Raw genomic sequence first — 53,207 nt, 5'->3', positions numbered from 1 at the left:
CTGCTCCGGTCTCGCGGACACCCTCGACCACGTCCCGCATCTTCGAGAGGAACTCGTCGATGGTGGCGAGTTCGTCGGGGGAGAACGAGTCGAGAACACCGACGGCCCGGCCGATGAGCGGCCCGAAGAAACTCCAGCCGAGTTGTTCGGCGGACTCGGTGACCTGCAACCTCACGCGTCGGCGATCCTGCGCGTCGCGTTCCCTCGCCACCAGGCCGTCCTTCTCGAGGCGGTCCACGAGCGCGGTGGTCGACGCGGAGTTCAGGCCGAGCTGCTGCCCCAGCCATCCCGGCGTCGCGACGGTGCCGGCGCGGGAGGCATCGAGCAGGGCGATCAGTGCGCGCACATCGGTGGCGTGAAGTCCGTGGGTGCGAGCGAACTCGGAGCCGAGCAGGTTCAGCTGCACCACGAGTTCCCGCAGGCCGTGCACCATGGCCAAGGCCCGGCCGTTCTCCGTGTCCGTCACTGCTGATCCTCCGGCTCGACTCGGTTACCTCGACAGTCTACTATCTCGACCGTCGAGATAATTCCATGACGGAGGTTGCAATGTCCCAACCGACGATCGAAGAATTCACGAACACCCCGGCAGGTACCGCCTTCTATCGCGCCTACGACGCGGTACTGGGCCGCTGGCCCGACGGCACCACCCCGATCGACCTCGAATCCGAATACGGCAGCACCCGGATCAACGCGTACGGACCGCCGGATGCGCCCCCGGTCGTGCTGCTGCCCGGCGGGGGTGCGACCTCGACAGTATGGTTCGCCAACGTCGCCGCGCTCGGCGCACGGCACCGCGTCCATGCCGTCGACATCCTGGGGGATGCCGGACGCAGCGTCCCGGGCCCACGCCCGCCACGGACCGTCGACGATCTGCTCGACTGGTTCTTCGGGGTCGTGGACGGGCTCGGCTTGGACACCTTCGGAGTCGCGGGGCACTCGTACGGTGCGATGATCGCGCTCGCCGCTGCCCTGCGCCGTCCCGAACGCGTCGGCAAACTTGTTCTGCTCGACCCGAATTCGTGCTTCTCGGGGATGCGGCCCGGGTATCTGCTGCGCGCGTTGCCGGTTCTGCTGCGCCCGAGCGAACAGCGCGAACGAGCCTTCGTCGTGTGGGAAACCGGAGGTCGCCCGCTGGACGAAGAGTGGCTGGACCTTCTCGCGCTCGGTGCGACGTTCCCGACATCGAAGACGATCGTTCCGAAAAGACCGTCCGCGAAGGCATTCCACGATTTCGGCGTCGACACCACGGTGATCCTCGCCCGGGACAGCAAGGTTCACGACAGCCGCCGCGTCGACGACGCGGTCCGGCGGCTCCTTCCGGGTGCGCGGACGATCGTGCTCGACGACGCCACGCACCACACGCTTCCCGTGCACCCCGCCGATGCGGTGAACGCCGCGCTCCTCGAGGGGTTCGGAGCTCTCGGGGGGTTCGGGGGCCGCTGACCGGGCCGCCGGCGGCGTGCTCCGACAGGCTCGTGGTTTTCCGGGACGGACCGGTGGGTATGCCCGGGAAAACCCGATCCGATCGGAGGTTTCGACATGGACGCGCTGGGCTGGATCGTACTGGCAATCGTGATCGTCGTTGTGGTGCTGTTGGTCGCCTGGTTGCTGACCAGACGCCGGACGCAGCATCGCCGCACCGAGGCTGCTCACCTGCGGGCGCAGGTCGCCGAACGTGCCCCGGTCGCCGAACAGCGCGCGGCCATCGCCGACGAGACCGCCGCCAAGGCCCGCCGGGCAGCCGCGGAGGCTTCCGAGAAGCAGGCCGAGGCGGCCCGCCTCGCAAGCCGCGCGAAGGTGCAGCGGGAGGAGGCCGAATCGGTTCGCAGCGAGCTGGACGAGCAGCGTGAGCGCGCCGACCGGCTCGATCCCGACGCTACGGCGCCCTCGGCGCACGGCGAGTCCCGGGCTTCGGCGGACGATACGGAACCGAGGCGGGATCTGCGGACGGACCAGGTGCGAACGGACGAGGTGCGAGCGGACCAGGTGCGCACGGACGAGGGCGGCACGAGCCGGGAGGGCCGGCACTCCGTGTAGAGGTGCCCGGGGGAGCCGCCGACCCGGTCACCGAGCCGCGACCGTGCAGATCCAACGGTCGCGGCCGGCGTCGTAGCGGACCAGCCCCCGTTCGGCGAAACCGTCGAGCCACCCCCGCATCGGCCACCAGCCCCACCTTCGGTGGAAAAGTGTTGCGTTGGTGACGATGTCGTGAACGTGCTCGACGGGTGGGTCGGACACCGGGTGATATTGATGGAACGCGTGAGCACCCCCGACCCACGCGAGTACCACATCGGATCGGGCTGCCGTGCAACCGAAATCGGTGTCCTCGCCACCGTAACCGGTGTAGTCGGTGCAGAAACCACCGAGCCGCCGCCAGGTGGTCGCGGTCGTCGCGAACGACAGCGACCAGAACAGGTGATGGTCCCGTGACGGAAGAACGGCGTCGTCGTCCGGGACAGGCCGGGCCGGATGAGGATCGACCATCCCCGGCAGCCGGTCCAGGTCGTATCCGTTCTCCGGCGGCGGTGGGAGGTAGGTGACCGGCCCGCACAGCAGCGCATTCCGATAGCGGTGGTCGCCCGCGACATCCTCGTAGCGACGCAGCATCCCGGGCGCGGGAATGCAGTCGACGTCGAGGAACACGAGCAGTTCTGCGCCGAGATCGAGCGCACGGTCCGCCCCGAGATTGCGGGCCGCGGCGAGGGGGAGCGGGCCTTCGGCGTGAGGCATGAACACGGTGCAGGCATCGCTGCCGGCACGAGCGACGGTCGATGCCACACCGGGGTCGCCCATCGCGACGACGACGTGCCGGTCGGGACGACGGTCACTGCGGTGAAGCCCGCGCAATTGCAAGCTCAGGTGCCGGTGCCGATGCGCCGCGATGGTGACCACACAGATCCTCACGCGCAGCTCGATTCGCCGGCGACCTTCTCGATCGCCGCCGCGGCCCGTGCCGCCGCACCCTCCGTGCACCACAGATCCCAGCGACCCGGATCGGACCGGCGGGCACGATCGAGCAACCCGGGCCACGCCTGCGCCTCCGGCCAGCCTGTCAGGGCCACGGCGAGGCCCGCGTGATCGAGAGCGGTGACGGTGGCGCATTGCTCGTCGAACGGCCGCGGCTCGGCGACTAAAACGGCGGGCCGGCGTGCCGCGGCGATGTCGGCCACCGTGTTCTGGCCGGCGTGGCCGACGACGACGTCTGCACGGCACAATGCCGGCCACGGGTCGTGGACCCACTCCCGGCCGGCGATGCCGAGACCTTCCCACGCGAAGCGGGGATCGCAGGTGGAGTAGGCCGCGAGGTCCGCGGCGGTGAGGGAGGATCCTCCGCTGCCACCGAGCACCAGCACCGTGTCCTCTCCGGAACGGGGCGGCGTGCAGGGACGGCCGTCGAAGCGGCTGATGCCTCCCACATAGCTGGTCCGGTCCGCAAACGGCTGCAGCCATTCCGGTTCGTACATCGCCCGCGGCCAGGCCGCGATGATGCGATCGGACAATCGGTAGGCCAGCTGATGCGCTGCGTCCGTGCGGTTTCCGGGCATGGCGACCGTCACCACCGGAATGCCGAACAGCCGCGCCGTCAGCGCGATCTCGACGGACACGTCCACGACGATCGCGGTTGGCCGGGCGCGGTCGATCCACGCCGCGAATGCGGCCTGACGGCGGCGCAGGCCGGAATCGAGGCGGGGCACCCAGTGCAGGGTCCCGAACGCGGTCGGGTCCTGAGCCGTCGGCGCGGCGTCGTCGCGGGGGAGCACCACCGTTTCGGCGAAGACGCCGTCCGGGTCGGAGATCGGCTCGGAGCACAGAGCGGTGACCGGGCTGCTCAGGTGGGCGCAGATCGCCGCGGCGCGGGAGCGGTGCCCGTGGCCGTGATGGTGGATGTAGTAGCCGATCATCAGGTGACACCCACTCGGGGACGCGTTGTTCGGAGCAGGTCCCGGTAGAGGTCGAGGTAGGCGGCGACCATGACCTGCTCGGAACAGTACGACTGCGCCCGCGCCCGTGCCGCCTCGCGCGGGAGCGCCACCGCGACGGGCACGGCATCTGCCATCGCGGCGGTGTCCCCGTCCGGGACGAGAACCCCACAATCGGGCGTGAGGAGTTCGGGGATCGCACCGCGTGCGAACGCCACCACCGGGGTTCCGCAGGCCAGCGCCTCGGCGACGACCAACCCGTAGGGCTCGTCCCAGCAGGGAGTCACCAGAACGGCGGCGGCGCGGCCGACCTCCGCGGCGAGGTCGGCGCGGTCGAGATGCCCGAGGTAGATCACGTCGTCGCCGAGGCGCGGGGCGATGTACTCGACGAAATAGGAAGGGGCGCAGATCGGTCCGGCGATCCGGAGGGTTCGGCCGGCGCGCCGGGCCGCGTCGATCGCCAGATGCGCACCCTTCTCCGGAACGAGGCGACCGAACCACATCAGGTCGGTTCCGCCGGGGCCGGGCGGCCAGGCCTGCAGGTTCACACCGTTGTGGATCACGCTCGCGGGTGACCCGAGCGCATGACGCCACGCCGCGGCGGTGTGACGGCTCACCGCGACGAAGGTGGCGGGACACCCGCCGGGCGTGGCCAGCGCGGATTCGATCCACGGTGTCGGGGGTGTGTGGAGTGTGCACACCACCGGTACGTCGAGCGTGTGGGCCATCGCCACCGGCAGGTAGTGGAGGCTGTGGTTGTGGATCACGTCGAAGCGCCCGGCGAGCGGTCCGGCCAGCTGCAGCATCAACGACAGATACGCGTGATGGTCCGCGAGGAACCTTTCCGGCACCATCGATTCGTCGGCGCGTGCGGCCGCACTCGGGGTGAACTCGTGGACCTCGAGGAACGCGGCGTGCAGGCCGGGATCCGATCCTTCCGCGGCGAACAGCGTGACGCGGTGCCCGGCGTCGGTGAGCGCGTGGGCCAGATGCCAGATGTGCGCCTCGAGTCCACCGGCGAACGGCTCGCGGATGGGATACCTGTTGGACGCGATCAGGGCGATCCGCAGCGACCCGGTGCTCACGACTCTGTCCGTTCACGCAGTGCCCGCTCGTAGAGGTCCCGGTGCGTGCGCGCGATGTCCCGGCGCTGGGCGAGCCGGCTCTCCCATGCAGGCCGGGGAAGTGGCCGAGGGCGGTGGTACAGATCGCGGATGCCGCGGTCGAGCGAAGCGGGATCGAACCGGTGCTCGTCGAATTCGAAGACCGCGCACGGTTGTTGCTGCCCGTAGAAGCCGCAGCTCGGCGCCGCGACGGCGGTTCCCAGGTCGTGGCAGGCTTCCAGCCACCCCGAGTGCGTGCCGAAGCGGTAGGGCAGGACCGAGACGGTCAGGGACGAGAGGTAGCGCCAGAGCTCGTCGTCGGAGAAGTAGGGGTGGACGCGCACCTCGACGCCGGCGCGGTCCGCGAAAGCCGTCAGTGCGGCTCCGGTTTCCGGTGCGTACCAATGATTGCCCGGGTCGAAGATCTCGTCGTGCAGGTCGATGCGCAGAATCGCTCCGGGCAGCGAACCGATTGTCTCGGCGAGGGTTTCGACGACGGGCAACACGTCCATGTTCGCACGCAGGCTCTTCGCGTGCACACCGACCACGAATCGGTCCTCGGTCGGGCGGGGGCGGTCGAACCACTCCTTCTCCACGACGTGCGGATGCGGCACGACCGTGGCGGAGCGCCCCCACACCTCCCGAATGCGTGCCGCCGCGCCCGGTGTGAGGGTGATCAGTTCGGCGGCGCCGCGGATCAGGACGTCGAGTTGTTTCTCGTGTGCACCCGGAGTGTCGTGGTGCGGGTTGCGAAGGTCGTGCACCGTGTACACCAACGGGATTCGATGGTCCTCGAGTTCGGCGACGATGTCCTCGAGCTGGGCGGGCTCGATCGCGTCGAAGCCGAAATGAACGTGGAAGACGTCGAATTCGGTGTGGTGCTCGGTGATCCAGCCGGGCTCGAGCATCAGCGGAGGCCACCAGCCGCCGGGAACCTTGCGCCCGTCCGCCGGCACCGGATCCGGCATCCGCGTCACCCCGTCACCGTCCGGATCCGCCAGGTGCCGAACGTAGACGTGTGAGGCGGGTACCGACGCAACACGAACAGATCGCACGAGTTCGCTCACTTCCCATGAGATCGGGTGACGGCCGAATCGACGGTGGCCGGCCGGGACGACCGAGGGATACCCAGAAAGTCGGCGGCCACACCCTAGAGGTCCGGAAATCGACCCCGCGGTCCGGAAATCGGCAGACGGCGGAACGGTTTCCGCGCATGCGGACCGGGTTACCCGCCACTGGAGCAATCGAAGGGAAGGTAGCGATGACAACGAGCGAGCGCGACGTGATCGAGGTCCTCACCCACGATCACCGCGAAGTGGAACGGATGTTCGCCGAACTCGAGGCACTCCACGGCATCGGAACCGACGAGGCTCGGCAGCGGCGCAAGGATCTCACCGACCAGGTGACCATCGAGCTGGTGCGGCATTCGGTCGCCGAGGAGGCCGAGGTCTATCCGGCCGTGAAGAAGAAGGTCAGCGAAAGCGAGGCCGAGCACGCCAAGGAGGAGCACGCCGAGGCCGAGAGAACCATGAAGCGGCTCGAAGGGCTGAAGCCGGACGAACCGGAGTTCGAAGCCCAGCTCGCACTGCTGATGCAGGAGGTCCGCGAACACGTCGCCGAGGAGGAGAGCGAGATCTTCCCGCACATGCGGAGCGTCTTCACCCAGGAGGAACTGATCGAGCTCGGGAAGAAGGTGGAGTCGACGAAGAAGCTGGCGCCGACGCGGCCGCACCCCTCGGCCCCGGACGAACCACCGGGCGACAAGATCCTCGGCCCGGTCACCGGCCTGCTCGACCGTATGCGTGACGCGGTGACCAAGCGCGGAACCGAACGCTGAGGACGTGATCGATCGAGGACTGCGCCGATTCGGGAGGACTGTGCCGAATCGGACGGTTCGGGTGATACCCGCGAGCCGGTCCGGGTGCGGGTCGGCTCAGGCGCGGCTCGCGGGGCGATCGTCGCGGGAGATCGTCCGGTCCATGGTCATCAGGAAGTGGTCGAACTCGTTGCGCGAGGAATCGGAAATCTTCGGTCCCGCTCCGCCGGTGACGACGTCGACGATCCGCTGGGCCAACGCCCGGAGCTTGGTGTTCGTCTCCTGCGACCGCCACGTGAGGATCTCGAAGGCGTGATCGGCGGAGATCCCGTAGACGACCATCAGCACACCCTTGGCCTGCTCGATGATGGCGCGTGACTCGGCGAGAGCGGAGATCGCTTCGTCGACGTTCTCCCGGATGTCTTCCGCGTAGGTCTCGGTGAGGTCGATGTAGAACCCGGACGTGCCGATGACCGCACCGGTGTCGTCGAGCAGCTGGTCGCCGACCACGACGACCTGCTTGATGTTGCCGGCGACGTCCACGATCCGGTGCCGGCTGCTGAACGGCTTACCGGTCGTACGCTGAATGTTCAGCACCTCGGTGATCTGCTGCAGATCCTCCGGATGTTTGTGGGACAGAACCAACTCCGTGGTCGGATTCACCGTGCCGGGCTCGTAGCCGTGCATTCGAGCCACCGCATCCGACCATTCCCATTCGTCGGTCGCAACGATGTAGCGGAAGCTGCCGACCCGCTGTGGCCTGTCGGAGCGCAGGTCCCGTCCTGCGCGGGTACCCGTGGTCGAATCGGTCATTCCGCGATTATGCCGCGAAGAACGTTACCGCGACCACTTCGGCCCCTTTCCGGCCTCGAGGGCTGCACAATTGTGGGGAGACGGTCGACTCCTGTGACAGCTGCGCAGGAAACCGACCGCGCGGGTTGAAATCCCGTTCGCAGGGGTACCCCTGTGCGCACCGTATGCGGCGGTGCAGCTCGGGAGGTTCCGGTGCGTTGGCGTCGAGGCATGGTCGCAGGAATCCTGGCGGTGTCCCTGTCGTCCGGCTGCTCGGGTCTGCCCGGGGGAACCGAAGGGGACCTGTCCCGGGCCGCGGAGGACGCGGCATCGGCGACCGCGTCCGCCCAGTTGGGTCTGTCGCTGGTGTCCGCACACCGCACCACCGGTAACCACGCCGATGTGGTGCTCGACGACGCTCTGGAGACGGTCCTCACCTCCTACAGCGCCGCGGCCACCGCCGAGACGGCGTCGCCGGACGAGGCCGCGCACCGGGACGTGCTGCTCGGATACCTCGACGACGCGGCAGCGGTGCTCGGCCGGGCCCGCGGACACGTCGCCGGCGTGCCGGGATCCCCGGACGCGGCGTCCCTCGACCAGGAACTCCGCCGGCTCACCGACACCCTGTCGGCGTTCGGGGAGGGCGCACGGTGACGAAACTGTTCGCCGTCGCACTCGGCGTTCTCACCGCCATCGGCGGTTTCCTCGACATCGGGGACCTCGTCACCAACGCGGTCGTCGGATCCCGTTTCGGGCTGAGTCTGGTCTGGGTCGTCGTGCTGGGGGTCGGGGGCATCTGCCTGTACGCGAACATGGCCGGGCGGGTCGCCGCGGTCAGCGGGCGCGCGACGTTCGAGATCATCCGCGAGCGTCTCGGCCCCCGCGCGGCGCTGGCGGACCTCGCGGCGTCCTTCCTGATCAACCTCATGACATTGACCGCCGAGGTCGGCGGCGTCGCGCTGGCGCTGCAACTCGCTTCCGGGGTGGGGCCGCTGATGTGGATGCCCGTCGCGGCGTTCGCGGTGTGGCTGGTGATCTGGCGGGTCCGCTTCACCGTCATGGAGAACGCCACCGGGCTGGCCGGACTGTGCCTGATCGTGTTCGGGGTGGCGCTGTTCCTGCTGGGGCCCGACTGGGGTGAACTCGGACAGCAGATCCTCGCCCCGGCCGTCCCCGAAGCCGAGTCGACCGCGGTGTACTGGTTCTATGCGGTCGCGCTGTTCGGTGCGGCGATGACGCCGTACGAGGTGTTCTTCTTCTCGTCGGGTGCTCTCGAGGAGAAGTGGACCGTCGAGGACCTGGGCAAGGCCCGGCTCAACGTGCTCGTCGGTTTCCCGCTCGGCGGGGTCCTGTCGGTGTGCGTGGCCGCGTGCGCCGCGGTGGTGCTGCTCCCGCAGAACATCGGCGTCGAATCCCTCTCCCAGATCGTGCTGCCCGTGGCGGAGGCCGGCGGTCGCCTGGCGTTGGCGTTCGCGATCGTCGGGATCGTCGCCGCGACCTTCGGGGCCGCCCTCGAGACGACGCTGTCCAGCGGCTACACGCTCGCGCAGTTCTTCGGCTGGCGGTGGGGCAAGTTCCGGGCTCCGGCGGACGCCGCCCGCTTCCACCTGGTGATGATCGTGTCGCTGCTCGTGGGACTCGCGATCCTCGCGACCGGTGTCGATCCGGTTCTGGTGACCGAGGTTTCGGTGGTGTTCTCGGCGGTGGCGCTGCCGCTGACCTACATTCCGATCCTCATCGTCGCCAACGACCCCGAATACATGGGCGAGCACGTCAACGGCCGGGTCGTCAACGCCTTCGCGCTGGCCTACGTGCCCGTGATCGTCGCCGCCTCGGCCGCGGCCATACCCCTGCTGATCATGACGGGAGCCGGATCGTGACGGAATCGGACGCTCTGCCTCGGCTGCCGCTCGAGGGTCGTGTCCTCGACGCGCGGTTGCACCTGCTGGACCGGCTGCTCGTCGACGTCGACGGCCGCCCGGTCACCACCGTCGACGATCTCGAGCTCGACGGCATCGAAGCGGGCCGGGAAATCCCGGCCGGGGCGGCGCCGCCGCGGGTGAAGGCGATCCTGAGCGGCAATGCGCTGCCGACGCGCATCTTCGGCGGCAGGCCTCCGGTCTCGAGTCTGGACCGCATCGACTGGGCCGACGTGGACCGCGTCGAGGTGGCGGTACACCTGACCGTGCACGGCGAGGACCTCGACCACCTGTGGGTCGAACGATGGGTCCGCGACCACGTCGTCGGACGGATCCCGGGAGGCCGTCGTGCGGCTGAGTGAGATCGTCGGCGCGCGAGTCCGCGACAGCGACGGCAACGGTCTCGGCACGGTCGTCGACGTCCGGTTCGCTCTCACGGGGGATGAGGGCCTCACCCTGGCGGCGTTGCTGGTCAGCCCGAGGTCCTCGGGCTCGTTCCTCGGATACGAACGGAGTTCGGTCGACGCACCGGCGCTGATCGCCCGCTATCTGCGGTGGCGGCACCGCGGGGCGTTCCTGGTCCGGTGGGCCGATGTGAGGCGTGTCGGGGACGGGTGGGTCGACGTGCGCGACGGCTACCGCAGGTTCGCGCCCGCGCTGCCGTGACGACGGCCGACGTCGATCGGCTGTTCGACGTGCGGTTTCATCCTTGCTGACGCGGGCCCGATCTCTTGGCGATCACGAAGACGACGACGCCGATCAGAATGAGGATTGCAATCAGTTCCATGGCGCACGGGTACCCCGTGGTGACGAATCGAACCGGTGCGAACGGGTACCCGATGCAGCATGAGCGGAGATCGGAAGGATCAGGAGAGGGCGCCGCTGCTCGACGCGCTCGCGGACTACCACCGGCAGGACCGCTACGGATTCAGCCCGCCGGGACATCGTCAGGGTCGCGGCGCCGACCCGCGCGCACTCGACGTCCTCGGTGACGCCTACCGATCCGATGTGCTGGCGACCGGCGGGCTCGACGACCGGCTCGCGCGCAACAACTACCTCTCCGACGCCGAGGACCTGATGGCCGAAGCCGTCGGTGCCGAGCACGCGTTCTTCTCCACGTGCGGAAGCTCGCTGTCGGTGAAAGCGGCGATGATGGCCGTGGCCGGGCACGGTTCGGGTGGGTTGCTGCTCAGCCGCGACTCCCACAAATCCGTCGTCGCCGGGCTGATCTTCGGAGGCATCCAGCCGCGGTGGGTCACTCCGCAATGGGACGCCGAGCGGCACATGTCGCATCCGCCGTCACCGGAGCAGATCCGCGAAGGCTGGGAGAAGCACCCCGACGCAGCCGGAGCACTGATCGTCTCGCCCAGCCCGTACGGGACATGTGCGGACATCGAGGGCATCGCCGAGGTCTGTCACGAACGCGGCAAGCCGCTCATCGTCGACGAGGCGTGGGGTGCGCACCTGCCGTTCCACGACGATCTGCCCACCTGGGCGATGAAGGCCGACGCCGACGTGTGTGTGGTCAGCGTCCACAAGATGGGAGCCGGATTCGAGCAGGGCTCCGTCTTCCACACCCAGGGAGATCTCATCGACTTCGCCCACCTGTCCACGTGCGCCGACCTGCTGATGACGACGAGCCCGAACGTGCTCGTCTACAGCGGAATCGACGCGTGGCGGCGGCAGATGGTCGAGCGCGGCGAGAAGCTTCTGGGCGATGCGCTCGATCTGAGCAGGCAACTGCGCGAACGGCTTTCGCAGATCCCCGGACTGCAGGTCCTCGAGGACGAGCTGCTCGGCCACGAAGCCTCGCACGATCTGGACCGCCTGCAGATCCTCGTCGACGTCAGCGAGACCGGCGCTTCCGGTTATCAATTCGCGGACTGGATCCGGGAACACTGCCGGGTCGACATGGGTCTGTCCGACCACCGTCGCATCATGGCGACGATGTCGATGGCGGACAGCGCGGAGACCGCCGACCGGCTGATCCGGGCCTTCGAAGCGTGCGTGGCCGCGGCGGACGGTTTCGATCCGCCCCCGCCGATCCGCCTGCCCTCACCCGACGAACTGCAGCTCGAGTCGCGGATGTCGCCCCGGGATGCGTTCTTCGCGGAGAAGGTCGAGGACGTGCCCGCCGCACAGGCGCCCGGACGCATTGCGGCCGAGCAGCTTACCCCCTATCCGCCGGGAATACCGGTGGTCGTGCCCGGCGAGCTGATCGACGACGCCGTCGTCGACTATCTGCGCAGTGGGCTCGCCGCCGGGATGGCCGTTCCCGACGCCACAGACCCGAAACTCGACACGTTCCGGGTCGTCGCCCGGTAGAAGGCACGCGCCGCTCGCGTGTGGACGTCACCGCGATCGGGTACCCCGCGGGGGTGAGGCTCGGTCTACTCGACATCGGTTCCAACTCGGCGCAGCTGCAGATCGTCGAAGCAGCGGTCGGTGCGCCGCCGTTGCCCGTGCACGCGATCCGGGTGCCGACACGCCTGGCCGACGAGGTCCAGCCGGACGGATCCCTCAGCGTCGCAGGCGCGGACCGCGCGGCCAACGCGGTCGCGACGGCGGTCGACGCGGCGTATCGGTACGGGGTGGATCGGCTGTTCCCGTTCGTGACCGCGGCGATCCGCGATGCCGAGAACCGGGACGCGGTGCTCGACCGGATCGTGCAGGCGTCCGGTATCCGCCCCGAATACCTCTCGGGCGACCAGGAGGCGCGGCTGACCTACCTCGCGGTGCATGCGTGGTACGGCTGGTCCGCGGGCCGGCTGCTGGTCCTCGACATCGGCGGCGGCTCGATGGAACTGGCACTCGGACGCAACACCGAGCCGGACATCGCGTTGTCGCTGCCGCTCGATGCGAACCGGTTGACACGCAGTTATCTCGAGAGCGACCCACCCACGGTGAAGGAGCTCAAACGGCTGCGCCGAGACGTGCGGGACACCCTCGGCGACGCGTCGGACCGCCTGAAGTGGGAGGGGGATCCGCACGTCACCGTCGGGGCGTCGAAGACGTTCAAGCAGTTGTCTCGGCTGACCGGTTCCCCGGCTCAGCGCAAGGGGCCCTTCGTGGCCCGCACACTGCAGCTCGAGAAGTTGCGGCGGGTGATCGACAAGCTCGCGGGGATGCCCGCCCAGCACCGCAGCCGCTTGCCCGGGGTCTCGGAGTCCCGCGCCCGGCAGGTGCTCGCCGGCGCGATCGTGGCCGACTGTGCGATGACGGCACTGGGCCTGGACAGCCTCGAGATCAGTCCGTGGGCGCTTCGGGAGGGGATCGTGTTGCGGCACTTGTCATCCCTTGCCGACGACCGGGACGCGCTGCCGCTGCAGCCGTTGCCGGAGCGCACGGAGGAGGGCGCGACGGTGACGACGCTGCCCAAACAGATCTGACACATACGGATCCGGCGCGCAATGGGTTCCCGCCCAAGGCGCGCCGGATCCGTATGTGTCACGCCGGCACGGAGTCCACCTCGCGGTCCCAGGCCCGGTGCCGCGCCATGATGCCGGCGAAGACGTCGAAGAACTCTCCCGGCAGCGAAGCCTCGGCGGCCGTGGAGGTCACCACACCCGCATCGGTGAGGACGTCGGGGCCCTCGGCGACCGGGCAGTGCAGCCCGGCGGCGGGCAGCAGGTCCAGGCCCGCACCGAACGCGGCGATCGGCTTGGCGTGCTTGTACGCCTCGGCCAGGAAGTGCAGCGTGTAGCCGTCCTTCCGGAGGGTCGCGATCGCGTCGGGGCCGCACGGGACCACCACCGCGTCGTACAGCACCGAGGCCATGGTGTTGATCGCGCGGTCGACGGCGATCTCGCCGCCGGAACCACCTGCGAGTACACCGCCGCCCTTGGGTGCGAGTACCTCGACGATCGCGCCGCGTTCGGTGAGCGCCTCGACGAGACGGTCGACGCCGGTGACGTCGACACCGTCCGCCGCGAGTACCGCGACGCGCCTGCCGACGATGCTGTCCATCGCGGTGTTCAGCTGGGAGAGGGCCGGGGAGGGTGGCGCGATGTCGACGAGCGGTGACTCGGGTGGGGCGTCGAGGCCGAGTTCACCCGCGACCCGTGATGCCAGGCCGTGGTCGACCAGATCGAGCTCGGCGACGACGCGTTCGCGGATGTCGACGTCGGTGACCTTCCCCAGTTCGAATCCGAAGGCCGCGACGATGTGCTCGGCTTCGACCTCGGACATGCTGCGCCAGAACAGGCGCGGCTGGCTGTAGTGGTCGGCGAAACTGTCGCTGCGGGCCCGCACCACGTGCCCGTCCACGTGTTTCGCGTAGTGCGTGAAGACCTCCTCGTCGGCCAGGGCGGGACACCCGCTGCCGAGTGAATTCTTGTGGTAGGACGCCTTTCCGCGCTGGATCGTGGGCTGGCTGTAACCGTCGTGCTGATGGGTGCGCACCTCGGTGACGGGCCGGTTGACCGGCAGGTGCGAGAAGTTCGGCCCGCCCAGCCGGAGCAGCTGGGTGTCGAGATAGGAGAAGTTGCGGGCCTGCAGCAGCGGATCGTTGGTGAAGTCGATGCCGGGCACCAGGTTCGCGGTGTGGAATGCGACCTGCTCGGTCTCGGCGAAGAAGTTGTCCGGGTTCCGGTCGAGTACCATCCGCCCGACGGGCTGCACCGGCACCTGCTCCTCGGGAATGAGCTTGGTGGCGTCGAGAAGGTCGAAGTCGAAAGCGAATTCGTCCGATTCGGGAACCAGCTGCACGCCGAGTTCCCACTCCGGATACTGCCCGGCCTCGATCGCTTCCCACAGGTCGCGGCGGTTGAAATCCGGATCCTTGCCTGCGATCTTCTGGCACTCGTCCCACACCAGTGAGTGCGTGCCCAGTTTCGGTGTCCAGTGGAACTTGACGAATGTTCCGGTACCCGTGGCGTTGACGAACCGGAACGTGTGGACGCCGAAGCCCTGCATCATCCGATAGCTGCGCGGCAGCGCGCGATCCGACATCAGCCACATCACCGCGTGCAGGGTCTCCGGCTGCAGTGACACGAAGTCCCAGAACGTGTCGTGCGCGGACTGCGCTTGCGGAATTTCGTTGTGCGGCTCGGGTTTCACCGCGTGCACGAAGTCCGGGAACTTGATGCCGTCCTGGATGAAGAAGACCGGAAAGTTGTTGCCGACCAGATCGTAGTTGCCCTGTTCGGTGTAGAACTTCGTCGCGAAACCGCGGACGTCGCGGACCGTATCCGCCGAACCGCGGGACCCCGCGACGGTCGAGAACCGCACGAACACCGGGGTACGCAGTCCGGGTGTGGTGAGGAACCGGGCGGCGGTGACCTCGGCGAGCGAATCGTCGTAGGGCTCGAAGTATCCGTACGCGCCGGCACCCCGCGCGTGCACGACCCGCTCCGGGATGCGTTCGTGGTCGAAATGGGTGAGCTTCTCCCGTGCGTGGAAGTCCTCGAGGAGGGTCGGTCCCCGGGTGCCGGCCGTGAGGGAGTCGTCGTCGTGGTCGACGCGTACACCCTGTTGCGTGGTGAGGTAACCGGAGTTGCGGTCGACGCGGAAGCCGTCGAGCTGCCTGTCCTTCGGGTCACGCTGTTCGGGCTCGCCCTTGGAGCCGTCGGGGCCGGTCTTCGTCATGTTGTCCTCCGATCCGGGAATGCGGCGGTCCGTCCGGGTGCCACGGTGTCGTACCGTGACTACCCCCGGGCGAGACCGGCAAACCCGGCGTTTCTCAGTCGCTCACGAGGACGCCGAACGAGAACATCAGGAAGACGATCATCCCCACGAGCAGAGCCCATCCGACGCCCTGCCAGATCGGCCACGAACCGTGTCTCTGCCACGTTCGGTAGGCGCGGTACAGCGCGCCGAGCCCGCCGATCAACAGGACCGCGGGTGGGCCGAACGCGAGGATCTCCTTCGCCGGCGTGGTGCACACGGCGAACGATTCCTCGGCGCAGCGGTCTCCGGAGACGGCCAGTCCCCACACCACTCCGACCGCCATCACGAGCAATGCAACGGCGACGACGATCGCCGCGTACCACATCGCGGATCGGAAGGTCGCGGGGTCGCGCCACCGCTTCTCGACGTCCTGGCTCATGGCACCTCCTCAGTGGTGTTCGGCGCGGTCGGTGACTTCGGGCCTGCCGGCGGCGCGCGCACAGTGCGCACAGCAGTAGATGGTGTTGTCCACCTCGACGCCGTGGCCGAGAATGCGGCAGCTGCAGTGCGCGCACACCGGGGCCATCCCCTGAACCGCGCACTCGAAGCTGTCGTAGGTTCCGGTGACGTCGGCGCGGGTCACGGTGAATGTCTTGTCGTAGTCGTTTCCGCAGGTATCGCACGTAGGCATGGCGCTCTCTCCCTTCCGTCGGGACCTACCGGACGAGTGCCCGTGCGAGTACTCGACCAAACGAGACGGGCCGGGGAGGATACTGGAAAACGCACAGCGTGTCGGATTCGTCCGACGTGGGTATTCCCGGCCCGCTGGACCTGCGCTGCGCCGGTCCGGCGGATGTGAGGAGAGCGTGATGGAACGGCCGTCAGGTGACGAGGTGATGGTCCGAGGGTTCACCCGGTACATCGAGCAGGTCGCCCAGGAGCTGGGCGCCGCCGAGGGGAACTGGGCGGTGCGCGACGACGGCGCCTGGGAGGCGTACGTGGGCATTCCCGAACTCGAGTTGTATCCCGGTCGTGAAGTGGCTCTCGTCTGGACCCCGGACGAAGGGTGGGCGCTCGGCGTGGAGACCGGATCCGGTGAGGACATGATCATCGCCGGCTATCTGGGGTCGACGCGGGTTCCGCCGCCCTCGGCGGTGCGGACCTTCCTGGAACGCCTCCGGCACGACGGCGGGGCCTTGCGCACGACCCCGGCCCGCGGATCCCGAGAGGAAGCGCTGCGCGCCGTCGCGGACTACGGCGGTGTCGCGGGAGGTGTCGCCGCCGTCGAGTGAGGGTACCCGATCAGGACTGCACGTTCCGTCCGGAAGGTGGGTTCGATGACAGTCCCCGATCCCGAACAACACGGCAACACCGATCCAGATCCCGGCACCACGCCCGGTCTCGAGCCCGGCGGCGGAGTACCTCCCGGCTCCACGCCACCCGAATCCGCCGGTACATCCGGGCTGTCCGCTCCGGAACCGGAGACGAGGAAGCGTTTCCCGGTGACCGGCTGGCTGACGCTCGGCGCGGTGATCGTCATCGTGCTGGTGTTCGTCGCCGTCATCATCGGTCTGATCGCCACGTGAACAAGATCACCGGGCGGGTTGAGACCGGCTGCGGCGGGGTAATCCCCGTGCGTCAGTGAAGAGATCCGACAGGAGGATTCGCATGGCAGACGAGAAGAGCGGGCCCAGCGAGGCCGTCAAGGGCGTCGTCGAGGACGTCAAGGGTAAGGCAAAGGAAGCCGTCGGTGCCGTCACCGGCCAGGACGATCTGACCCGCGAGGGTCGCGCCCAGCAGGACAAGGCCGAAGACCAGCGCGAGGTCGCCCGCAAGGAAGCGGAGGCGGAGAAGGCCAGGGCGAAAGCCGAAGCTGACGAGGCCAGGCAGCGCGCCCAGCAGTAACGCTCACAGCAAGATGTCGTCCGGGTGCGGCCGGAGTCCTGCGGGACCCGGCCGCACCCGCCGTCACAGGAGGTGTCGCAAACGTGCGGATCGTTACGCTCGTGGTGCTGATCTGGCTGGTCGTGGGTGCGATCGCGGCCGGGCAGCGTGGCTACTTCAGCGGAACCGAGCAGAATTGCGCGGGTGTCGCGACGGTGGTCGTGACGGTGCTCGCGGGCCCGCTGAACTATTTCGGAGTCAATCCGAAGATCGAGGACTGCCGCCTGCCCGAACCCAGCACGTGACCGGCCGGTACCGGATGGTCAGGATCGGGCGGCGCGCAGATCGTCGAGAAAGGTGCGCGCCCACCGGTCGACATCGTGCTTCATCACCTGGGTGTGCATCGAGCGCATCCGTCGTGCCTTGACGGCGGGTTCCTCCGTCACGGCGGCGACGATCGCGCGCTTGACCGCGTCCAGGTCGTGCGGGTTCACCAGATGGGCGCGTCGCAACTCCCACGCTGCCCCGGCGAACTCGCTGAGCACGAGGGCACCGCTGCCGTCGCCGTGGCAGGCGACGTACTCCTTGGCGACGAGATTCATGCCGTCGCGCAGGGGCGTGACCAGCATGGTGTCGGCGCACGCGTACATCGCGATCAGCTCGTCGCGATCGACGGGCCGGTGCAGATAGTGCACGACGGGCCGGCCCAGCCGGCCGAACTTGCCGTTGATGTTCCCGACCTGTCGTTCCACGTCGTCGCGGAGCTGTGCGTAGGCGGTGAGCCGTTCCCGGCTCGGCGTGGCGAGCTGCACCATGACGATCTTCTCCGGATCGAGGGTGCCCTCCTCGAGGAGCTCGCGAAGCGCTTCGAGTCGGATGTCGATGCCCTTCGTGTAGTCGAGTCTGTCGACGCCGAGCAGGACGGTGTCGGGGTCACCGAGCTCGACGCGAATCTGCTTGGCCCGCAATTGGGTCGTTGCGGAACGCGACTGTTCGTCGATGTGTGCGGAGTCGATCGAGATGGGATACGCCCCGACTTTCACGAGGCGGTCGCCGACTTCGACCGCGCCGGCCGAGCCGGGCCGGGGAGCGGGTGCGGAGAGCAACCGTCGCGTCAGGAAGCGGAAGTTGTCGGCGCCGCCGGGGAGGTGGAAGCCGACCAGATCGGCTCCGAGCAGACCCTCGATGATCTCCCTGCGCCACGGCAGCTGGAGGAACAACTCCGGTGGCGGGAATGGAATGTGCAGAAAGAAACCGATCGTCAGGTCGGGGCGCATCTCCCGGAGCATGCGCGGTACGAGCTGGAGCTGGTAGTCGTGCACCCAGACGGTGGCTCCGGGCGCCGCCGCGCGCGCGGCGGCTCTGGCGAATCGCTCGTTGACCTGCACGTACGTCCGCCACCAGCTGCGGTCGAAGGTGGGTGTAACCACGGCGTCGTGGTAGAGCGGCCACAGGGAAGTGTTGGAGAAGCCTTCGTAGTATTCGGCGACCTCGGTCTCGGTGAGCCGAACCGGGTGCAGGGTCAACCCGTCCTCGACGAAAGGCTCCAGGTCGACATCGGGAGTTCCCGGCCAGCCCACCCACGCGCCGTTCGTCTGCCGCAGCATCGGTTCGAGCGCGGTGACGAGACCTCCGGGACTGCGATGCCAGGTTCCCGGACCTCCGTCCGGATCGGGTTCGAGATCGACGGGCAGCCGATTGGCCACTACCAGGAAATCCGAGGAGGTCGTATTTGTCACGATTTTCAGCCCCTATTTCACAACTTCGGCGGCGCCGATGATCCACGAAAACGTGGCGGTGCCTGGGCTTTCGGGATTCGTCCCCGAAAGTCTTCTACGGAACTGCGGATCCGTACTTCCGCTCCGGTGGCGAGAGTGTATCAGCTCACCGGTTCTGATCCCGGGAACCGCTGTCTGTGTTTAGCATTGGGACCGGCCGGGTAGATGTCGTACATCGACCGGTACCGCGATGCCCGCTCCGCAGGTCGGAGGGACATCGCTGGCGAGAGGAGAACGCATGGGTAAGTTCACGGTTCCGGGTCTGAGCGAGAAGGACGGCGGACGCGTGGCGGAGATCCTCCAGGAGCGGCTGAGCGCCTACAACGATCTGCACCTGACTCTCAAGCACATTCACTGGAACGTGGTGGGCCCGAATTTCATCGGGGTACACGAGATGATCGATCCCCAGGTCGAACTCGTGCGCGGCTACGCCGACGATGCCGCCGAACGTATTGCGGCGCTGGGTGCGTCGCCGCAGGGCACGCCCGGAGCGATCGTCAAGAATCGTACCTGGGACGACTACTCGGTGGGACGGGACAGCGCGCAGGCGCACCTCGCCGCCCTCGACCTGGTGTACGACGGATTGATCGCGGACAACCGCAAGGCGATATCCGAAGTGGGAGAACTCGATCCCATCACCGAGGACCTGCTGATCGGGCAGACCGGTCAGCTCGAGAAGTTCCAGTGGTTCGTCCGCGCGCACCTCGAGAACGCGGCCGGGGCGCTCGTCAACAGCGGTGCAACCACCGAGCAGAAGGCCGCCGACAAGGCCCGCTCCTAGCACCTCGCTTCGTTCAGCACCACAGCTTTCGCCGAATGGTCGGCCGCACACGGATATCCGGGTGCGGCCGACCATTCGTGTGTAGTGCGCGTGTCAGCTCTGCGTCACCCGGGAGAACACGTCGACGATGGTGTCGCAGAACGCAGGCAGATCGCGGGGGTTGCGGCTGGACACGAGATTTCGGTCTATGACCACTTCCTTGTCGACCACCGTGCCGCCGGCGTTCCGAATGTCGGTGCGCACACTCGGATACGACGTGAGGGTGCGGCCGCGCACCACGTCCGCCTCGACGAGTGTCCACGGCCCGTGGCAGATGACGCCCACCGGACGTCCCGACGACACGAAGTCCCGGACGAATGCCACCGCGGCGGAGTCCTGCCGGAGGTGATCGGGGTTCGTCGTGCCGCCCGGCAGGAGCAGGGCGTCGAAGTCGTCGACGGAGGCGTCGGCCACCACCTGGTCGACGCGATACTTGCCGGCCGGGTGCACGTCGGATTTCATCGCCTGGATCTCCCCGGCGGACAGCGAGAGCAGCGTGGTCTCGGCGCCGGCGCGTTCGACGGCACGTCGCGGCTCGACGAGTTCGGCCTCCTCCACACCGTTGGTGGCCAGGATGGCGACCCGTCGCGATGCCAGCGGGCCCGTGTCCGAAGAATTCATGGTTCACCGTCCTTTCGTCGTCCGCCACGGGTACCCGCGAGCGGAAGGCGAAACACCCGCGTGTGGGACCGGTCGATTCGGGATATTCCCCCGAATGCGACACGGGGCCCGTGGAGGGACGGATGATCTTGCGGCGGAGCGTGACCAGCACACCCGGTATCCGGAGAGTGCGGCGCGGACGTGGATTCGCCTACATCGGCGTCGACGGTGGCGCGGTGACGGCGACGGTCCGTGCACGCATCGACGCACTCGTGATCCCGCCCGCGTGGAAACAGGTATGGATCTGCCCCTACGACAACGGCCACATCCAGGCATACGGCACCGACATCGCGGGGCGCCGCCAGTACCTGTACCACGAGCAGTGGCGCGCCGAACGCGACGAGGAGAAACACGATCGCGTGCTGGCGATGGCGTCCAGGTTGCCGCAGTGGCGGCAGCAGGTGCAGGACGATCTCGTGCGTCGCGGAGCCGGACGTCGCCGCGCCGAGGCCGTGGCGCTGCGCCTGCTGGACCGGGCCGTGTTCCGCGTCGGCGGGGAGGAGTACGCGGAGGAGAACGGCACCCGGGGCGTCGCGACCCTGCTGCGCAGTCACGTCCGGATCAGCGGCGACGTTCTCACCTTCGACTATCCCGCGAAGGGCGGGATCCGGCGGGTCGTCGCCGTCGGCGACCCGGATCTCGCGACCGCGGTGCGGGCGCTGCGTCGTGTCCCGAGCGAGAGCGGCCGGCTGCTGACCTACCGCGAGGGAAAGACAGTGCGCGAACTGCACGCCGACGACATCAACGCACGGTTCAAGGAACTCGCCGGCGACGACTGCAGCGCCAAGGACCTGCGCACCTGGAACGCGACGGTGCTGGCCGCCGCCGCGTTCGCCGAGCAGGAGCCCCCGGACAGCGACCGCGCCCGGGCCCACGCCGAGGCGGAGGTGATGCGCCGGGTCGCGGAAGAACTCGGCAACACGCCGGCGGTGGCGCGCGGCTCGTACGTCGATCCGCGAGTCGTAGAGGCCTACGAACAGGGCCGCACTGTGCGGGCCGCGCTGCGGCGGGCCGCACGGTGCACACAGCGGCGGGCAGCACGCAGCAAGTCCGACGACGAGGCCCGCGAGATCGTCGAACGCGCGGTGATCCGGCTGCTCCGGCGATCGTGACGCCCGCGCTGTCGGTGCGCGGCGTTTGAACGTCAACCCCCGGCGGTAACCGGGGCAGGGGAGATCCGGGTCGGGGGAACGAGAGGAAGGACGCAGCGATGAAGGCCGTGACGTGGCAGGGCAAGCGCAAGGTCGAGGTCGACACGGTGCCGGACCCGCGGATCGAGGAGCCGACCGACGCCGTCATCCGCGTCACCACCACCAACATCTGCGGCTCGGATCTGCACCTGTACGAGGTGCTCGGGGCGTTCATGTCGCCTGGCGACATCCTCGGACACGAACCGATGGGCATCGTCGAGGAAGTCGGCAGCGAGGTGACGAACCTGAAGGCCGGTGACCGGGTGGTGATCCCGTTCCAGGTGTCGTGCGGTGGCTGCTTCATGTGCGGGCACGGCCTGTTCTCGCAGTGCGAGACCACCCAGGTACGCGAATACGGCAGTGGTGCAGCGCTGTTCGGATACTCCAAGCTGTACGGCAGCCTTCCCGGAGGGCAGGCGGAGTATCTGCGGGTCCCGCACGCGCAGTCCACGCACATCAAGGTCCCCGAGGGCCCGGACGATTCCCGGTTCGTGTACCTGTCCGACGTGCTGCCGACCGCCTGGCAGGCCGTCGAGTACGCCGACATTCCCGAGGGCGGCACGGTCACGGTCCTCGGCCTCGGACCGATCGGCGACATGGCCGCCCGGATCGCGCACCACCACGGTGCCCGCGTGATCGGTGTCGACCTCGTCCCGGAGCGGCTGGCCCGAGCCCAGGCGCGGGGAATCGAGACGATCGACCTGACCGGGACCGACGGAGAGCTCGGCGACCGGATCCGGGATCTCACGGACGGGCGCGGCACCGACTCGGTGATCGACGCGGTGGGCATGGAAGCGCACGGCAGCCCGGTCGCGAAGTTCGCCCAGACCGCCGCGGGGTTGTTGCCGTCGGCGGTCGCCGAACCGCTGATGCAGAAGGCCGGCGTCGACCGGCTCGCCGCGCTCTACAGCGCGATCGACGTGGTGCGGCGCGGCGGAACCATCTCCCTCAGCGGGGTGTACGGCGGCGCGACCGACCCGATGCCGATGCTGACCCTGTTCGACAAGCAGATCACGCTGCGCATGGGGCAGGCCAACGTGAATCGCTGGGTGCCGGAGATCCTGCCGTTGCTCACCGACGACGACCCGCTCGGCGTCGACACCTTCGCCACGCATCGGCTCCCGCTGTCCGAGGCGCCGCACGCGTACGACATCTTCCAGCGCAAGGTGGACGGTGCCGTGAAGATCCAGCTGGAGCCCTGATTCACCGATCCGCGGGCGTGACCGGTTCGGCGAGGACGGGGTCGTAGGCGGGGCCGGTCGCGTCGGTGTCGTGGGTGTGTGCGCGGGGGGAGACGCCCATTCCGAGCGCGTACGCCAGGTGACCGCCGAGGACGCCGCCGACACCGATCAACCCCAGGCCCGCGAGGCTCAGCGCCACCGCCGACGCCGAGGACTCGGGGGCGCACCGCCGCCGTCGGAAGGACGCGGCCGACAGCGCGATGCCCGCGGCGTTCGTCAGCGCGTGGATCAACCCGACCCGCCGCTGGACCGTGGTGCCGCGGGACCAGTCCGCCCATCCGGTGAACGCCGTCGGCGGGACCGCGACCAGTCCGATTCCGAGAAGTCGCCGGGCCGCGTCCGGCTTGCGGAAGACCAGATCGAAGACCGCAGCCGAGGACCACGCGCCGATCGGGACCGCCACCAGCGCGGGATGCAGCGGATGGCCCAGGAACTCACCGCGCAGCACGCCTCCGGCGGGGCCGTCGGCGACCGGCCTCACCAGGGCGCGGACCACCGTGGCGGGACGGTCGAGCCAGGACGCCGATTCGGTGCTCTCGAGCAGCCGGGCGAGCGGCGGGGAAGGGTGAGGAGCCTGTGTGGAAATGTTCGACGTTGCCATGTGCGACGCGTACCCCGGTGACCCTGCGGGAAAACGGCCGGCCCGCCACCGATCCCCGCGCCGAGTGCGAATCCGCCCACGTGTGGGCGGGCAGATTCCGAATCCGTGAGCATTCCGGTGAGGAGCAACTGCCGGTGGCGGAACCGTCACTCGACGATGATCTTGCCCTTCGCGCCGCGTTCGGCATCGAACATGCGATGGTTGAGGAAGGTGTAGGTACCGGGTTCGAGGAACTCCATCTCGACGAATCCGCCCTGCGCGACGGCCAGATCGAGCGCCTGGGCCCCGCCGCTGTCGGAGTCACCCGCGCGCAGCAGGTACGCGCCTTCCTTGTAGACGGTGTCGAACTGGCTTCCGACGACGTGGAAGGAGACGTTCTCGGCCGGTCCGGCGTCGAGCACCCAGATGCGGATCCGGTCGCCGACCTTCGCGCGCAGCGGCCGGTGCACGTACTGGTCCGCGAAACCGTTGAACACCACCAGGTCCGGTGTCGCCGCGGTGACCTTGTCCGCGTCGACCTCGCCGTCGCCGAGATACACCTCCGACTGCACCACGAGATACTCGGCGTCGACCGGGGCAAGGCTCGGCGGGTCGATCACGACCGCGCCGAACATGCCCGCGGCGATGTGCACGGCCATGGGGGCGGTTGCGCAGTGGTACAACCAGATCCCGGTGTGCTCGGCACGGAACCGGTAGACGAGTTGCTCGCCGGGTTCGATGGTGCGCATCGGCTCGTCCGGCCCGACCATCCCGGCGTGGAAATCGATGGAGTGTCCCATGGCCCCGTTGTTGACCAGGGTGATCTCGAAGACGTCGCCCAGCCGGCCTCGCAGCGTCGGGCCCATCGGCCGCCCGTTGTACGTCCACATGGTCTGGGTCGCACCGACCGCGTAGTCGCCGGGAACCTCGGTGACCTCGAAGGTGTAGCGGTGGGTCGTGCCGCCCGGTGCCGGCGCGAGCACCGGATCGCGGGCGACGAAGTCGTCGCCCGGGGCGACCGCGAGATCGACGGCCGGGGCACCGCCCGCGCCGTGATCGTGCACGCCTGCACCGCCGCCCGAGGCGCCGTCGGCCGTGATGTTCAGGACCATCCCCTGCTGCCGGTGCCCGACGATCGAGCACCACCCGTCGATGTCGGCGCCGACGACCCCGACCTCCACGGTCGCGGTCTGCCCCGAGCCGATCCGGCCGCTGTCGTGTCCGGAGGACAGGACCAGGTCGTGGACCTGGTCGTCGGAATTGGTGACGGTGAGGACCAGCCGGTCGCCGGCCGGCACCGAGATGCGGTCGGGGACGAACCGCATTCCGACCATCTCGACCTGCACTTCGGTGGTGTTGCCGGTCGGTGCCACTCCCGCCGACGCGTCCCCGGATCCGAGACCGGCTCCGCCGATCCCGGACGTGACGGCGGCGACGAGTGCGAGGCATGCGAGCGCCGCGGTGGCCTGCAACCCGCGGTGCTGCGGGGCGGGTGTGTACTCGGCCGGGGCCTTGCCCGACATCACGGCGCGGCGGCCCGCCATCGAGGCCTTGGCGCTGGTGATCATGATGGGCAGGAACATCACGAACGCGAGCATGACGATCGCGGACACGCCGACCCGCATCCAGCTCGCGAGTGGCAGCAGGAACAGCAGCAACCCGATGTTGACGACGACGAGCCGCCACACCCACCACCGGTTCATCTTGTCGACGCCGGCGCCGACGACGGCCGGTCCGCCACCCATCAGTGTGGGCAGCAGGTGACTCATCACCCCGAACAGCAGCTGTGCCGCGAAGCCCGCCAGGAACGGGACGGTCATCAGGGTGGCGCGGTCCGGGGTCATGGGACCGGTCGCGAGCACGATCGTCAGGCTCAGCAGCGACCCGAGCAGCCACAGCATCGACGCGGTGATCGAGGCGGCCGCGAACCCGATAGGAGGGTGCGACACGGCACCGCGCAGTAGCGGCCCGGCGACGACGACCCATCCGGCGAGATAGATCGCGCAGCCTGCCGCGGCGACGAGCGGATGCGCGGTCAGTGCGCCGACGAGGAGCACCGCGATACCGGCGAGCAGGACCATGAGCGCAACGGGTCGTCGCCGCGCCCCGGTGGCGTCCATGCCGATCAGGTTCGGGTACATCACCGTCAGCACCCCGGCGGCGGCCAGGCCGAGGAAGCCCAGCAGGTTCATGGCCTGGTGGGCGAGCAGGAACCCGGCCTGGGTGCTGTCGGTCTGTCCGTAGGCGAGTGCGGCACCGAATCCGGCTCCGACCGGCAGCAGTGCCGACGATGCGACGAGGAACCACACGCTCTGCGCGTGCAGGGCGGGTTCCTCACCGTCCAGTGCCCGGGACCGCTGGGCCTGCCGGATCAGCAGCAGAAGCGAGATGGCATGCCAGGCGAGCATCGCGCCCACGAGGACCGCACCGACGAGCGTGGCGGGGAACCACCCGGTGAGGACACCGGCGACGGTGACGACGATGCCCGCGTTGAGCAGGTAGATCTTCGCGAGCTGCGGTGGGCGGGCGCTTTCGGGGAGGTGATAGCCGAGGAAACGCTCGGCGAGGGTCTGCGACCACACCACGATCGAGTTGGTGACGGCGCCGAGGGTGAACAGGTGGACCAGCAGCCACCGCGATTCGGGCAGGAACGGGTGGGTCAGACCCGCGACGATCAGCAGCGCGAGCCAGATGCGTACCGGCTTGCCTGCGCGCTGGTGCCAACTCTTGGGTCGTTTCACCGGGGGAGTGGTGGTCACAGGCAGATGGTAGGACCGATCCGGGCCTTTTTACTACGACTTGTCGTAGAACTCACGGTCGCCCGACCGGGCGGATCGGTCAGATCCGCCGCATCACGGACACCACCTTACCCAGCACGACGGCCCGATCGCCGTCGAGAACCGGATACGCCGGATTGCGCGGTTCGAGCTGCACGTGCCCGTTCCGCCGCCGCAGCACCTTGACGGTGGCCTCGCCGTCGATCATCGCGGCGACGATCTCGCCCGAATGCGCCTCGTTCTGCTGCCGCACCACCACGACGTCGCCGTCGCAGATCGCCGCGTCGACCATCGAATCGCCGCGCACCCGCAACCCGAACACGGTGCCGGAACCGACCAGCTCCCGCGGCAGTGCCAGCACGTCGTCGGTGTGCTGCTCGGCGAGGATCGGCACGCCGGCCGCGATGTCGCCGACGACCGGCACCGGGACCGTCCGATCGGACCCGGCCGGCGCCGACGCGGCGAGGAACGGGCGCACGTCCAGCTGACGCGCCACCGCCGAACCCCGCCGCAGGAACCCCTTGTCCTCGAGGCTGCGCAGATGCTTGGACACCGACGACGTCGACCGCAGGCCCACCGCGTCCCCGATCTGCCGGGTGCTCGGCGCGCACCCGTTCGCCGCTGCCCAGTCCCGGATCACCGCCAGGATCTGCTGCTGCCGCAGCGGCAGGGTCGAGGCGTCGAGGCCACCGAACATGTCGAAATCGTCGTAATCGGTCACCCGGCGAATCGTAGTCGCGCGAACGAATCGACCCTCCGGGCCGTCACCCCACGTCGAAGGTGGCGGGATCGCCGCCGAGCCGGTTCCCGGTGTCGAGTGCCGAGATCGCGTCGAGCTCGGCCGCATCGAGGTCGAAGTCGAACACGTCCAGGTTCTGCCGGATCCGGTGCGGGGTCACCGACTTCGGGATCGCCACGTTGCCGATCTGCAGATGCCACCGGAGCACCACCTGCGCGGGCGAACGGTCGTGCTCGAGCGCGATCCGCGCGAGGGTGGGATCGTCGAGCAGGCCACGGCCCTGGCCGAGCGGCGACCACGCCTCGGTGACGATGCCCAGCTCGTCGTGCACCCGCCGCAATTCGGGCTGCGCGAAGTCCGGATGCACCTCGATCTGATTGATCACCGGCACCACGCCCGTGTCCGCGATGATCGTTCGCAGCTGCTCCGGCTGGAAATTGGACACACCGATCGACCGGGCACGACCGTCGGCCTTCAACTCGGTGAACGCCTGCCAGATCGTGCGGTAGTCCTCACGCATCGGCCGCGGCCAATGGATCAGGTACAGGTCCACATAGTCCAGCCCCAAGCGGTCGAGGGACGCGTCGAACTCGGTGAACACGCGGTCCCGGGTCCACGGACCGTCCGCACTGTTCCACAGCTTGGTGGTGACGAACAGTTCGTCGCGCGGTATCCCCGCCGCCGCGATCGCCCGGCCGGTACCGACCTCGTTCCCGTAGATCGCAGCCGTGTCGATACTGCGATATCCGACGGTCAGAGCGCTGGTGACAGCGGTGAAACACTCGTCGTCGGGCACCTGCCACACCCCGAACCCGATCTGCGGGATCGAGTTTCCGTCGTCGAGCGTCACATTCGGTACCGGGTTCGCAACAGTCATGCCCGGACCAACGACCGGACCCGGAATCTTGTTCCCCGGATGCCCGGTTCCGGTGACTGCCGGTTTCGTCGACTGCGCAGCTGGGTAACCGCCCGCATGGCGAATACAACGAATCGCGGTCGCTCCACGACGGGAAGCCGGTTCGCAGGATGGATCGGCTATGTGTGCGTCCTGGCGGGCGTCGCCGCGATAGCTCTGGTCCTGACAGCCGCCGGTGGCGGTTTCGAAGGCTGGACGGCTGTCGGAACGATCGTTGCCGTCGCCCTGATCGTCGTGGGGGCAGTGATGATCGTGCTCAACTTCCGAAGCCGCCGGCTCGGCGGATCCGGTGGCACATCCACCCACGAACCCGGAGTGCTGTAGTGGTGCGACCCGACATGTTGTGGCGGATGCCGGGTGTGTACCGGCCGCAAGAGGATTCGTGGTTGCTGGCGCAAGCCTACGGTTCCGCCGGCCCGCCGCCGGGTGCGAAGGTCCTCGACTTCTGTACGGGCACCGGAATCCTGGCGGTCACGGCGGCGCGAGCGGGCGCCGAATCGGTGACGGCACTGGACATCGCGCCCCGTGCGGTGTTCACCGCCCGGCTCAACGCGTGGTCGCGGCGCCTGCCTATCCGGGTGCATCGCGGGGGCCTCGGCATCGCGCACGAACTCGCGCCGTTCGACGTGATCGTCTCGAATCCGCCCTACGTGCCGGCGCCCGGTGGAGCCTTCGATCCGCGCTGGGATGCCGGCCCGGACGGGCGCTCCGTCGTCGACCCGTTGTGCCGGGAGATCCCGAAGCTGTTGCGACCCGGAGGATTCGCGCTCGTCGTGCACTCCGAGTACACCGGTGTGGACACCACCTTGGAGATGCTGCGTTCCGGGGGCGTGAAGGCCACCGTGGTCGCGCGCGAGCGCATCCCGTTCGGCCCCGTGATGCGGAGTCGTGCCGAATATCTGCAGCAGCTTCGAACAGTCTCTGCGGCAGACGCTTCCGTTGTCACCGTCGAGAGCGAAACCGAGATCGAGACCGAGGAAGTGGTGGTGATCCGTGCCGACCGACCGGAACACACAGGATGACACGCGGATAGACACGCGGATAGATGTCAGGACCGTCCGGCTCGTGCCGGGCGGCCCGATGCTCGTCGAGGGACCGGTGCGGATCGTGGGTGAGGACGGCACCGAGGTGACGTCCGATCGGTTCGTGGTCGCGGTGTGCCGATGCCATCGCAGCGGCATCTATCCGTTGTGCGACACCAGTCACCGCCGGAGCGCTCGCGCGCCCCGGCGGTGAGAGGAGTCAGTACCAGTGCCTGCGGCCGCCGATGGCCCGTCCGGTGGCGCCGAGCAATGCCAGAATGACGCCCACCACGAGGAGGATGATACCGAGCGTCCACAGGATCGAGATCCCGGTCAGGAATCCGACCACCAGAAGGATCAGGCCTAGGATGATCATGATCGTCTACCTTGCTGTCGGTGCCCGTGCTCGAATCGGCTCGGACGATGGGGGAGAATACCCCGATCCCGGCAATTCAAACCATGGAGTATCAACTCCTCGACGGGCGTCCGGCATCGCCCGACCGCATCGGATACCTGGCCCCCCATCGCAATACACAGGCGGCGCAATACACGGGCAGCCCAATTCACAAGCATGGCGCAACCGGGCGAACGGTGGCATGGTCGAAGCATGCCTACTTCGGAGAATCCCGGGGCGAGTGTCCCCGGTGAATACAGCGTCGACGACGAAGATCAGTTGCAGCCCGAGGACACCCTCGTCGATCGAGGTGTCGACGACGTTCTGGACGAAGGGATCTCACCGCCCGAGCACCCCGTCGGCCTCGAACCGCACGACGACCTCGAATCCCGCCTGGCGGAAGAAGAACCCGAGACGGGATCGGGCGCTGCCGACACCGGCCGCGCGGGCCGGCTCGTCGCACCGGACCAGGGGACGGGGGAGGACACCGAATCCGAACTCGTCGCCGAGGACGTCGGAATCGACGGTGGGGGAGCCGGAGCCGAGGAAGCGGCCGTGCACGTCGTCGATGAGGACGACATCGAGAAGGGCTGAACGGAGAGGCGCTGAACGGGTAAGGGGCTGAACGGGTCTCAGGTGGCCTCGACCGGTTCGAGCAGCGACGACTCGTCGCGGGACCACCGTTCGAGCAGGTGGCTGCCGAGCCGGCCCTCGAGGAATTCGATGGCTTCCGCCCCGAACACCACATCGCCGGCCGCGTCCGGATCGCGGTCGAGCAGGTCCCCGACGACGTCGTGCCTCAACACCAGTTCGTGCACCGCATCCGCCTCGACGTGCTCGGTGTAGAACCGGACGCATTCCGGGGCGGCATCGAGGCGTTCGAGTGCCTGCACCATCCGGCGCGCACTCGGACCGGTCGTCATCTCGGCGGCCGCGAACTGGCCGACGAGCATGCCGATGCGGGAGCGATGCAAGGCGCACATCGACATGAAGTTCACCGGTGCCAGGGTGAGCGCCGGCACGCGGTCGAGATATCCCAGATAGGTGGCGTCCAATCCGGCCGCGACCATCAGATCGGCGAACAACTGCGCGTGCACCCGGTCGTGGTGCCCGGCGCCGTACTCGTCGAATTCGACGGCCACCAGCGTCGCCTTGGCCCGGCCGGTGAGGCGCGGAATGGCCCAGGCCTGCGGATCGGCTTCCTTGAGCTGGTAGATGGACCGGTGCACGAAGTACTCCCGCAACTGCGGCCACGTGCCCTGCTCGGCCAGGTGGTGGGACACGCTCCAGGCGTCGCGGGGCTCGCGGCACACCGCGTCGAAGGTCGCATCGACATCTGTACCTCCCGGGACATCCGCGCGCAGCCGGTCCAGGAACGACCGTTCGAGCGCGGCACGCACGCCGAGCGGACCCGGCGCCCATTCCCAACCCGGATCGACCTCGGGGAACCCCCGGTAGTGCAGTTCGTAGAGCACCGTCAGCGCCAATTGCACGTCGTCGCCGTAGGGGTCCACGTGGGCGGGAGGGCGAGGCCACGGCGACTCGTCCGGTGTGCCGGTGAGCCGGGTGACGACCGCATCGGAAATCGGCCCGCGCGGCCGCGGCAGCGGGGCGGCAGCTGGAGAACGCATGGTCCGCGGATACCCGGACCGGGGCAGAAGGAAACCGGCGGGTGTGAACCGGGCACCGGCGGGTATCCGCCGGTCATGAGCAGCGATGACCAGGGACACGTACATCCCCCGCACACGATCGACTACCCCGGCGAAACCGCGGACATGGCCGACGAGCCCAGAGACGAGATGCGCGGGTACCGCGGTCGCGGACTGCTCGAAGGGCGCAAGGCACTGATCACCGGCGGGGACTCCGGGATCGGCCGTGCGGTCGCGGTCGCGTTCGCCAAGGAGGGCGCGGACGTCGCCATCGCGTACCTCGAGGAGGACCGGGACGCCGAGCACACCGCGGATCTGGTGCGGCGGGAAGGCTGTGAATGCCACCTGTTCCGGGGCGATCTCGCCGATCCGGCGCACTGCCGGGAGGTGGTGGCCGAGGCGGCCGCTCGCCTCGGTGGCCTGCAGATCCTGGTGAACAACGTGGCCTACCAGGAGCCGGTCGACGACTTCGCCGATCTCGACGAAGCACAGTGGCGCCGCACGTTCGCGGTGAACATCGACAGCTTCTATCACGTCACGAGGGCCGCGCTCGACCACCTGCCGTCCGGGTCGTCGATCATCAACACCTCCTCGATCAACGGGCTGCGCGGCAACAAGACGCTCATCGACTACTCGGCCACCAAGGGGGCTGTGCTGGCGCTGACCTATTCGCTCGCACAGGCGTTGCAGGACAGGGGAATCCGGGTCAACTGCGTCGCACCGGGGCCGGTGTGGACTCCGCTGATCCCCGCCACCATGGACGAGGAGAAGGTCGCGGACTTCGGCAAGCAGGCGCCGTACGGGCATGCGGCGCAACCCGACGAGATCGCACCGTCCTACGTGTTCTTCGCATCGAACACGATGTCGTCGTACTACAGCGGTGAGGTGCTGGCGCCGATCGGGGGCGAAACGCTACCCGGCTGACCGCGGTGCGGTCGATCGATACCGGCCGCGGTGCGGTCGATCGATACCGGCCGCGGTGCGGTCGATCGCTACTCGTTCCGGTGCTCTTCGCTCTGCTTCGGGTCGGGATGCCGCCTGGCGCGACGACGGAAGCGCCACGGGTAGAGGATCCAGATCGCGATGAACAGCGCGGCGGTGCACACGCCGGCGACGGTCGCCGCGGTCGAGTCGATCACGAGCCCGACCACGAGCATGGCGACCCCGGTCATCGACACCCCGAGCAGGAGCAACCCGGCGAGCGCGAACCTGTGCGCGGTGAGCACCAGCCGGTCCAGTTGCCTACGCCGGAAGAGGAGCCGATGCATGCTGACCGGCGCGACGAGGAGGATGGTCGCCGCGATCGAGGCGAGGACGGTGATCAGATAGATGCCCTTCTCGTTCCTCGACAGGGCGCTGAATGCGTTCTGGAACGGCAGGGTCAGGAGGAAGCCGGTGAGCAGTTGCACGCCGGTCTGGACGACACGCAGTTCCTGCAGCAGGCTGGACCAATTCCGGTCGAGTTGCTGGGCCTCGCTCTCGTAGCGGCGCGAGTACGTGGCCTCGGGTGGCTCGTCCTCCTCCTCGAACGGGTTGGAACGCATCATCAGTCAAATCTGCCATGCTGCCCGGCTCAGCAGGGGCGATGTGCGCGTTTCACAACCTTGTGACGCGGATCACCGTGGGGTACCGTCGGCAGCACCGGACCAGTATTCGTCCTTGCGGAAGGAGTGTCGGAATGAAACTCAACCTCTTCGTCGCCTGGGCGGGATACACCCTCGGGCTGCTTGCGATCGCTTGCCTCGCCCTGTTCCTGCTTGCGGCGGGATACGGCCACACCGGACCGGCGATCGTCGCCGGGATCGCCACCCTCGTCGTTGCCGGAATCGCGATGGCGATGATCGGAGGCACGATCCACCACGACCACAAGGTGCACCAGGTCACGCCCAAGTTGTTCTGACCCGGTGGGGTTCCCGACCCCGGAGCCGACCCGATCGCCCTGGCGTAGTCCTCAGGACTGCGCCAGGCGCTTTTTTTCGAGTTCGACGTCGAATTGTGCTGCGGGCCAGTCCAGATCGAGGCGTTCGAGCGCGTCGATCAGGAGTTCGCCGACCGCGATGCGGCTGAACCACTTACGGTTGGACGGGATGACGTACCACGGCGCGTAATCGGTGTTGGTCTTGTCGAGCATCGCCTGGTACGCCTCCTGGTATTCGGGCCACAAGGCGCGTTCGGTGACGTCCGACGGGTTGTACTTCCAGTGCTTGTCCGGGCGCTCGAGGCGTTCGGCCAGGCGCTTCTTCTGTTCGTCGAGCGAGACGAACATGGCGACCTTCACGATCGTGGTCCCGTTGTCGACGATCTCCCGTTCGAACTGGTTGATCTCGTCGTATCGGGTGCTCCAGACCTTCTCCGGGACGAGATTGTGCACGCGTACGACGAGCACGTCCTCGTAGTGCGAGCGGTCGAACACGCCGATCTGCCCGGCGCGGGGCAGTGCCTTGTTGATCCGCCACAGATAGTGGTGCTGCTTCTCCTCGGGCGTGGGGACCCCGAACGAGGCGTGGTCGACCCCCTGCGGGTCTACGTGCCCGATGACGTGGCGCACCATTCCGCCCTTGCCGGCGGTGTCCATGCCCTGCAGCACCAGCAGTACAGATCGCCGGTCGCCCGAGCGGCCGTTCGCGAACAGCTTCTCCTGCAGGTCCGACAGGTACGCGCCGCGTTCTTCGAGAAGGCGTGTGCCGAGTTCCTTGTCGCCCTCGAACCCCGGGGTGGCGTCTGCGTCGATGTCGGCGACGCGGGTGTGCGGTCCGGCCCGCAGTGCCTCGGTGGCAGGAATCGTCCACGGGCTGTTCTCGGTGTCCTTCGACATGGCACGAAGCGTGCCACACGCCGGTCGTCGTCAGGGGTGTTCGGGGCGGGTGTCGCCGGAGGTGTCTCCGTCCGGCAGATCGAGTTCGTCGGGTCCGGCCGGATAGGGCGGCGGCGAAATTCCGTCGATCATGTGGCTACCCCACAGATCGATGTCGGTCACGCGGGCGGTCGCGGTGGCGTCCTGGTCCGGTTCGAGAAGTGTCAGCGTGAGCTCGGTGCCGGTGGGCGGCGGAGCATCCGGAGCGAACGCGGACGCCAGGTCGCGCAGCCGGCCACGCCAGCGGTGCCGGCCACTGATCGGATCGAACCAGTCGGCGAGTTCGACGTCGACGACGACCTGCCTGCCTGCGACGGCGACCTCCGCGCGGCCTCGGTATCCCTCGGACATACCCCGATTTTACACGTAACCCAAAGTTACGTGAAACGGGTCACTCCGCGACTTCTTCGCTTTCCTCCCGGTCGTCGCGCCGGAGCGGATGCGGCTGCGACTTGAACTTGACGGGCGAGCCGGCCGCCGATGCGATGCCGGACAAGCCGCCCCACGTCATCATCGTCAGGTAGTCGATGAGATCTTCCGCGGTCATCGACTTGTTCGAGATCCACCAGTGCGTCGCGAGCTGGATTCCGCCGACGATGCCGTAGGCCCACGGCACCGATCCTCCCGAATCCATCTCCAGCAACCGCAGGCGCTCACCGAGGACGGTCGCCACCAGCTCGGCGATCATCCGCTCGGAATCGGCCACCACATCGCGGCTCGCCGACGAGCTGTTGCTCATCACGTACAGGTAGACCTCCGGGTCGGAGGCCACGGTCTCGACATACGCGGCGATCGCGACCCGGGTCAGTTCGTACTCGTCGAGATCCTCGCCGACGGCCGCGTAGATCCTCGGCGCCAGGATCCGCTCGACGTACCGCATCATCGTCGCGGTCGTCAGATCGTTCTTGTCCGTGAAGTAGCGGTACAGAACCGTCTTGGAGACGCCGATCTCCGCGGCGATCTCGTCCATCCCGATGTCGTGGCCTCGTACCCGGATCGCGGCGATCGTGCCGTCGACGAGCTCCTCGCGCCGCGCGATCTTGTGCTCGTGCCAGCGGCGTTTGCGTCCGTCCTGCTTGGCGGGCGCCGGTTGCGGCGCTGCGGAATCGAGGGGCGTTGTCGGCGAGGGCGCGCTTTTGCTGGGCACTGGGTTGGCACATCCGTTCGGTTTCGATCGTCGGCTCAGTCTACGGCGAGCCGCTTCGTGTCGCGGCACGTCCCGCGGGTGTCCGTCCGGTTTCGGCACAATGGCGAAGGTGCAACTTCTGACCAACGACGATGCCGCCAAGCGCGCTGATCTCCGCCGGATGAAGGCGGTGGCCACCGGATTCCTGGTCTTCGCCACGGTGGTGTATCTGTTCTGCCGCTGGCAGGAAACCCGGGGTGCCGGCGAGTGGGTCGGTTACGTGCGAGCTGCCTCGGAGGCGGGCATGGTCGGTGCCCTCGCCGACTGGTTCGCCGTGACAGCCCTGTTCCGGCATCCCCTCGGTGTCCCGGTGCCCCACACCGCGATCATCAAGAAGAAGAAGGACCAGCTCGGGGCCAGCCTGAGTTCGTTCGTGGGAACCAACTTCCTGGCTCCGGACGTCGTGTCGGCGAAGATCGAGTCCGCGCAGATCCCGCTGCGGCTCGGTGGCTGGATGGCCCAGTCCGCGAACGCGCAGCGGGTCGCGCAGGAGACGTCGACGGTGCTGCGCGGCATCGTGACGGTGCTGCGCGAAGAGGACATCCAGCAGGTCATCGACCACACGATCGTCAAGCGCATCGCCGAGCCCGAGTGGGGGCCGCCGATCGGCCGGGTGCTGACCGAGCTCATCGCCGAGGAGCGCCACCTGCCGCTGATCGACATGCTCGCCGAGCGGGCCCACCAGTGGGCGCTGGGCAGCCAGGAGACGATCGACCGGATCATCTCGCGGGACTCGCCGTCGTGGTCGCCGAAGTTCGTCGACATGCTGCTCGGCGAGAAGATCCACCGCGAACTGGTCGAATTCACCTGGAAGGTGCGGTCCAACCCGACCCACGAGGTCCGGCTCGCCGCGAACAAGTTCCTCGCCGACTACGCCCGCGACCTGCAGACCGATCCGGCCACGATCGCCAAGGCCGAACGCGTCAAGGCGGAGATCATGGGGCGGGACGAGGTGACCCAGCTCGCGGCCGCCACGTGGCGGACCGCCAAGCGCATGATCCTCGAATCCGTCGACGATCCGAACAGCACCCTGCGCACGAAGGTCGCCGAGAACGTCATGCACCTCGGGGTGCGGCTGCGCGACGACGACGAACTGCGCGGCAAGGTCGACGGCTGGCTGCTCGACGGTGCCCGCTACATCGCCGCGAACTACGCCGACGAGATCACCGCGGTGATCCGGGAGACCGTCGAGCGCTGGGACGCAGACGAGGCGAGCCGCAAGATCGAGCTGGCCGTCGGGCGGGATCTGCAGTTCATCCGCATCAACGGCACGGTCGTCGGATCGCTCGCGGGTCTGGCCATCTACACCGTGTCCCAGCTGCTGTTCTCGTGAGGTCGCTCACTTGCTAGCAGAGTGCTTGCTGTAGCTAGCACCCGCTCGTATGCTGGGGTCATGCCCACGAACGAAGGGGACACCGCGCCGGTCGAGAGGCCGGACGGTGAGGGATCCGGAACCGGCGGACCGAGCGATCTCGCATCGCGAGTCGTGAACTCCGCAGCGCAGGACATCGGCGGGTTCATCCGCGCCCAGCGCGAGGCGGCGCAGGTGTCGTTGCGGCAGTTGTCGCAGCTCGCCGGCGTCAGCAATCCCTATCTCAGCCAGATCGAACGTGGGCTCCGCAAGCCCTCCGCGGAGGTGCTCGGGCAGATCGCGAAGGGCCTCCGGTTGTCCGCGGAGGTTCTCTACGTGCGGGCCGGGATTCTCGAGCAGCGCCCGCAGAGCGCGGTACGTGACGCGCTGCTTGCCGATACCGCTCTCACCGAGCGGCAGAAGCAGGTCCTGCTCGACATCTACGACTCGTTCTGTCGCGAGAACGAGTCCGCCCCGCCCGGGCCGGCGCCGGACATCGAGTCCGGGACCGCCGACCGGAACGAGACCGACCCCGATGAACAGGAGAAATGACATGACCGATCCCAATGTCTCCATTCGCAATTCCCTCTACGCCGCCGTCGGCGCGGGCGACGCCGTCGTCCAGGCCGTCGCAGACGTCGTCGCTCAGGTGCGTGAGCGCGCCGAAACCAACCGCGCCGACGTCAACGAGCGCGTCGACACCGCCCGCGAGAAGCTTCTCGCCCTGCCCGGCGACCTGACCGAGACCGTCGAATCGCTGCGCGAGCGTCTCGCCGGCCTGCCGTCCGAGCTGCCCGAGGAGCTCGCGGAACTGCGCGAGAAGTTCACCCCCGAGGAGCTGCGCAAGGTCGCCGAGGCGTACCTGAAGGTCGCGTCCGACCTGTACACCTCGCTCGCCGAACGTGGTGAGGAGACTGTCGAGCGCCTTCGCAAGCAGCCCGCGGTCGAAGAGGGCCTCGAGCGCGCCGAGGCTGCGTTCGGTGACGCCGTCGACCTGACCGAGGACGCCCTCGGCACCGTTGCCCGTCAGACCCGCGCCGTCGGGGAGCGGGCCGCGAAGCTCGCCGGCCTCGCTGCCGGCCGCATCTCCGAGACCGCTTCGGAGGTCGGCGACGCCATCGCCGACGCCGGTGACGAGGCCGCGCTGCGGGTCCTCGAGCTCGCGGACCAGGCCGAAGAGGTTGCCGACGAGGCTGCCGACCGCGTCGAGGTCGCCGCTCTGGAGGTGGACGAGGCGGCCAAGTCCGTGACGGAGAAGGCTGCTCCGGCGAAGCCTGCCGCCAAGGCCGCCCCGGCCAAGGCCACCGCGGCCAAGGCGCCCGCCAAGTCCGCGGCGAAGGCCCCGGCCAAGAAGGCGGCCCCGCGCAAGACCACCGGCGCCTGATCAGGGCTCCCTTCCGGTAGACCATCGGAGTATCGGCTCCCGTGCCACGGTGCACGGGAGCCGATGCTCGTAGGATGGAGGAGTGCCGAATGTCGATTCTCTCGCCGGTTTGATCCTCTTCGCCCTGCAGATCCTCGCGATCGCAGGTGCGGTGTTCGCGCTCGTCCACGCGGTGCGTCAGCCGGCGGAAGCATTCCCCGCCGTCGACAAGCTCACCAAGCCGGTGTGGGTCGGGATCCTCGCCGTGGCGCTGGTCGTGCTGTTCCTGTTCGGGGCCATCGGGATGCTGGGCATCGTCGGGGTCGTCGCGGTGTGTGTGTACCTGGTGGACGTACGGCCGCGCGTGGAAGAGGTGCAGCGCCCGCGCTGGTGACCCCTGCCGTCCTTGACACCGGACGGCCAGATAGTGACACTCGGAGTTACGGCTAAATTTTCCGAGACGAGGTGATCGCCGTGACGCTCACCCGACCCTTCCGCACCGGTGACCGGCAGGACACCGCCGCGCGGCTGCTCGAATCCGCTTCACGCTCGTCCTTCGATCCCGGGATCGAGATCGACTGGGATGCTCCGATCCCGCCGGACAAGTACGGCATGAGTCCCGAATGGTCCAGTCTCTACGGCACCGAGCTGTGGGACCGCATGACCGAGGACCAGCGCATCACCCTGACCCGGCACGAAGCCGCCAGCATCGCAGGCACCGGCATCTGGTTCGAGATGATCCTCATGCAGATGCTCGTGCGGGATCTCTACCGACACGACCCCGCCACGCCCTACGTGCAGTTCGGCCTCACCGAGATCGCCGACGAATGCCGGCACTCGACGATGTTCGCCCGATCCGCGCAGCACTTCGGCGTCCCCTCGTACCGGCCGCCGCGCTGGGTCCGCGAATCCGGACGCGCGTTCAAGGCCGTGGCCGGGGGCGCACTCGCCTTCGGCGGGGCACTGTTCGCCGAGGAGATCCTCGACGCGATGCAGCGCGACTTCATGCGCGACGAGCGCGTCCAGCCCATCACGCGGACCGTGAGCCGGATCCACGTGATCGAGGAATCCCGGCACATCCGCTACGCCCGTGAGGAGACGGCCCGCCGCATGCGCGACGCGTCCCGCGCCGAACGGGCCTGGATCAGGATGCACCTCGGAGTCTCTGCGTACTTCATCGTCACGAACCTGGTGAACCCGCGCGTCTACGCGGCGGCGGGCCTGGACGTCGACGAGGCCAGGGCCGCTGCCCGGGGCAATGCCCACTACCACGACCGGATCCGCAACGCCTCGCGCCGCACCGTCGAATTCCTCGACGGGGTGGGGCTGATCGGCGGCCCCTCGACCGCGCTGCTGCGCCGCGCACACATCCTCTGACCCTCTGACCGACCCAGCAGTACCGAGTACCGCCACACCAGATCGGAGAAGAACACAGGTGAAGAAGCCCTCACGCCGGACCGCGCTCGCGGTCGCCGGACTCGTCACCACCGGTGCCGCACTGGGAGCCGTGGCGGCCCGTCGCAGGAGCACGGCAGCCCGGAGCGTCGTGACGGTCGGGGATCCCAGCGAAGCCCTGCTGGCGGAACCGCAGGTCCTGCACGAGGAGGTCGAGGTCGTCACGGACGACGGTGCGCGCCTGCACGTCCGCGCCTACGGCGATCCCGACGCCGACGTCCTCGTGCTGAGCCACGGCTGGACCTGCTCCACCGAATTCTGGACACCGCAGATCAACGCGTTCGCCGAGCAGTACCGTGTCGTCGTCTACGACCAGCGGGGACACGGGCGCAGCGACGTCGGCAGCCGCGTCTTCGGGCCCGACGTGCTCGCGGACGACCTCGCCGCGGTGCTCGCCGCGACCGTCCCGGCCGGCCGCACGGCGGTGCTCGCCGGCCACAGCATGGGCGGTATCAGCATCATGGCGTGGGCGGAACGGCATCCCGGGCAGGTCCGCGACCGGGTCTCGGGCGTCCTGCTCGCGAGCACCGGCATGGACAACCTGGTCGCGGCGTCGACGATCGTGCCGCTTCCGCAGCGTGCACCCCGTGTCCCGGTGCCCGTCGCACGCCGGTTGATGGGCGCCACCGTGCCGCTCGTCGCGTCTCCGGTCACGACCCGCGCGCTCAAGTACGTCGCTCTGTCACCGAACGCGACACCCGCCGCGGTCGCTTTCTGCGAGAAGATCGTGCTCGGCTGTCCGCCCCGCACCCGCGGCGGCTGGGGTGTCGCGCTCAGCGCCCTCGACGTCCACGAGGGTCTGGCGAACCTCACCGTCCCGACGACCGTCCTCGTGGGCACCGCCGACCGGCTCACTCCGCCGAGCCACGCGCATCGCCTCGCCGCTGAACTCGACGAAGCCGGCAACCTCGAGCATCTCGTCGTCGTCGACGGCATCGGGCACATGAGCTCGGTCGAGGCGATCGACGTGTTCAACTCCGAACTGCAGCATCTGTTCGAACGCGCCGCTCAGCTCGTCCGCGGCTGAACCTCCGGCCCATCCGACGGGGCTGCGGGTCCGAACCCTCGGTGACACACCGGAGGATCGCCATGGCCACACCGCCGAGCACCCGACCACCGAGCACCGGCTCGCCGGGGATGCTCTCGCGGGCGGCGACCGGCGTCGTCGCGGTCCTCGTCGTCCTCGGGGTCGGTGAGCTGCTGGCCGCAGTGACCGATCCGGATGCGTCGCCGTTCTTCGCGGTCGGCGGCACGACCGTCGATCGGGCACCCGCCTGGGCCCGCGAATTCGCGATCGGCACGTTCGGCACCGCCGACAAGCCGGCGCTGTTCGTCGGCATGTCGGTGCTGCTCGCGGTGTGTGCGGTCGTCGCCGGGCTGATCGAACGGCCCCGGCGCCCCTACGGCGGAGCGCTGCTCGCGGCGCTCGGGGCGGTCGGGGTGTACGCGGCGCTGCACCGGCCCGAGGCGACCGCGACCGCTGCGGTCCCGACGGTGATCGCCGTCGTCGTGGGAATGCTGTTCCTGCAGTTCGCGATCCGGGCGCTGTGGACGCCGCGGGGAGAGGATCCGGCGTCGCCGAACCTGGACCGCCGGCGCTTCCTGGTGGTCCTGGGCGCGGGCGTTGCGGTCGCGGTCGCGGCCGGTGCCGTCGGCCGGTATCTCGCGGATCGGCTGGCGGTGGTGCTCGAGGACCGCGACCGGTTCCGGGTGCCCCTCGCCGCGGACGCGGCACCGGCGATTCCGCCCGGCGCCGACCTGACGACCGGACCGCGCGCGGTGCCCGGCGCCACCTCCTTCGTCACGACGAACCGCGACTTCTACCGGATCGACACCGCGCTGCAGGTGCCGCGCCTCACCACCGCGGACTGGCGGCTGCGCATCCACGGCATGGTGGATCGGGAGACGACGCTCACCTGGGACGATCTCGCCGGATTCGAGACCGTCGAGCGAGTGGTGACGCTGACGTGCGTGTCCAACGAGGTCGGCGGCGACCTCGCCGGCAACGCCCGCTGGACCGGTTACCGCATCGCGGACATCCTCGACCGTGTCGGAGTCCACCCCGATGCCGACATGCTGCTGTCCACCAGCGTCGACGGGTTCACCGTCGGAACACCGGTCGAGGTGCTGCGCGACGGTCGGGACGCGCTCCTCGCCGTCGCGATGAACGGCGATCCGCTCCCTCTCCAGCACGGCTATCCGGCGCGGCAGGTGGTGCCCGGGCTCTACGGCTACGTCTCGGCGACGAAGTGGGTCGTCGACTGGGAGCTGACCCGGTTCGACCGCGCGGAAGCCTACTGGACGCGGCGCGGCTGGGCCGCGAAGGGACCGATCCGCACCGCCTCACGGATCGACGTGCCGGCTCGATCCGCGCGGCTCACGGCCGGGCCCGTCGTCGTGGCCGGCACCGCGTGGGCGCAGCATCGCGGGATCGGCCGGATCCAGATCCGCGTGGACGGCGGTCCCTGGCAGGAGGCGGAACCGGCCCCCGAGTATTCGGTGGACACCTGGCGTCAGTGGCGGTGGGTGTGGGACGCGAGCCCCGGCGAGCACACGCTCGAGGTCCGGGCCGTCGACGGCACCGGGGCAGTGCAGGACGAAGAGCGGCGTCCGCCGGTCCCGGACGGGGCAACCGGCCTGCACAGCCGGACCGTCACGGTTGTCGCGTGACGGCGGTCCCGGTCGGGCGAAGACCGATCGGTTGAAGACCGATCAGTTGAAAACCACGGTCTTGCGGCCGTGCACCAGCACCCGGTCCTCGAGATGCCAGCGCAGACCACGGGCCAGCACGAGCTTCTCGACGTCACGGCCCTGACGCACCATGTCGCTGACCGTGTCGCCGTGTCCGACGCGGATCACGTCCTGCTCGATGATCGGGCCCGCGTCGAGTTCGGCGGTCACGTAGTGGCAGGTCGCGCCGATCAGCTTCACGCCGCGGGTGAACGCCTGGTGGTAGGGGCGGGCACCGATGAACGACGGTAGGAAGCTGTGGTGGATGTTGATGGCCCGCCCGGCCCAGTGCTCGCACAGCGAGGAGGGGAGCACCTGCATGAACCGGGCCAGCACCACCGCGTGCGGGTCGTGCACGTCGACGAGTTTGCGCACCTGCTCGAACGCCGGTCCACGCTCGGCCGGGTCCTTGGGGAACGACACGTAGTGGTAGTCGATGCCGTGCCGCTTCGCGACCGTCTCGAGTTCGGGGTGGTTCCCGACGACCGCGCAGATCTCGGCCTTGAGCTCGCCGGCCGCCACGCGTCCCAGGATGTCGTGCAGGCAGTGCGCTTCCTTGCTCACCAACAGCACGACGCGCTTGGTCTCGCCGGTGTCCGACAGCGTCCACTCGGTTTCCGGACCGATCTGCTCGGCGACGACCGCGAACTTCTCCCGCAGTTCGTCGATCCCGAACGGGATGGACGAGGCGCGCACCGCCTGCCGCGTGAAGAACCAGCCGCTGTCCTGGTCGGCGTGGTAGGCCGCTTCGACGATGGAACCGCCCACCTCGGCGAGGAAGGTGGCGATGCGGGCCACGATGCCGGTGGTGTCCGGGCAGCCGAGGGTCAGAACGTAACGGCGGTCGTCCGTCGAAGCAGCGGTCATGCCGCCGATTGTCTCAGGTGCGTTCGGTGTGCCGGTCCGCCGGTCAGACGGTCGCCGGGGGACGTCGCACGGTCGCGGTGCCGACCAGGGTGGTCGCGTCGATCGTGTGCAGGCCGCGCTCGGTGATCTCGGTCAGCAGATCCCGCCGCAGCGCCTCCACGGCGGGTTCGTCGAGTCCGTCGAGAACGCTGTGCAATCCGGTGCCCACCACGAGGTTCCAGCACAGGTCGTCGGCGGCGGGCAACAGATTCGGCATCACGTCCACCTGGACGGAGTGACATCCCGCGGCGGCGAGCCACGCCTCGAGTGTCTCCGGGGTGTCGATGCGGTGCAACGGCGTGCGATCGCGGAGCGACAAGCGGTCGGTCATCTCGGGGGAGTAGCGGGCGGCGACGTCGAACACCACGGCGGTGAACTCGGTCATCGCGCCGGCCCGCCACACCGTCACCCCGACCCGGCCGCCGTGCCGGACCAGGCCGACCAGCCGCGCGAAACTCGCGTCCATGTGGGGAAGGAAGAACACCCCGTAGGAGACGGCGAGCGCGTCGTATCCGGCCTCCGGAACCGACGACGGCGGCTCCCACGTGGTGGCGTCGGCGCACACGAAGTCGATGTTCTGCAGGGCGCGGTCCTCGGCGGTCAACCGGCCCAGTTCGAGCAGGTCGGCGGCGACGTCGACGGCGTGGACCCGTCCGGTCGGGCCGACCGCCGCGGCCGCCGGCAACGCGGACGCACCGGCACCACAGCACGCGTCGAGGACGGTGTCGCCGGGGTGAAGGCGGAGAGCGAACACGAGCGACTGCCCGGCCGGGCCCCACACGGTCGCGGTCAGGCGGTCGAACCGGTCGCTCGCGTCGTCGAACGTGCGGGCCACCTGATCGATCGGATCGGCCATGCCCGAAACGCTAGCCGATCTCGTAGAACGGTGGGGCGTACCGGAACACACCGCGCACACCGGGTCGGTGGGCGGTCAGCGCGCGGGCCTGGAAGTGCGGCGCCCACTCCGCCACGTCCGGGGCGATGCCCAGGTCCGCGGCCGGCACGAACCCGAACCGCGGGTAGTAGTCGAGGTGGCCGAGCAGCACCACGACCGATTCGTCCAGGGCATCGGCGGCCCCGAGCACCGCGTGCATCAGGGCCGCGCCGACGCCCGTGCGCTGCAGGTCCGGTCGCACGCCGAGCGGCCCGAGACCGAGGGCGGGAGCGGACTCGATCGTGCCGCGTGTCGCGACCACGTGGCCGGCGACGGTGCCGTCGCGGTCCTCGGCGACCAGGGACAGCGCCGGAATCCACGCGCTGCTCGCCCGCAGCGCCGCAACGAGGCCCGCCTCGACCGGCTCGGACCCGGGCGGGGTGAGCGGCGCGAATGCCGAGCGATGCACCTCGGCGATCGCGTCGACGTCGGCGGGAAGTTCGCGGCGGATCAGCACGCCGACCATCGTCCCGTATTCCGCGGGGCAGGGCGGCAGGAGAGGTGTGGGAGGCTGGCGGCATGCCGGACACCGCACACACCCGCGCCCAGGTCGCCGCAATGATCGATCACACCCTGCTCAAGCCGGAGGCGTCCGCCGCCGACGTGCGCGCGCTCGTCGACGAGGCCGTCGAACTCGGGGTGTACGCGGTGTGCGTGTCCCCGTCGATGCTGCCGCTGCGCGCCGAGGGCGTCACCGTCGCGACCGTCGCGGGATTCCCCTCGGGCAAGCATCATTCGCTGGTCAAGGGCGCCGAGGCGCGGCTGGCCGTCGAACAGGGTGCGCGGGAGGTCGACATGGTCATCGACGTGGGCGCGGCGGTCGCGGGGGACTGGAACGCGGTGCTCGCCGACATCCTCACCGTCCGCGAGGCGATCGGTTTCGACCCCGTCCTCAAGGTCATCATCGAATCCGCGGTGCTGTCCGACGATGCGATCGTCGAAGCGTGCCGCGCCGCCGAACGCGCCGGTGCGAACTTCGTGAAGACGTCGACCGGGTTCCATCCGGCGGGCGGGGCGTCGGCGCACGCGGTGCGGTTGATGGCCGAGACGGTCGGTGGCCGGCTCGGCGTCAAGGCCAGCGGCGGCATCCGCACGGCCGAGGCGGCGCTGGAGATGATCGACGCCGGCGCCACCCGGCTCGGCCTGTCGTCGTCCCGGGCCGTGCTCGACGGACTGCCGGACTGAGCGTGCGGTTCCCTCAGATCAGGCCGCAGCTCTCCTGCTGCTGACCTTCCTGCGGGGCCGGCATCGTGAAGCGGCCGCCCTCGAGGGTGAGGTTCACACCGTTGTCGTCGACTGCGACCGCGGTGGCCTGCATGCCGAGCGGATACTGCTGCAGACCGGTCGCGAGGATCTGCACGACACCGTCGACGAGCGCGGTCGGCAGACCGAAACCCAGCACGGACGCGTCGACGGTCTCGACCGAGACCACGCCGTTCTGCACGACCGGGCGCACCGTGAACTCGGCGAGACCGGCACCGCCGACGGTGAACCGCAGGGTGCCCGCGTCGGCGTCGGGGGTGACGGCGGTGACGAGAGAGCCGAGGCCCTGGCTCTGAACGGTCGCGAGAATGCCGGTGGCGGGCCACACGACGTCGGCGCGGGAGCTGCCGATCGTGCCGGCGCTGTCGGCCGTCGCGTTCAGATCGACGTCCTTCGCCACGGCGTGGACGGTCATCTCCTTCGCGGGACCGAACGCGGTGTCGTCGCTGTCGAGCGTCACCGACGGAACCTTCTTGTCGATCACCTGCAGCAACACCGGTTTCCAGCTGAGATCGACGTCGACGCCGGTTCCCAGTTCGGATTCGAGCGATTGTGCGAGGCACGTCGTCGCGCGGTTGCGGACATAGACCTCGGCGCCGACGAGCACCGCGACGAGCGCGACGACGACCACGGCGGCGACGGTGGCGAGAGTGGAGCGCTTCGAGTTGGGCATGAGCCCGATTGTTTCCGACAACTCTGAGGATCTTCTGAGCCGCGCGCGGCGAGCTGCCCCGGAATTTGTGAGCTGGACCACAATTGTTCGGTACTGTTGGCGGCATGACGAGCTGGACGGGTTCTGGATACGGGGCCTCCGGGCGAGCCGATGCGGACGAAGCGCTCCGTCGGCTCGCACTGACGCAGGCCGGATTCTTCACCGCCCGACAGGCGATCGGGCATGGCATCGACGCGGACGCGTTCGTCACGCGCATCGATGCGGGGCTGTGGATGCGCGTCGAGAACGACCTGTTCCGGCTCGCCGAGAGCCCCCGCACGAAGTTCGACGAGTTCGCGCAGTGGTGTGCCTGGTACGAGGGTGCCGCGGTCGTGTCGCACCAGAGCGCCGCGGAACTGCACGCGATGGGGCACCTGCAACCGCGGTTCCTGCACCTGTCGACGCTCGATCAGCGCACCGTGCCGAGCAACCGGCTCGCGCTGCACCATCGGGCGTTGTCGAACGAGGACTGCGAGATGGTCGGGTGCTTCCGCGTGACCACCCCCGCCCGCACCGCCGTCGATCTCGCCGCCGGTGGTGTGTCCCAGGAGGTGCTCGACGAACTGGTCGGTGACGCCCTCGCGATCGGTCGTGTCGATTCCGACCAGCTGCACGCGGCGGTCGCGAATCAACCGGCCGCGGTCGCCGACCGCATCGAACTCGCGCTGCTGGCGGCCGGCTGAGTCGTGTGCCTCTGTGGCGCCCGGGGCCGCCGGAAAGGCACACCGGCGCGTAGCGCACCTACGCCGGGGCGACCGCCTCCCACGGCACCGTCAGCACGCAGTCGCGCAGCCGGCGACGCTGCGGGGCAACCGGAATTCCCTGCCCGCGCAGCAGCTCGAGCGTGGCCCGCCAGCGGACGCGCGGCCCGAACGCGGCATGCGGAGCGGCGGTCGCCCACGCCCGATCGGCGGCCTGCAGCAGGTCGTGGATCCGCTCGCCGGGAACATTGCGGTGGATCAGCGCCTTCGGCAACCGCTCGGCCAGGTCGGACGGGGTGTCGATGTGGAACGGACTCCACGCCAGCGTCAGGCTGCGCGGACCGTCGCGGTCCAGCAGCACCCACGCGCAGCGCCGGCCCAGTTCGTCACACGTGCCGTCGATGAGCAGACCGCCCGGTGCCAGCCCCGACCGCAATCGCTCCCACACGGGTGCGACCGCGTCCTCCGGGTACTGCCGCAGCACGTTGAACGCGCGGACCAGCACCGGTCGCAACCCGGCCAGCTCGAAGCCACCGCGCGCGAAGCGGACTCCGTCGCGGCCGGGGACCACCCGCTCGGGGTCGATCTCGAGGCCGACCATCCGCACGTCGGGGCGCACGGTTCGCAGCCGCGACGCCAGTTCCAGAGTGGTCACCGGCATCGCGCCGTAGCCGAGATCGACGACCAGCGGATCCGGTGCCGACCGCAGGACGCGGGCGATGCCGGAATGGTGCACGGCCCAGCGGTCGCTGCGGCGCAGCCGGTTGATGCCGGTGGTGCCGCGGGTGACGACACCTTCCGGGCGTAGCGTTCGCACTGTCGGGACCGGCCTACTGTCCTGCCAGCCAGTCGGCCGTGATCTCCGCTTCGGTGCGGAACAGGTCGACGAGGTTCTGCAGCATCAGCTCTTCGAGCTTGCCGCCGATGAACGGCAGATGCACCTTCGCCTCCGACGTCGTGCGCAGCGTGCACCCGCCGTCGCCGGCGAACAGTTCCATCGTGCCGGTGAGGCTGCCCGGGCCGGCCGGGATCGACGCCTCGTAGCGTCCGGTGGCTTTCCCGTCGAAGGGGCCGTACGACTCCTTGCGGGTGATGACCAGGTCCTTCTTCATCACCGTCTGCGCGATCTCCGGCAGTTCGGACCGGGGCAGGATGTGGTGCAGCACCAGCGAGATGCCGGAATCCGACGCCTCGAACGACTCCACGTGGTTCTGCGAATACTTGCGCATCTCCACCATCCGGGCTTCCCAGTGGGCCGGGTCGCGCAGCGCCTCGTACACCCGCTCCGCCGGATACGGATAGCGGGCGGAGTAGTTCATGCGCCGTGCCACAGCGGGCCAGGGTACCGGTTCGCCCCGGTCACGCGGAAATCGTCAGGAGCCGGATCGGCCCAGCCAGCCGGCTGTGAACTCCTGCTCGGCGTCGAACAGTTCGACGAGTTGCTCGACGATCATGCCCTCGATCTTCCCGCCGAGGAACGGGATCTTCACCTCGACCTCGCCGTCGATCTCGACGACCGTTCCGGTCCGGCCCGGCGCGAGCGTGAAGGCACCCTCGACCTTGCCGGGCATCCCGTCGACACCGGCGGAGAACCGGCCGCGGGCACGCTCGCCGTCGAGCGGCTCCCACGATTCGTGCCGGTGGATGACCAGGTCGCCGGGCCGGAGGCTGGTGACCACGCTCGGCAGGTGCTCGGCGGGGATGGCCTGCGTCATGTGCAGGTCGATCGTTCCGGCGGCGGTCTTCACGTCTTCGATGGTGGCGCCGGGGCCGCCGACCCGTGCCAGGCGCTCACGCCAGTATTCCGGGTCGACGAGCGCCGCGTGCACGCTCGCGGCGGGGAACTCGTAGTGCGCGGAATGGTCGATAGGGGTGCCCATGGCTCGTCACGCTACCGTTTGCTGGTGCCCGATCCACGTATCGCTACTCGCCTCGCCGAGTCGGGAGCCACGGTGTCCGAGCAGGTGCCGCTGTCGACCCTGACGACGCTGCGGCTCGGCGGACCCGCCCGAATCCTGGCCGAATGCGCCACCACCGACGTTCTCGTCGACGTCGTACGCCTGCTCGACGCCGAGCAGGTGCCGACGCTGATCCTGGCCGGCGGATCCAACCTCGTCGTCGGCGACGCGGGATTCGCCGGTGTCGTGGTGAAGATCGCGACCACCGGCGTCGAACTCGACACCGACACGGTGCGCATCGAAGCCGGCGCGGTGTGGGACGACGTCGTCGACCGGACCGTCTCGGCGGGGTTCGGCGGCCTCGAGGCACTGTCCGGGATTCCCGGGTCCGCCGGTGCGACCCCCGTGCAGAACGTCGGGGCGTACGGGGTCGAGGTCGGGTCGGTGCTGCGCCGGGTGCGGCTGCTCGACCGCCGGACCGGTGAGGTGCGCTGGGTGGGCCCGGAACACCTGGGTCTCGGATACCGGACGAGTGTGCTCAAGCATTCCGACGCAGCGCTCGTCGTCGATGTCGAGCTCGAGGTCCGGCCCGACGGGTCGAGCGCGCCGCTCGGCTACCGCGAACTCGCGACCGCGCTCGGCGCGGAGGAGGGTGAACGCCGGCCGGCCGCGGAGGTCCGTGAGCAGGTGCTGGCGTTGCGCCGCGGCAAGGGCATGGTGCTCGACGAGGCCGATCACGACACGTGGAGCGCCGGATCGTTCTTCACCAACCCGGTCGTGCCCGACGACGTCCTTCCCTCGGTGCTCGCGGCGATCACCGACCGGGTCGGTGCCGACGTGCGGATACCGCAGTTCCCCGCGGAGGGCGGCACCAAACTGTCCGCCGGCTGGCTCATCGAACGTGCCGGATTCGGCAAGGGCTTCCCGTCGGCGGAGGCCCCGGCACGGCTGTCGACAAAGCACACGCTGGCCCTGACCAACCGCGGGAACGCGACCGCCGCGGACCTGGTCGCGCTGGCCCGGCAGGTGCGGGACGGGGTGCAGAAGGTGTTCGGTGTGCGGCTCGAACCGGAACCGGTGCCGGTCGGGTTCGAGATCTGAACCAGGCGAGATCCGGGCCACACCGGCTCCACGCGTACCGTGAAAAGGGTGCACGACCTGCGTAAACGGACAAATCGGTTGGTGTGGCTCTGGTGCCTCGCTCTCGTGGCGGTGCTCGCCGCCTGCTCGACCTCGGACGGAGGGGCGATCGCCGGCGATCCGCAACCGGCCGTCGGAGTCACCACGAACCCGGCCGACGGTGCCACCGACGTGTCCCCCACGGACCCGATTTCGGTGACCGCGACCGGCACCCTCACCGACATCGCGCTCACCAACACCGCATCCGGGGTCGTCGTCGACGGTGAACTCGCCGCGGACGGCCACAGCTACACCGTCACGGAACCGCTCGGATACGGCGCGACCTACGAATGGTCGGGGTCCGTGATCGCCGCCGACGGCGACGAGGTCGCGGTGGAGGGCAGCTTCTCGACCGTCGAACCGGACGAGGTGGTCTCCGCGACCCTCAACATCGCGGACGGCCAGGAGGTGGGGATCGCCGCGCCGATCATCGTGCAGTTCGACGGTCCGATCGAGGACAAGGCAGCCGTCGAGAAGGCGCTCGTCGTCACCACGAACCCGCCGACCGAGGGTGCCTGGGCATGGCTGCCCGACGACAACGGCGGCGCGCGGGCGCACTGGAGGCCCCGGCAGTACTGGGCGCCCGGTACGACGGTGAGCCTGGACGCGCGGCTCTACGGACTCGCCTACGGCGACGGCGCATACGGCGCCGAGGACCTGACCCTCGACTTCGGTATCGGCCGCAGCCAGGTCGTCGTCGCGAACGCGCAGAGCCACCGCATGCAGGTGGTGCGCGACGGGCAGACGGTCATGGACATTCCGGTGAGCTACGGCGAGGGCTCCGAGGCCCGCAACGTCACGCGCAGCGGCATCCACGTGGTCACCGAGAAGCACGAGGACTTCCTCATGTCGAACCCGCCGTACTACGAGAACGTGCGCGAGCGCTGGGCAGTGCGGATCTCCAACAACGGCGAGTTCATCCACGCCAACCCGCTCACCACCGGCCAGCAGGGCGCCTCCAACGTCACCAACGGGTGCATCAACCTGTCGATGTCCGACGCGCAGGAGTACTTCGCGATCGCGATGTACGGGGATCCGGTGGAGGTCAGCGGCACCTCGATCGACCTGTCCGAGGCGGACGGGGACCTGTGGGACTGGGCCGTGGACTGGCCGACCTGGCAGTCGATGTCCGCGCTGTAGAAACCGGCGGCGGTCTACCAGCGGTTGCGGACCTCCTCGGCGAAACCGAGCAGGTTCTCGATCTCGAGGCGGGTGCCGTCGTCGAGCAGCACGTGCCCGCTGAACCGCCCGAACACCTGATGCTGGGTGGACCGCACGACGAGCGCGTTGACGTCGGCGGCGCGGTCGACGATCGGCTGGAAGTCCATCTCGAAACGGCTGTCGTTGCTCGTGAAACGCCACGGCGCGCCGTCGTAGGTGCCGTGCGGACGGTGGAAGTGCACGCGGTCGAGTTTGTGCGCGACCCCGTCGTGGAAGAGCATGTTCTCCGAGGCGGCGGTGGTGTCGCCGAAGCCGTAGCCGATGTTGAAGCCGAACCGCTTTCCCTCGTGCAGGCCGGACGCCGAACCCCAGTACCAGGTGTTGTCGTAGGTCCACACGCCGCGGCCCCAGTCGAGGACACCGAACGTCGACGCCGGGTCGAACTCGTGCCGGACGCCGCGGACGGTGATCGTGCCCGCCACGGGCAGGCAGTTGATCTTCTGGTTGTAGTAGAACGCCTTCGGGGCTCGCGGGAACGGTGTCGCGATCACCATGCGGTCGTCGGCGGGCTGCTGCAGCAGCAGTTCCCCGGACAGGCCGCGGCCGCCGTCGAAGCCCGGATGGTCGACGATCAGCCGGCGCCCCTGCGTCTCGTGCCGGAACTCGACGCGCAACGCGCCCCGGCGCACGACCACGTCGCCGGCATCGGCGCTGGACGGCATCCGCATCCGGCCGAGCGGGAACGGGATCAGCTTGTTCTCGGTGACTTCCGTGCCGACGGCCAGGTCCAGCCAGCTGAACCCGACCAGGCCCATGTATCCGTTGTCGGCGACCGTCAGTGCGAGACCGACCGGACCGGAAGCGGGGTCGGAGGTCGGGTCGGAGACGATGCAGTAGTAGTCCCACTCCTTGATGCGCAGCCGCGACGCCGAGATCCGCGCCCGGTCGTAGGTGCGGATCTCGGCGGTGGCCCAGCCCGCCTGCTCGAGGTGGCCGCGGTCGTCGAGCAGTGGCCCGGGCGAAAGACGCTGCTGCTGCATACCTCCAGAGGTTAGTTGCTCATGCGGTGTTATTTGCTCACGCGGTGGAACCGGCCTGCGCTCGCCTGATCACGCGGCTTGACGATGATCTGGTCCAGGTTCACGTGCGACGGACGCGATGCGACGAACCCGATGATCTCGGCGATGTCCTGTGCGACGAGCGGCGTGATGCCCTCGTACACCTTGTCGGCACGCTCCTGATCGCCCTCGAACCGCACGAGCGAGAACTCGGTTTCGACGGCGCCGGGGGCGATCTCGGTCAGCCGCACCGGTTTGCCGAGCAGCTCACCGCGCAGCGTCCGGTGCACCACCGCCTGGGCATGCTTGGCGGAGGTATAACCGGAGCCGTTGTCGTACGCCTCGAACGCCGCGACCGACGTGATCGTCACGATCAGGCCGTCCCCCGACTCGATCAGCTTGGGCAGCAGCGCCTTCGTCACGCGCATGGTGCCGATGACGTTCGTCTCCCACATCCAGCGCCAGTCGTCCTCGTCGGCCTCGGCGACCGTCGCCAGTCCCTTTGCGCCACCGGCGTTGTTGACCAGCACGTCCACTCGCGGCAGGACCGTGGTGAACGCGGTGACCGAGTCCTCGTCGGTGACGTCGAGTTCGAGTGCGGTGCCGCCGATCTCCTCGGCGAGTTTCTCGAGGCGGTCGAGTCGGCGGGCACCCACGACGACGTGGTAGCCCTGCGCGGCGAGAGTGCGGGCGGTGGCCTCGCCGATGCCGGACGATGCCCCGGTGACGACGGCGACGCGCGAATCTGGGGAGATACTCATGCGTCGATCCTAGGACGCGCCTGTGCCCGTCACCGGGCGGCGGCGCCGCGCCTCACATGGCCTCGGGCTCACATGCCCCCGGCGGAGACGAAGCCGGGATCTTCGACGGCGAGCCGTTCACGGACCGAGTCGGGCATCGTCGAGCACGAGTCCGCGCTCGGGCGGGCGTCGGCGTGATCGGCTGCGGAGTCCTCGATCCCGAGCGACGCCGTGATGTTCTGCCAGCCACCCCACGCGTCGAAGCGGGCCGGCAGGTCGACGTTGGCGGCACCGTTGATGTGGAACGCCGCGCTCGGATACGGGGCGTCCGGCGAGGTGTCGACGCCACCGCCGGGCAGCCGCACGACGTCCTCGGGATTCGGCAGCATCCCGGCCAGCTGCATCGCGTGATAGGGGTACATCTCCGACGGTGGCGTGTCGAAGTAGTACCAGCTCGCTGCGCACACCCCGTAGAGGTCGGGGCCGAACTGCGCGTAGTTCAGGTACAGCTCCATGATCCGCGCGTCGGACATGGTGGCCCGCAACGCGACGGACGGAACCACCTCGACGGCCTTGCGCAGCATGCTCTGGTCCGGGGTGAAGAACATGTTCTTCGCGAGTTGCTGGGGAATCGTCGAATACGTCTGCTGACGCTCGCCGGACAGGACGGCGGCGGCGCGGTCGGCGAAGTCACCCCAGTGGAATGCCTGCTTCCGTAGTCCGAGCAGGTCGTCCTCGTGGGCGACGGCGGACGCGATGACGTAGCGGCTGATGTGGTCGATCGAGACGTACTGGTAGGCGATGGGCCCGTCGTCGATCCGCATGAAGTTCGACTGTGCCGGTGTCCACCAGCGCAACGACGCCGCGGCGACGGCCATCCCGGACAACGGCACCACCACGACCCCGGCG

At 68.9% G+C, this 53,207-nt stretch carries 64 protein-coding genes (1 of these 64 running past the window's edge); 33 read left to right on the top strand and 31 right to left on the bottom strand.

Annotated elements, in window-relative coordinates; all coding sequences use genetic code 11:
• A protein-coding gene (locus tag ACN675_RS02145; protein WP_420749345.1) for a MarR family winged helix-turn-helix transcriptional regulator crosses the window boundary here: on the bottom strand, positions 1–466 show its 5' portion. 14 nt of this gene lie to the left of the window's left edge; 466 of the gene's 480 nt are visible here — the first part of the coding sequence; its start codon is at positions 464–466; its stop codon lies off the left edge, out of view.
• Positions 467–546: 80 nt separating this feature from the next.
• Between ACN675_RS02145 and ACN675_RS02140 the strand changes: the two genes are divergently transcribed.
• Positions 547–1,443 (top strand): alpha/beta fold hydrolase, encoded by an 897-nt coding sequence (locus ACN675_RS02140; protein WP_420749344.1) that lies wholly within the window; start codon positions 547–549, stop codon positions 1,441–1,443.
• Positions 1,444–1,539: 96 nt separating this feature from the next.
• Positions 1,540–2,037 carry a hypothetical protein gene (locus ACN675_RS02135; RefSeq protein WP_420749343.1) on the top strand — a complete coding sequence of 166 codons (498 nt, stop codon included), beginning with the start codon at positions 1,540–1,542 and terminating at the stop codon, positions 2,035–2,037.
• Positions 2,038–2,064: 27 nt separating this feature from the next.
• Here ACN675_RS02135 and ACN675_RS02130 read toward each other — a convergent pair whose 3' ends face one another.
• Genes ACN675_RS02130 through ACN675_RS02115 form a run of 4 tightly spaced genes read right to left on the bottom strand, consistent with a single transcriptional unit; the run spans position 2,065 to position 6,000 of the window.
• Positions 2,065–2,904: a glycosyltransferase family 2 protein gene (locus tag ACN675_RS02130; protein WP_420749342.1), complete on the bottom strand. Its 840-nt coding sequence runs from the start codon at positions 2,902–2,904 to the stop codon at positions 2,065–2,067.
• Positions 2,901–3,902 carry a glycosyltransferase gene (locus ACN675_RS02125; RefSeq protein WP_420749341.1) on the bottom strand — a complete coding sequence of 334 codons (1,002 nt, stop codon included), beginning with the start codon at positions 3,900–3,902 and terminating at the stop codon, positions 2,901–2,903. The genes ACN675_RS02130 and ACN675_RS02125 overlap by 4 nt, the downstream gene beginning before the upstream one ends.
• On the bottom strand, positions 3,902–5,005 hold the full coding sequence (locus tag ACN675_RS02120; protein ID WP_420749340.1) for a glycosyltransferase family 4 protein: 1,104 nt from the start codon (positions 5,003–5,005) through the stop codon (positions 3,902–3,904). The genes ACN675_RS02125 and ACN675_RS02120 overlap by 1 nt, the downstream gene beginning before the upstream one ends.
• Positions 5,002–6,000 (bottom strand): glycosyltransferase family 1 protein, encoded by a 999-nt coding sequence (locus ACN675_RS02115; RefSeq protein ID WP_420749339.1) that lies wholly within the window; start codon positions 5,998–6,000, stop codon positions 5,002–5,004. Before ACN675_RS02115 ends, ACN675_RS02120 begins: the two co-directional genes overlap by 4 nt.
• Before the next feature lie 284 nt (positions 6,001–6,284).
• Here ACN675_RS02115 and ACN675_RS02110 point away from each other — a divergent pair, with 284 nt between their 5' ends.
• Positions 6,285–6,860 carry a hemerythrin domain-containing protein gene (locus tag ACN675_RS02110; protein ID WP_420749338.1) on the top strand — a complete coding sequence of 192 codons (576 nt, stop codon included), beginning with the start codon at positions 6,285–6,287 and terminating at the stop codon, positions 6,858–6,860.
• A gap of 96 nt (positions 6,861–6,956) precedes the next feature.
• Here the strand turns inward: ACN675_RS02110 and ACN675_RS02105 are convergent, their stop codons facing one another.
• Positions 6,957–7,652, bottom strand: a complete 696-nt coding sequence (locus ACN675_RS02105) for a PAS and ANTAR domain-containing protein (RefSeq protein WP_420749337.1) — start codon at positions 7,650–7,652, stop codon at positions 6,957–6,959.
• Positions 7,653–7,862: 210 nt separating this feature from the next.
• Here ACN675_RS02105 and ACN675_RS02100 point away from each other — a divergent pair, with 210 nt between their 5' ends.
• The 6 genes from ACN675_RS02100 (at position 7,863) to ACN675_RS02075 (ending at position 12,939) form a co-directional block, all read left to right on the top strand.
• Positions 7,863–8,285 carry a hypothetical protein gene (locus tag ACN675_RS02100; protein WP_420749336.1) on the top strand — a complete coding sequence of 141 codons (423 nt, stop codon included), beginning with the start codon at positions 7,863–7,865 and terminating at the stop codon, positions 8,283–8,285.
• A complete protein-coding gene (locus tag ACN675_RS02095) occupies positions 8,282–9,511 on the top strand; it encodes an NRAMP family divalent metal transporter (RefSeq protein WP_420749335.1) in 1,230 nt (409 codons plus the stop codon). Before ACN675_RS02100 ends, ACN675_RS02095 begins: the two co-directional genes overlap by 4 nt.
• The gene (locus ACN675_RS02090; RefSeq protein ID WP_420749334.1) at positions 9,508–9,912 is read left to right on the top strand and encodes a hypothetical protein; all 405 of its coding nucleotides are present in this window, start codon (positions 9,508–9,510) and stop codon (positions 9,910–9,912) included. Before ACN675_RS02095 ends, ACN675_RS02090 begins: the two co-directional genes overlap by 4 nt.
• On the top strand, positions 9,899–10,216 hold the full coding sequence (locus tag ACN675_RS02085; protein WP_420749333.1) for a PRC-barrel domain-containing protein: 318 nt from the start codon (positions 9,899–9,901) through the stop codon (positions 10,214–10,216). The genes ACN675_RS02090 and ACN675_RS02085 overlap by 14 nt, the downstream gene beginning before the upstream one ends.
• Before the next feature lie 180 nt (positions 10,217–10,396).
• Positions 10,397–11,875 carry an aminotransferase class I/II-fold pyridoxal phosphate-dependent enzyme gene (locus tag ACN675_RS02080; protein WP_420749332.1) on the top strand — a complete coding sequence of 493 codons (1,479 nt, stop codon included), beginning with the start codon at positions 10,397–10,399 and terminating at the stop codon, positions 11,873–11,875.
• A gap of 53 nt (positions 11,876–11,928) precedes the next feature.
• Positions 11,929–12,939, top strand: coding sequence for a hypothetical protein (locus tag ACN675_RS02075; protein ID WP_420749331.1), 1,011 nt, complete (start codon positions 11,929–11,931; stop codon positions 12,937–12,939).
• A 58-nt stretch (positions 12,940–12,997) separates the two neighbouring features.
• Here the strand turns inward: ACN675_RS02075 and ACN675_RS02070 are convergent, their stop codons facing one another.
• From ACN675_RS02070 to ACN675_RS02060, 3 genes are all read right to left on the bottom strand, one after another.
• Positions 12,998–15,136 (bottom strand): catalase, encoded by a 2,139-nt coding sequence (locus tag ACN675_RS02070; RefSeq protein ID WP_420749330.1) that lies wholly within the window; start codon positions 15,134–15,136, stop codon positions 12,998–13,000.
• 94 nt (positions 15,137–15,230) lie between these two features.
• Complete coding sequence (locus ACN675_RS02065) at positions 15,231–15,596, bottom strand: hypothetical protein (RefSeq protein WP_420749329.1); 366 nt, start codon at positions 15,594–15,596, stop codon at positions 15,231–15,233.
• A 9-nt stretch (positions 15,597–15,605) separates the two neighbouring features.
• Entirely contained in the window at positions 15,606–15,848 is a 243-nt protein-coding gene (locus ACN675_RS02060) for a hypothetical protein (protein ID WP_420749328.1), read from the bottom strand.
• A 178-nt stretch (positions 15,849–16,026) separates the two neighbouring features.
• Here ACN675_RS02060 and ACN675_RS02055 point away from each other — a divergent pair, with 178 nt between their 5' ends.
• The 4 genes from ACN675_RS02055 (at position 16,027) to ACN675_RS02040 (ending at position 17,346) form a co-directional block, all read left to right on the top strand.
• Complete coding sequence (locus tag ACN675_RS02055; protein WP_420749327.1) at positions 16,027–16,449, top strand: DUF6292 family protein; 423 nt, start codon at positions 16,027–16,029, stop codon at positions 16,447–16,449.
• A 45-nt stretch (positions 16,450–16,494) separates the two neighbouring features.
• On the top strand, positions 16,495–16,743 hold the full coding sequence (locus tag ACN675_RS02050) for a DUF6480 family protein (protein ID WP_420749326.1): 249 nt from the start codon (positions 16,495–16,497) through the stop codon (positions 16,741–16,743).
• An 82-nt stretch (positions 16,744–16,825) separates the two neighbouring features.
• The gene (locus ACN675_RS02045) at positions 16,826–17,062 is read left to right on the top strand and encodes a CsbD family protein (RefSeq protein ID WP_197255139.1); all 237 of its coding nucleotides are present in this window, start codon (positions 16,826–16,828) and stop codon (positions 17,060–17,062) included.
• Positions 17,063–17,145: 83 nt separating this feature from the next.
• A complete protein-coding gene (locus ACN675_RS02040) occupies positions 17,146–17,346 on the top strand; it encodes a hypothetical protein (RefSeq protein WP_420749325.1) in 201 nt (66 codons plus the stop codon).
• An 18-nt stretch (positions 17,347–17,364) separates the two neighbouring features.
• Here ACN675_RS02040 and ACN675_RS02035 read toward each other — a convergent pair whose 3' ends face one another.
• Positions 17,365–18,780 carry an alpha,alpha-trehalose-phosphate synthase (UDP-forming) gene (locus ACN675_RS02035; protein WP_420749324.1) on the bottom strand — a complete coding sequence of 472 codons (1,416 nt, stop codon included), beginning with the start codon at positions 18,778–18,780 and terminating at the stop codon, positions 17,365–17,367.
• Positions 18,781–19,057: 277 nt separating this feature from the next.
• Between ACN675_RS02035 and ACN675_RS02030 the strand changes: the two genes are divergently transcribed.
• Positions 19,058–19,600, top strand: a complete 543-nt coding sequence (locus tag ACN675_RS02030; protein WP_420749323.1) for a Dps family protein — start codon at positions 19,058–19,060, stop codon at positions 19,598–19,600.
• 93 nt (positions 19,601–19,693) lie between these two features.
• Here the strand turns inward: ACN675_RS02030 and ACN675_RS02025 are convergent, their stop codons facing one another.
• Entirely contained in the window at positions 19,694–20,260 is a 567-nt protein-coding gene (locus ACN675_RS02025) for a type 1 glutamine amidotransferase domain-containing protein (protein ID WP_420749322.1), read from the bottom strand.
• A 122-nt stretch (positions 20,261–20,382) separates the two neighbouring features.
• Here ACN675_RS02025 and ACN675_RS02020 point away from each other — a divergent pair, with 122 nt between their 5' ends.
• Positions 20,383–21,411, top strand: a complete 1,029-nt coding sequence (locus tag ACN675_RS02020; RefSeq protein ID WP_420749321.1) for a DNA topoisomerase IB — start codon at positions 20,383–20,385, stop codon at positions 21,409–21,411.
• 98 nt (positions 21,412–21,509) lie between these two features.
• Positions 21,510–22,691 (top strand): zinc-dependent alcohol dehydrogenase, encoded by a 1,182-nt coding sequence (locus ACN675_RS02015; protein ID WP_420749320.1) that lies wholly within the window; start codon positions 21,510–21,512, stop codon positions 22,689–22,691.
• Position 22,692: 1 nt separating this feature from the next.
• Here ACN675_RS02015 and ACN675_RS02010 read toward each other — a convergent pair whose 3' ends face one another.
• The 4 genes from ACN675_RS02010 to ACN675_RS01995 all read right to left on the bottom strand — a co-directional run bounded on the left by ACN675_RS02010 (position 22,693) and on the right by ACN675_RS01995 (position 27,703).
• Positions 22,693–23,331, bottom strand: a complete 639-nt coding sequence (locus ACN675_RS02010) for a DUF2231 domain-containing protein (RefSeq protein ID WP_420749319.1) — start codon at positions 23,329–23,331, stop codon at positions 22,693–22,695.
• Between the two features lie 146 nt (positions 23,332–23,477).
• A complete protein-coding gene (locus ACN675_RS02005) occupies positions 23,478–26,069 on the bottom strand; it encodes a multicopper oxidase domain-containing protein (RefSeq protein WP_420749318.1) in 2,592 nt (863 codons plus the stop codon).
• 79 nt (positions 26,070–26,148) lie between these two features.
• Positions 26,149–26,808 carry a transcriptional repressor LexA gene (gene lexA / locus ACN675_RS02000; RefSeq protein ID WP_420749317.1) on the bottom strand — a complete coding sequence of 220 codons (660 nt, stop codon included), beginning with the start codon at positions 26,806–26,808 and terminating at the stop codon, positions 26,149–26,151.
• A gap of 43 nt (positions 26,809–26,851) precedes the next feature.
• Positions 26,852–27,703, bottom strand: coding sequence for an aldo/keto reductase (locus ACN675_RS01995; RefSeq protein WP_420749316.1), 852 nt, complete (start codon positions 27,701–27,703; stop codon positions 26,852–26,854).
• 96 nt (positions 27,704–27,799) lie between these two features.
• On the opposite strand from ACN675_RS01995, the gene ACN675_RS01990 reads away from it, so the two are divergent.
• From ACN675_RS01990 to ACN675_RS01980, 3 genes are read left to right on the top strand one after another with little or no spacing between them, the layout of a single operon-like run.
• Complete coding sequence (locus tag ACN675_RS01990; RefSeq protein ID WP_420749315.1) at positions 27,800–28,066, top strand: hypothetical protein; 267 nt, start codon at positions 27,800–27,802, stop codon at positions 28,064–28,066.
• A gap of 35 nt (positions 28,067–28,101) precedes the next feature.
• A complete protein-coding gene (locus tag ACN675_RS01985) occupies positions 28,102–28,764 on the top strand; it encodes a HemK2/MTQ2 family protein methyltransferase (RefSeq protein WP_420749410.1) in 663 nt (220 codons plus the stop codon).
• 58 nt (positions 28,765–28,822) lie between these two features.
• Positions 28,823–28,978 (top strand): CDGSH iron-sulfur domain-containing protein, encoded by a 156-nt coding sequence (locus ACN675_RS01980; protein WP_197256655.1) that lies wholly within the window; start codon positions 28,823–28,825, stop codon positions 28,976–28,978.
• A gap of 6 nt (positions 28,979–28,984) precedes the next feature.
• Here ACN675_RS01980 and ACN675_RS01975 read toward each other — a convergent pair whose 3' ends face one another.
• On the bottom strand, positions 28,985–29,140 hold the full coding sequence (locus tag ACN675_RS01975) for a DUF6131 family protein (protein WP_169833884.1): 156 nt from the start codon (positions 29,138–29,140) through the stop codon (positions 28,985–28,987).
• Between the two features lie 231 nt (positions 29,141–29,371).
• Here ACN675_RS01975 and ACN675_RS01970 point away from each other — a divergent pair, with 231 nt between their 5' ends.
• Positions 29,372–29,752 (top strand): DUF5709 domain-containing protein, encoded by a 381-nt coding sequence (locus ACN675_RS01970; protein ID WP_420749314.1) that lies wholly within the window; start codon positions 29,372–29,374, stop codon positions 29,750–29,752.
• 38 nt (positions 29,753–29,790) lie between these two features.
• On the opposite strand, the gene ACN675_RS01965 is transcribed toward ACN675_RS01970, so the two are convergent.
• Positions 29,791–30,789, bottom strand: coding sequence for an iron-containing redox enzyme family protein (locus ACN675_RS01965; RefSeq protein ID WP_420749313.1), 999 nt, complete (start codon positions 30,787–30,789; stop codon positions 29,791–29,793).
• 75 nt (positions 30,790–30,864) lie between these two features.
• Here ACN675_RS01965 and ACN675_RS01960 point away from each other — a divergent pair, with 75 nt between their 5' ends.
• Positions 30,865–31,731 (top strand): SDR family oxidoreductase, encoded by an 867-nt coding sequence (locus ACN675_RS01960; protein ID WP_420749312.1) that lies wholly within the window; start codon positions 30,865–30,867, stop codon positions 31,729–31,731.
• Positions 31,732–31,799: 68 nt separating this feature from the next.
• Here ACN675_RS01960 and ACN675_RS01955 read toward each other — a convergent pair whose 3' ends face one another.
• The gene (locus ACN675_RS01955) at positions 31,800–32,354 is read right to left on the bottom strand and encodes a DUF6328 family protein (RefSeq protein ID WP_420749311.1); all 555 of its coding nucleotides are present in this window, start codon (positions 32,352–32,354) and stop codon (positions 31,800–31,802) included.
• 131 nt (positions 32,355–32,485) lie between these two features.
• Between ACN675_RS01955 and ACN675_RS01950 the strand changes: the two genes are divergently transcribed.
• A complete protein-coding gene (locus tag ACN675_RS01950) occupies positions 32,486–32,707 on the top strand; it encodes a hypothetical protein (RefSeq protein WP_420749310.1) in 222 nt (73 codons plus the stop codon).
• 51 nt (positions 32,708–32,758) lie between these two features.
• Here the strand turns inward: ACN675_RS01950 and ACN675_RS01945 are convergent, their stop codons facing one another.
• Genes ACN675_RS01945 through ACN675_RS01935 form a run of 3 tightly spaced genes read right to left on the bottom strand, consistent with a single transcriptional unit; the run spans position 32,759 to position 34,808 of the window.
• Complete coding sequence (locus ACN675_RS01945; protein WP_420749309.1) at positions 32,759–33,622, bottom strand: polyphosphate kinase 2 family protein; 864 nt, start codon at positions 33,620–33,622, stop codon at positions 32,759–32,761.
• 30 nt (positions 33,623–33,652) lie between these two features.
• Positions 33,653–34,012 (bottom strand): DUF4873 domain-containing protein, encoded by a 360-nt coding sequence (locus ACN675_RS01940; RefSeq protein ID WP_420749308.1) that lies wholly within the window; start codon positions 34,010–34,012, stop codon positions 33,653–33,655.
• A 40-nt stretch (positions 34,013–34,052) separates the two neighbouring features.
• A complete protein-coding gene (locus ACN675_RS01935; protein WP_420749307.1) occupies positions 34,053–34,808 on the bottom strand; it encodes a TetR/AcrR family transcriptional regulator in 756 nt (251 codons plus the stop codon).
• Between the two features lie 100 nt (positions 34,809–34,908).
• On the opposite strand from ACN675_RS01935, the gene ACN675_RS01930 reads away from it, so the two are divergent.
• The 7 genes from ACN675_RS01930 to ACN675_RS01900 all read left to right on the top strand — a co-directional run bounded on the left by ACN675_RS01930 (position 34,909) and on the right by ACN675_RS01900 (position 41,686).
• Positions 34,909–36,180: a DUF445 domain-containing protein gene (locus ACN675_RS01930; protein WP_420749306.1), complete on the top strand. Its 1,272-nt coding sequence runs from the start codon at positions 34,909–34,911 to the stop codon at positions 36,178–36,180.
• A gap of 60 nt (positions 36,181–36,240) precedes the next feature.
• Complete coding sequence (locus ACN675_RS01925) at positions 36,241–36,750, top strand: helix-turn-helix domain-containing protein (RefSeq protein WP_420749305.1); 510 nt, start codon at positions 36,241–36,243, stop codon at positions 36,748–36,750.
• 1 nt (position 36,751) lies between these two features.
• Complete coding sequence (locus tag ACN675_RS01920) at positions 36,752–37,582, top strand: heparin-binding hemagglutinin (protein ID WP_420749304.1); 831 nt, start codon at positions 36,752–36,754, stop codon at positions 37,580–37,582.
• 82 nt (positions 37,583–37,664) lie between these two features.
• Positions 37,665–37,955: a DUF2516 family protein gene (locus ACN675_RS01915; protein ID WP_197256590.1), complete on the top strand. Its 291-nt coding sequence runs from the start codon at positions 37,665–37,667 to the stop codon at positions 37,953–37,955.
• An 80-nt stretch (positions 37,956–38,035) separates the two neighbouring features.
• Entirely contained in the window at positions 38,036–38,938 is a 903-nt protein-coding gene (locus tag ACN675_RS01910; protein ID WP_420749303.1) for an AurF N-oxygenase family protein, read from the top strand.
• Between the two features lie 58 nt (positions 38,939–38,996).
• Entirely contained in the window at positions 38,997–40,043 is a 1,047-nt protein-coding gene (locus tag ACN675_RS01905; protein WP_420749302.1) for an alpha/beta fold hydrolase, read from the top strand.
• 62 nt (positions 40,044–40,105) lie between these two features.
• Positions 40,106–41,686, top strand: coding sequence for a molybdopterin-dependent oxidoreductase (locus ACN675_RS01900; RefSeq protein ID WP_420749301.1), 1,581 nt, complete (start codon positions 40,106–40,108; stop codon positions 41,684–41,686).
• A gap of 42 nt (positions 41,687–41,728) precedes the next feature.
• On the opposite strand, the gene purU is transcribed toward ACN675_RS01900, so the two are convergent.
• The 3 genes from purU to ACN675_RS01885 are packed head-to-tail and all read right to left on the bottom strand — an operon-like array spanning position 41,729 to position 44,043.
• The gene (gene purU, locus ACN675_RS01895) at positions 41,729–42,613 is read right to left on the bottom strand and encodes a formyltetrahydrofolate deformylase (protein WP_420749300.1); all 885 of its coding nucleotides are present in this window, start codon (positions 42,611–42,613) and stop codon (positions 41,729–41,731) included.
• A 43-nt stretch (positions 42,614–42,656) separates the two neighbouring features.
• Complete coding sequence (locus ACN675_RS01890) at positions 42,657–43,508, bottom strand: class I SAM-dependent methyltransferase (RefSeq protein ID WP_420749299.1); 852 nt, start codon at positions 43,506–43,508, stop codon at positions 42,657–42,659.
• A 10-nt stretch (positions 43,509–43,518) separates the two neighbouring features.
• Positions 43,519–44,043 carry a GNAT family N-acetyltransferase gene (locus tag ACN675_RS01885; protein ID WP_420749409.1) on the bottom strand — a complete coding sequence of 175 codons (525 nt, stop codon included), beginning with the start codon at positions 44,041–44,043 and terminating at the stop codon, positions 43,519–43,521.
• A 62-nt stretch (positions 44,044–44,105) separates the two neighbouring features.
• Here ACN675_RS01885 and deoC point away from each other — a divergent pair, with 62 nt between their 5' ends.
• The gene (gene deoC, locus ACN675_RS01880) at positions 44,106–44,771 is read left to right on the top strand and encodes a deoxyribose-phosphate aldolase (protein ID WP_420749298.1); all 666 of its coding nucleotides are present in this window, start codon (positions 44,106–44,108) and stop codon (positions 44,769–44,771) included.
• 13 nt (positions 44,772–44,784) lie between these two features.
• Here deoC and ACN675_RS01875 read toward each other — a convergent pair whose 3' ends face one another.
• A complete protein-coding gene (locus ACN675_RS01875) occupies positions 44,785–45,522 on the bottom strand; it encodes a DUF2993 domain-containing protein (RefSeq protein ID WP_420749297.1) in 738 nt (245 codons plus the stop codon).
• A 104-nt stretch (positions 45,523–45,626) separates the two neighbouring features.
• Here ACN675_RS01875 and ACN675_RS01870 point away from each other — a divergent pair, with 104 nt between their 5' ends.
• Positions 45,627–46,244 carry a type IV toxin-antitoxin system AbiEi family antitoxin domain-containing protein gene (locus ACN675_RS01870; RefSeq protein ID WP_197256606.1) on the top strand — a complete coding sequence of 206 codons (618 nt, stop codon included), beginning with the start codon at positions 45,627–45,629 and terminating at the stop codon, positions 46,242–46,244.
• 58 nt (positions 46,245–46,302) lie between these two features.
• On the opposite strand, the gene ACN675_RS01865 is transcribed toward ACN675_RS01870, so the two are convergent.
• The 3 genes from ACN675_RS01865 to ACN675_RS01855 are packed head-to-tail and all read right to left on the bottom strand — an operon-like array spanning position 46,303 to position 48,142.
• Positions 46,303–47,079 carry a class I SAM-dependent methyltransferase gene (locus ACN675_RS01865; RefSeq protein ID WP_420749296.1) on the bottom strand — a complete coding sequence of 259 codons (777 nt, stop codon included), beginning with the start codon at positions 47,077–47,079 and terminating at the stop codon, positions 46,303–46,305.
• Between the two features lie 13 nt (positions 47,080–47,092).
• Positions 47,093–47,593 (bottom strand): DUF2505 domain-containing protein, encoded by a 501-nt coding sequence (locus ACN675_RS01860; RefSeq protein ID WP_420749295.1) that lies wholly within the window; start codon positions 47,591–47,593, stop codon positions 47,093–47,095.
• Between the two features lie 42 nt (positions 47,594–47,635).
• Positions 47,636–48,142 carry a DUF2505 domain-containing protein gene (locus ACN675_RS01855; RefSeq protein ID WP_420749294.1) on the bottom strand — a complete coding sequence of 169 codons (507 nt, stop codon included), beginning with the start codon at positions 48,140–48,142 and terminating at the stop codon, positions 47,636–47,638.
• Positions 48,143–48,166: 24 nt separating this feature from the next.
• Between ACN675_RS01855 and ACN675_RS01850 the strand changes: the two genes are divergently transcribed.
• Positions 48,167–49,261 (top strand): UDP-N-acetylmuramate dehydrogenase, encoded by a 1,095-nt coding sequence (locus ACN675_RS01850; RefSeq protein ID WP_420749293.1) that lies wholly within the window; start codon positions 48,167–48,169, stop codon positions 49,259–49,261.
• A 105-nt stretch (positions 49,262–49,366) separates the two neighbouring features.
• Entirely contained in the window at positions 49,367–50,479 is a 1,113-nt protein-coding gene (locus ACN675_RS01845; RefSeq protein ID WP_420749408.1) for a L,D-transpeptidase, read from the top strand.
• A gap of 14 nt (positions 50,480–50,493) precedes the next feature.
• Here the strand turns inward: ACN675_RS01845 and ACN675_RS01840 are convergent, their stop codons facing one another.
• The 3 genes from ACN675_RS01840 to ACN675_RS01830 all read right to left on the bottom strand — a co-directional run.
• Positions 50,494–51,540, bottom strand: a complete 1,047-nt coding sequence (locus ACN675_RS01840) for a DUF2804 domain-containing protein (RefSeq protein WP_420749292.1) — start codon at positions 51,538–51,540, stop codon at positions 50,494–50,496.
• Positions 51,541–51,569: 29 nt separating this feature from the next.
• On the bottom strand, positions 51,570–52,319 hold the full coding sequence (locus tag ACN675_RS01835) for an SDR family NAD(P)-dependent oxidoreductase (RefSeq protein WP_197256616.1): 750 nt from the start codon (positions 52,317–52,319) through the stop codon (positions 51,570–51,572).
• A gap of 68 nt (positions 52,320–52,387) precedes the next feature.
• Positions 52,388–53,207, bottom strand: an 820-nt coding sequence (locus tag ACN675_RS01830; protein WP_420749291.1) for a biosynthetic peptidoglycan transglycosylase, incomplete at its 5' end; no start/stop codon positions are given.

Source organism: Rhodococcus sp. O3 (genome assembly GCF_048897285.1).
GTDB lineage: Bacteria > Actinomycetota > Actinomycetes > Mycobacteriales > Mycobacteriaceae > Rhodococcus.
The sequence above is the reverse complement of the archived record's forward strand: the minus strand, read 5'-3'. Positions and strand labels throughout refer to the sequence as shown.

What these genes read in the sequence shown, in the direction of transcription:
- ACN675_RS02140 (WP_420749344.1), top strand. Translation starts at nt 547, where the DNA reads ATGTCCCAACCGACGATCGAAGAATTCACGAACACCCCGGCAGGTACC.
- ACN675_RS02135 (WP_420749343.1), top strand. Translation starts at nt 1,540, where the DNA reads ATGGACGCGCTGGGCTGGATCGTACTGGCAATCGTGATCGTCGTTGTG.
- ACN675_RS02125 (WP_420749341.1), bottom strand. Translation starts at nt 3,902, where the DNA reads ATGATCGGCTACTACATCCACCATCACGGCCACGGGCACCGCTCCCGC.
- ACN675_RS02110 (WP_420749338.1), top strand. Translation starts at nt 6,285, where the DNA reads ATGACAACGAGCGAGCGCGACGTGATCGAGGTCCTCACCCACGATCAC.
- ACN675_RS02105 (WP_420749337.1), bottom strand. Translation starts at nt 7,652, where the DNA reads ATGACCGATTCGACCACGGGTACCCGCGCAGGACGGGACCTGCGCTCC.
- ACN675_RS02100 (WP_420749336.1), top strand. Translation starts at nt 7,863, where the DNA reads ATGGTCGCAGGAATCCTGGCGGTGTCCCTGTCGTCCGGCTGCTCGGGT.
- ACN675_RS02080 (WP_420749332.1), top strand. Translation starts at nt 10,397, where the DNA reads ATGAGCGGAGATCGGAAGGATCAGGAGAGGGCGCCGCTGCTCGACGCG.
- ACN675_RS02070 (WP_420749330.1), bottom strand. Translation starts at nt 15,136, where the DNA reads ATGACGAAGACCGGCCCCGACGGCTCCAAGGGCGAGCCCGAACAGCGT.
- ACN675_RS02065 (WP_420749329.1), bottom strand. Translation starts at nt 15,596, where the DNA reads ATGAGCCAGGACGTCGAGAAGCGGTGGCGCGACCCCGCGACCTTCCGA.
- ACN675_RS02060 (WP_420749328.1), bottom strand. Translation starts at nt 15,848, where the DNA reads ATGCCTACGTGCGATACCTGCGGAAACGACTACGACAAGACATTCACC.
- ACN675_RS02055 (WP_420749327.1), top strand. Translation starts at nt 16,027, where the DNA reads ATGGAACGGCCGTCAGGTGACGAGGTGATGGTCCGAGGGTTCACCCGG.
- ACN675_RS02050 (WP_420749326.1), top strand. Translation starts at nt 16,495, where the DNA reads ATGACAGTCCCCGATCCCGAACAACACGGCAACACCGATCCAGATCCC.
- ACN675_RS02045 (WP_197255139.1), top strand. Translation starts at nt 16,826, where the DNA reads ATGGCAGACGAGAAGAGCGGGCCCAGCGAGGCCGTCAAGGGCGTCGTC.
- ACN675_RS02030 (WP_420749323.1), top strand. Translation starts at nt 19,058, where the DNA reads ATGGGTAAGTTCACGGTTCCGGGTCTGAGCGAGAAGGACGGCGGACGC.
- ACN675_RS02025 (WP_420749322.1), bottom strand. Translation starts at nt 20,260, where the DNA reads ATGAATTCTTCGGACACGGGCCCGCTGGCATCGCGACGGGTCGCCATC.
- ACN675_RS02020 (WP_420749321.1), top strand. Translation starts at nt 20,383, where the DNA reads ATGATCTTGCGGCGGAGCGTGACCAGCACACCCGGTATCCGGAGAGTG.
- ACN675_RS02015 (WP_420749320.1), top strand. Translation starts at nt 21,510, where the DNA reads ATGAAGGCCGTGACGTGGCAGGGCAAGCGCAAGGTCGAGGTCGACACG.
- ACN675_RS02010 (WP_420749319.1), bottom strand. Translation starts at nt 23,331, where the DNA reads ATGGCAACGTCGAACATTTCCACACAGGCTCCTCACCCTTCCCCGCCG.
- ACN675_RS01995 (WP_420749316.1), bottom strand. Translation starts at nt 27,703, where the DNA reads ATGACTGTTGCGAACCCGGTACCGAATGTGACGCTCGACGACGGAAAC.
- ACN675_RS01990 (WP_420749315.1), top strand. Translation starts at nt 27,800, where the DNA reads ATGGCGAATACAACGAATCGCGGTCGCTCCACGACGGGAAGCCGGTTC.
- ACN675_RS01980 (WP_197256655.1), top strand. Translation starts at nt 28,823, where the DNA reads ATGCTCGTCGAGGGACCGGTGCGGATCGTGGGTGAGGACGGCACCGAG.
- ACN675_RS01975 (WP_169833884.1), bottom strand. Translation starts at nt 29,140, where the DNA reads ATGATCATCCTAGGCCTGATCCTTCTGGTGGTCGGATTCCTGACCGGG.
- ACN675_RS01970 (WP_420749314.1), top strand. Translation starts at nt 29,372, where the DNA reads ATGCCTACTTCGGAGAATCCCGGGGCGAGTGTCCCCGGTGAATACAGC.
- ACN675_RS01965 (WP_420749313.1), bottom strand. Translation starts at nt 30,789, where the DNA reads ATGCGTTCTCCAGCTGCCGCCCCGCTGCCGCGGCCGCGCGGGCCGATT.
- ACN675_RS01960 (WP_420749312.1), top strand. Translation starts at nt 30,865, where the DNA reads ATGAGCAGCGATGACCAGGGACACGTACATCCCCCGCACACGATCGAC.
- ACN675_RS01955 (WP_420749311.1), bottom strand. Translation starts at nt 32,354, where the DNA reads ATGATGCGTTCCAACCCGTTCGAGGAGGAGGACGAGCCACCCGAGGCC.
- ACN675_RS01950 (WP_420749310.1), top strand. Translation starts at nt 32,486, where the DNA reads ATGAAACTCAACCTCTTCGTCGCCTGGGCGGGATACACCCTCGGGCTG.
- ACN675_RS01945 (WP_420749309.1), bottom strand. Translation starts at nt 33,622, where the DNA reads ATGTCGAAGGACACCGAGAACAGCCCGTGGACGATTCCTGCCACCGAG.
- ACN675_RS01940 (WP_420749308.1), bottom strand. Translation starts at nt 34,012, where the DNA reads ATGTCCGAGGGATACCGAGGCCGCGCGGAGGTCGCCGTCGCAGGCAGG.
- ACN675_RS01930 (WP_420749306.1), top strand. Translation starts at nt 34,909, where the DNA reads ATGGCGAAGGTGCAACTTCTGACCAACGACGATGCCGCCAAGCGCGCT.
- ACN675_RS01925 (WP_420749305.1), top strand. Translation starts at nt 36,241, where the DNA reads ATGCCCACGAACGAAGGGGACACCGCGCCGGTCGAGAGGCCGGACGGT.
- ACN675_RS01920 (WP_420749304.1), top strand. Translation starts at nt 36,752, where the DNA reads ATGACCGATCCCAATGTCTCCATTCGCAATTCCCTCTACGCCGCCGTC.
- ACN675_RS01900 (WP_420749301.1), top strand. Translation starts at nt 40,106, where the DNA reads ATGGCCACACCGCCGAGCACCCGACCACCGAGCACCGGCTCGCCGGGG.
- purU (WP_420749300.1), bottom strand. Translation starts at nt 42,613, where the DNA reads ATGACCGCTGCTTCGACGGACGACCGCCGTTACGTTCTGACCCTCGGC.
- ACN675_RS01890 (WP_420749299.1), bottom strand. Translation starts at nt 43,508, where the DNA reads ATGGCCGATCCGATCGATCAGGTGGCCCGCACGTTCGACGACGCGAGC.
- deoC (WP_420749298.1), top strand. Translation starts at nt 44,106, where the DNA reads ATGCCGGACACCGCACACACCCGCGCCCAGGTCGCCGCAATGATCGAT.
- ACN675_RS01875 (WP_420749297.1), bottom strand. Translation starts at nt 45,522, where the DNA reads ATGCCCAACTCGAAGCGCTCCACTCTCGCCACCGTCGCCGCCGTGGTC.
- ACN675_RS01870 (WP_197256606.1), top strand. Translation starts at nt 45,627, where the DNA reads ATGACGAGCTGGACGGGTTCTGGATACGGGGCCTCCGGGCGAGCCGAT.
- ACN675_RS01855 (WP_420749294.1), bottom strand. Translation starts at nt 48,142, where the DNA reads ATGGGCACCCCTATCGACCATTCCGCGCACTACGAGTTCCCCGCCGCG.
- ACN675_RS01840 (WP_420749292.1), bottom strand. Translation starts at nt 51,540, where the DNA reads ATGCAGCAGCAGCGTCTTTCGCCCGGGCCACTGCTCGACGACCGCGGC.
- ACN675_RS01835 (WP_197256616.1), bottom strand. Translation starts at nt 52,319, where the DNA reads ATGAGTATCTCCCCAGATTCGCGCGTCGCCGTCGTCACCGGGGCATCG.